Origin of the sequence: Phenylobacterium sp. (assembly GCF_030681155.1) — a bacterium.
In the GTDB taxonomy this organism is placed as follows: domain Bacteria; phylum Pseudomonadota; class Alphaproteobacteria; order Caulobacterales; family Caulobacteraceae; genus Phenylobacterium.
Genome location: NZ_JAUXXE010000053.1, coordinates 57,672 through 114,138 on the forward strand (window position 1 = coordinate 57,672; position 56,467 = coordinate 114,138).

Below are 56,467 nucleotides of genomic sequence, written 5' to 3' on the forward strand. Positions count from 1 at the left end.
GGACTATGAGCTGGAGTCCAAAGCCGCGTTCGGCGAAGCCTATTGGAGCCCGACCGACACGCTGCGGGCCACTTTGGGCCTGCGCTATACGAGCGACTCCAAGAAGCAGGTCGGCTCACAGAGCACCCTCTTCACCGCGGGTCGCGGTCCGGTCTTCACTCCCGTCCAAGAGGTCGAATTCAACGAGGTCACCGGCAAGTTCAACCTCGACTGGTCGCCCGTCCTGAGCTTCACCGACAAGACCCTGATCTATGGGTCGTATTCGCGGGGCTATAAGGGCGGCGGCTTCAACGGCGCCCGCGCCACCGATCTGGGCCTCTCGGCGAGCTATCAGCCCGAGTTCGTGAACGCCTTCGAAGTGGGCACCAAGAACGTCTTCATGGATGGGCAGTTGCTGCTCAACCTCACGGGCTTCTACTACAAGTATAAGGGCTACCAGATCGCGCGTCCGGTGAACCGGGTGGCTTACAACGAGAACATCGACGCGACGATCAAGGGCGTAGAACTGGAAAGCATCTGGCAGCCGTTCGGCGGTCTGCGCTTGAACGCCAACATCGGCTATCTCGACACCCGCATCGACAGCGGCGTCGTGGTCGACAGCTTCGACCGCACCCAAGGCAACACCGCCTATGTCTACGGCAACTCTACCCAAGGCGGCTGCATCTACAATGCTCAAGGCATCGCCAGCCTGCTGGCCCTGCCCGCAGGACCGGCGGCGCTCAACGCGTTGGGCTGCGGTGGTCCTGCGGCTCTGCGCACCCGCCTAACCACCGCCGGCGTACCCACGGCGACGGTCGACAGCGTCGTCTCGCAGGTCTTCACCTACGGAGCCGACGTCAACCGGTTCTCGAATGGGAATGGCGAGGGGGTGTTCCAGAACCTCAAGGGCAACCAACTTCCGAACGCGCCGCATTGGACCGTCGCGCTCGGCGCCCAGTACAAGTGGGACCTTCCGTCCGGTTGGAACGCCACGGTGCGCGGCGACTACTATCGCCAATCGAAGTCGCAAGCCCGCTTCAACAACGCGGACTTCGATGGTCTTCGCAGCTGGGAAAACCTCAACGCCTCGCTGATCTTCGCCAAGCCGGAACTGGACCTGACCGTGCAGGTCTACGTCAAGAACGCGCTCGGGAAGGACACCATCGTCGGCTATGAGATCGGCGACGAAAACCTTGGCTCCGCCCGCACCTTGAGCCTGCTTGATCCCCGCCTCTACGGGATCTCGGTCACCAAGAACTTCTAGTTCGCGTCAGCGCCCGACCGACCAGGTCGGGCGCTTTTTCTTTTGCGCCCCAGTTGGCGTGCACAGTCTCCCAAGGAGTTGGAATTTGGCCGTTCTGAATGAAGAACAGAGCATGCTCCGCGACGCGGCGAAAAGCTGGGTGCAGGACAAGAGCCCGGTCACCGCCTTCCGCAAGATGCGGGATTCGGGCGCCGAGCTCGGCTATGACACCGCCGCCTGGAACGAGATGGCGGAAATGGGCTGGGCCGGCGTGGTCGTGCCGGAAGACTTCGGTGGCTCGCAATTCGGCTACCTCTCCATCGGCCTGATCCTCGAGGAGCTGGGCCGCACGCTCACCGCCTCCCCGCTGACCGCCTCGGCCGTGGGCGCTGCTTCGGCGCTCGCGCTGGGCGGCAGCGACGCTCAGAAGAACGAGTGGCTGCCGAAGATTGCCGCCGGTGAAGTTGTCGGCGCTCTCGCCGTCGACGAAGGCGCGCACCACGCGCCGGAAAAGGTCGCCCTGAAGGCCGAAAAGTCCGGCTCGGGCTACAAGCTGACCGGCGCCAAGACCTACGTGATCGAAGGCTACGGCGCGGGCCTGCTGGTGGTCTCCGCCCGCACCTCGGGCGCTCCAGGCGACAAGGACGGCGTCAGCCTGTTCCTGGTGCCGGGCGACGCCCAGGGCCTCGTCAAGACCCGCCTGGCCCTGGCCGACAGCCGCGGCGCCGCGAACATCAAGTTCGACGGCGTGGAAGTGGGCGCCGAGGCCCTGCTGGGCGAAGAAGGCAAGGGCTGGGACGTCCTGGAGAAGACCCTCGACCGCGCCCGCGCGGCGATCAGCGCCGAAATGCTCGGCGCCGCCGTCCAGGCCTTCGAGACCACCCTCGACTACCTCAAGGTCCGCGTTCAGTTCGGCCAGGTGATCGGCTCCTTCCAGGCCCTGCAGCACCGCGCGGCCAAGATGTTCACCGACCTGGAACTGGCCCGCTCGGTGGTGGAAGCCGCCCTGCAGGCGATCGACGCCGACAGCCCGGACGTCCCGGAACTGGTCAGCCTCGCCAAGGCCAAGATGGGCGACACCTTCCACCTGGTGTCGAACGAAATGGTCCAGATGCACGGCGGCAGCGGCATGACCGACGCCCACGACGCGGGCTTCTACCTGAAGCGCGCCCGGGCCTGCGAAGCCACCTTCGGCTCGCAGTCCTATCATCGCGACCGCTACGCGAAGATCCAAGGCTACTGACTAAGTGCGGCCGGCGGCGCTGCTCAGCGCCGCCGGCCCGCTACCTGCAACTCCGCCGCGCCTATGCCGGGGATCTAGTTTCTCTCCGCCCTCGTCGTGCAGTCGCCGCCGAGGGTCTCGTGCTTTCGGAAGGCCAAAATGCCCTCGTCACAGTTCCCGACCCCGATGTCCGACGAGACGCCGCGATGACCATGCATGTTGATGAAGAGATCGAGGACGCCGAGTTGGTGGCCGCCGATGACGACTTGGTCGCCCGCGAGGCGGCCTATGAAAAGTTCATCTGGGACAATCTGAGGCGCAACTACGTGGGCAACTTCGCTCACGGCATGCTCGGCATGACGGGGTTCCGTCTGATCAACGCGCCGACCTTCCTGCCCGCCTATCTCCATCAGGTCTCCGGCTCGAACTCGATCGTCGGCCTGGCGCTCGCCCTGCAGCAGGTCGGCAACATCATCTCGCCGATCTTCGCCAGCACCCAGATCGAGCATCGCTCTCGGGTGATGCCTGCGGCGATGTGGTTTGGAGGGCTCGGCCGCCTGGCGATCCTCGGCATGGCTCTGGTCGGCTGGTTCATGAAGGGCGAACCCCTGGTGATCGCCCTGCTGGTCTTCATCTTCCTGTTCGGCGTGTTCATGGGCGCCCAGCGTGTGGCCTTCTCGATCTTGATTTCGAAAGTCATCCCGATCAGCCGGCGCGGCCGATTGCAGGCCTGGCGCAACGCGACCGGTGGATTGATCGCAGCGGTGATGGCTTATCTTGCGGGAAAGTACCTCATCGGCACCAACGCCTTCGGTAACGGCTATTCCACAACCTTCGTGCTGGCTTTCGTCCTGACCAGCGCGGGCCTTTGGGTCTTGCAGCTTCTGCTCCGCGAACCGGATCCGCCAACGATCCGGAGTCAGGCGAAATTTCTAGACCGCCTGAAAGACAGCCCTCGCCTCATCGCTGAGGATCCTGCGTTCGGCGTCTTCATGATCGTACAGATGCTGGCCACATCGGCGCGCGTCGCCGCGCCGTTCTACATTCTTTTTGCCGGTCAGCAGGTGAACCTCGATGGCGCAATGCTGGGCCTTCTGACGCTGGCCTTCCTGGGCGCCGACACGATCTCCAACCTGGTCTGGGGTTACCTGGGCGATCGCTCTGGATACAGATTGGTCCTGCTGTTCACGATCCTGCTCTGGATCGCCTCGACAGCGCTACTGATGACCGTGCCCACCCTGCCTGCGATCCTACTCGCCTTTGCGGGACTGGGCGCCGCACAGGCCGGCTACATGATGGCGGCGATGACGATGGTGCTGGAATTCGGCGACCGTGACGACTTGCCGATGCGGATCGGTCTCTCCACCACGGCGGAGGGCATAACAGCGACCCTTGGCCCGCTGGTCGGCGGCGCCCTGGCCGATGCGTTCGGCTACGACTTTGTCTTCGGCGCCTCGATCGGTCTTCTGGTGGCCGCCTTCCTGGCCCTGATGACCATCAAGGATCCGCGTCGCCGCAAGACCGCTGTCGTCGATTGATGACGCTTCGCCATCGACCGCCTCTAGGGCTTGGCTCTTCGAAGCTTAGCGAAGGCGCGGTCCGTGCTCATGAACCTGGCCAGCATCGCCCCAGCGAGCTTGGCCGGTTCGATGGGTCGATGTCCCGAGGACGTCATGGCTTCGCCATAGGCGACGAGATCGCGATGAACGCTGGCCGGTAGCTCGAGGTTGAGCTTCACAGGCGTATCGTCCTCAAGCGAGGACAGCTTCAGCTTTTCAGTCATGGCAAGGGGCTCTCATAGGGCTCGAGGATAAGATCGCGGGTGACGATAACGCGGACCGGCGCGCCTGGCCGCACAGTCAAGGTCGGCGCAAGATCGAGCCCCTTCCCGACGGTCTGGCGACCCACGTCGTTGAAGGTGTCGCTGGCGCCGCGCCGAAAGGCGCGGATCACCGCGTGGTCGTCGTCATCGGCGCCAAGCTCCGCGCCAACCCCGAGCACGGTGGAGAGGGCCGCCATAGCGAAGAGGTGGGACCAGTGCCTGTCCACCCTGTCCTCCAGGCCCGAGTAGCCCGCCGGATCGGCGCCTGGGAGATCGTCGAGCTGGAGGGAGCGGCCATTGGGGAGGATCAGGCGCGTCCAGGCGAGCAAGACCCGCCGCTGGCCATTGGCGATCCGGCTGTCATAGCGTCCTACGACCTTTGCGCCCTGCGGGATCAGCAGGTGGCGGCCGCTCGGCGTGTCATAGACGTTCTGAGTGATCTGACCGATCACTTGCCCGGGCAAGTCGGACCGGACGCCGGTGACCAGCGCCGCGGGGATCACTGCGCCCGTCTGCACGACGAACGGGGACGCCGGGGAGCGAAGGCGCTCGGGGCTGGTGCTGCGATCTTCGCTCCGCTGGGGCGTCCCCGGCGGAGGCGCCTCGGCCGCCCTCGAGCTTGGCGCCATCGCCGCCACAGTCGCGTGGCGAACCTGTGCGCCGGCCACAAAGAGGCCGCTGCCTCGCGCGGCGGCTTGATCGGACGTTGACCTTGGCCCGGCCGCCGGCGGGGGCGGCAGCGCCTCCGGGAGCGTCGAGACCGCCCCTTCGCCGATGGGCGGCGGCGAAACGCCGGCGGCGAGCAGCGGCCGTCCAAGATCGCCGGGCAGAGGCGGCCCCAACCGCGTGCGATAGTCGACCGGTAGGGCGCGAACCTTCTCAGGCGGTTGGCCACCGACATTGTAGACCGGCGCCACCTCGCGGGGGGCGCGTGAGGTCGTCAGGGCGTAGGCGAGCGCCCCGACGACGGCGATGGCCCCTGCCGCGATCATGACAATCACAGCACGGCGCGACAGTCGCATAACCGTCGGACGCCGGGCGCGAAGTCGCAGGGGTTCGGGCGCCTTGGTCTCCCGCGGGGTCATCGCCGCCCTCCCCCGTCTCGGACAATGCGGACGCGTTGGGGGCGACGGCTATCGCCTAGGCGGAGTTCGGCGGCCTCGAACAGCCGTTCGACGATGATCCGGCGTCCTTGCACGCGGTAGTTCACCAGTTCGTCCGACTTTCCGGGACCGATCACGAACAGCGGCGGCATCTCGCCCTGGGTCACGCTGGGCGGAAACTCGATGAAGGTCCGACGACCATCGTCGAAGACCCTCAAGGGCTTCCACGGCGCGCGCCCGGTCAGGCGATACCCGAAGAAATACTCTGGAGCCGGCGCGGGCGGCGTAATGGCAGGCTGGCGGACCTGGACAACGGCGGCGGCGGCCTTGGCCTCGTCGGCGGGATACCGCCAGGCGACGGCGGGCATGTAAACCTTGGTCGCGGACTGGAGCTCAAGGTGGTAGGTTCGCCGATTGGTATTGATGACCAGGTTGGTTCTCAGTCCTGCCCGCAGCGGCTTCACCAGGATATGCACCTTCCGGTCCGCACCCGAGCCGCTCTCGCTATCGCCGATGATCCAACGCACGGTGTCGCCCGCCGCCACCGGCCCGGTGGGCGCCAGATCTTCTCCCGGCTGAAGCACGATGTCGGTGATCTGCCCGGGCGCTGTGTAGACCTGATAGAGCGCGCCGTCCGAGTAGAGGTAGACCTGGGCGGCGTTCACATAGCTCGTGGGGCGCGGTTCGATCCGGGCCTTCGCATTGGCGCGCGAAACGGCGCCGAGCGGCCCGGATCCTGCCGGTATATTGTTAGCCGGCGGCCGCGCAGCCGGCTCTGCGGGCATCTCCCCGCCCGCCTTCAAGGGCTCCGGCGCGGCCGACGCGGCCGCAAGAACCAGGGAGACAACCGCCGCGATGAGAGGGCCCATCACGCGATCTCCTTCGACCAGTCGAGCGCATGTACAAACAGCCCGAGCGGGTTCTTGCGCAGTTGTTCGAGGCTGCGCGGAGGCTGCACGACCAAGGTCGCGATCGCCGACCAGCGCTCCGTGCGTGCGAGCGCGCCGTCCTCGTAGGTTCGCTCACTCCAGGTGATGCGGAAGCTCGTCGGCGAGGCGCGGATCACACTGGAGACGTCGACCGCGACCTGCACTCTGCCGACCTTCGCGAACGGATCATCGGCGCGCGCATAGTCGCTGAGCGCCAAGGCCCCGCGATCGGTCGTGTAGTCATAGGCCCGCAGCCAGTTCTGGCGGACGACGACAGGGTCGGCCGGGATGGAGCGGACCTCCTCGATGAACCGGGCCAAGTGCCAGGCGATCTGCGGGTCGGTGGGGCGATAGTCCGCCACGGCGGGCGACACGGCCTCGGCCGCGCCGTGCCGGTCGACCTCCACGACCCACGGGACGACGGCGCCGCGAGCACCTTGCCAGACGAGGGCCGCGGCCAAGCCGACTGAAAGCGCCCAGCTGGCGAAGGCCATGAGCCGCCAGTTGCGGGCCTGGACACGCGAAGAGCCAATACGATCGTCCCAGACCTGCTGAGCCCGTTGATAGGGGGTCTCCGCGACAGGGGTTTGGCCGTAGCGACCGCTCGCGCGACGGAAATGACTCACGATCGATCCTCCCCAAGGCTGACGGATGCGCCGCCACCGCCGTGGTCCCCGCCACGGACGGCATGGAGCGCGCTGGATGCCGCGTGGGCCGCCGCTTGACGGTGCTGGAGGCGCGTGGCCCACGCCGGCGCCTCCCCTTCGCCCTTGGGCGTCGAGCCGGACGTCCCCTGCGAACCTGACGGTCCGGCGTTCGGGGGGCCGCTGGACCGCCGTGCGCCGAGCGCGGCGACCGATCCCAGGATCGCCCGACCACCCATGGCGCCGGCGATCGCCAGACCACTCGCGGCAAGGCCGGCGCCGACTGCGGAGCCGGCCCCGAGCTGCGGTCCGCCCGAGACCAGGCCGCCGGCGATCGACGGGCCGAAGATGCCGAGGCCAAGCAGGCAGAGCGCGGCGAGCGCCAGCGAAAGAACCTCTTCCAAGGATGGCGCGACCCCGCCGAACTCCTGGATGAACTCATCGAAGAGAGTCGAGCCGATACCGACGATCACAGCCAGGACCAGCACCTTCACGCCGGACGCCATCACGTTGCCAAGCACGCGCTCCGCAAGGAAGGCCGTGCGCCCGAACAGGCCGAAGGGCACCAGAACGAAACCCGCCAGGGTGGTGAGTTTGAATTCGATGAGGGTCACGAAGAGTTGGACCGCCAAGACGAAGAAGGCGACGATGACCACCAGCCAGGCGAGCATCAGAACCACGATGTGCGGCAGGTTTTCGAACACCTCGGGAAAGCCGGACATCTGCTGCGCCGCCTCGAGTATGGGGTTGCCGGCGTCGATGCCGGCCTGTCCCAGGCGGCCCGGCCGCAGGAATTCGGCTGGCGACATGGCGCCCCCCGCCGCCTTCAGGCCCAGGCCGGAGAACGATTCAAAGACGATCCGCGCGAGGCCGTTGAAGTTCGAGAGCAAGAAGGCGAAGAACCCCACATAGAGGGTCTTCTTGATCAGCCGGGCGAGTACCTCTTCGCCGCTCGACCAGGTCCAGAAGAGCGCCGCGAGGGTGACGTCGATCACCACCAGGGTCGAGGCGAGATAAGCCACCTCCCCGGCCAGCAAGCCGAAGCCGGAATCGATGTAGCGGCTGAAGACATTGAGGAAGCGATCGGCGACCCCCGGGTTCATGGCCGCACGCTCGGCGCGCCGGTCAGGAGCCGCTGGTTGCGCTCGTCCTGGGCCAGGCGACACCGCCGATCCTCGTAGACCTTCGGGCCTAAATCCCTGCACCGGCGCAGCTCTTGGGCCAAGTCCAGCTGGGACATGTCGCGAACGCCATCGGCTGCGGGTTGGCAGCCGAGGAGACCGGCGATGGCGAGGGCCGTGAGGACAAACCTGACGGATCTCACCGGAACATCTCCACAGCCTGCGGCTGGTACCCCGCGCCTCGATCCATGAAGCGGCGGAACTGCTCCTGGGCTTGGGCGCGAGCGGCGGATCGTTCGGCCTGCTCAAGGGCGGCGGCGCGCCCCTGAGCGGCGATCAGCGCCGTGAGGTCGGTCAACTGCTGCGACTGCAGGGCAAGCAACTGGTTGCCGGCCTGCGCGGCCTGCACCACACCGCTCGCGCCCTGGCTGGCGCTGAGCAGCGCCTCGGTTTCCGCCTGGACCGCCGGCATGCCGGAGACGACCCCGGCCTGCACCTTGAGCGCGTCGCGGAACGCCGCCGCCGAATTCGCCCAGCGCTGCCGCGCGGCGCCGACGAGGGCTACGTCCGACGCCAGCCGATCCAGGGCGTAGTCTCGCGACAACGCCTGCTCGATGGCGCGCACATCGTAGGCGATCTGCTGAGCTTCTCGCATCAAACCGCTGATCCGAGATAGATTTTCCCGGATCGTCTGCAGTGAGGAATATGGCAGCTGAGCCAGATTGCGAGCCTGGTTCGCCAGGCTGAGCGCCTGGTTCTGCAGGCTACGAATCTGGTTGTTGATCTGCTCCAGCGCACGGGCCGCCTGCAGGACATTGGAGGCGTAGTTGGTCGGGTCGTACACGGCCAGTTGGGCGCGCGCTGGCGCGGCGATCCAGGCACCGAGCATCGCGCATGCAATGGCGCGCCGTGTCAGGGGGACTGTCATGGGATTTGCTCCGGATGTGACGCAGAGGACGGGGTTCTCACGAGGTCGGCGGCCCAGCCTAGATTGCGGTGGGACAGCCACGCCGCCGCGAAGCCGGCCGGACCGTGACGGTCGAGGAGGTCATTGATCGCCCCCTGGTCCGCCTTGGCTGATGTGGCGCAGAACGCCAGGGCGACCTCGCCGAGATCGAGGTCGAAGAGCCGGTTGCCCCTTCGCGACTGGCAGTAGTAGTCGCGCCGTGGCGTCGCCTCGCTGAGGATCTCGATCTGTCGATCGTTCAGTCCGAACCGGGCGTAGGCCGCGGCGATCTGCGGTTCCAGCGCCCGATCGTTGGGCAGGAAGATTCGGGTCGGGCAGCTCTCGACGATCGCCGGGGCGATGGGGCTGCGCTCGATGTCCGCCAGGGACTGGGTGGCGAAAACCACGGCGGCGTTCTTCTTGCGCAAGGTCTTGAGCCACTCGCGCAGCTGGGCGCCGAAGACCACATCGTCGAGGGCGAGCCAGCCTTCATCGACCATGACCAGGGTCGGCCGGCCATCGAGGCGCGAGGCGATCCGGTGGAAGAGGTAGCTCAAGGTGGCGGGCGCCGCGGCGCTGCCCACGAGTCCCTCGGTCTCGAACACCGCCACGGCGGCGTCGCTCAGCCCCTCCCCCTCGCCATCGAGCAGTCGCCCCCAGGGACCGGCGAGGGTGTAGGGGGCGAGCGCCTGCTTGAGCGCGGTGGACTGCAGCAAGGCCGAGAGGCCGCTGAGCGTGCGTTCACACACCGGTGCGGAAGCAAGATTGGCCAAGGCCGACCAGACGAGCGCCTTGGCCTCGGGCCCAAGCGCCACCCCTTCCCGGGCGAGCAACCCCGCCAGCCAATCGACCGCCCATGCCCGTTCGCCAGGATCGTCGACACGGGCCAGAGGCTGAAGGCTCAAGGCGCCCGTCGTGGCGCCGCCAATCGCGGCGCCCAGATCGTGGGCTTCGCCGCCCATGCCCAGGGCGGCGGCGCGGATCGAGGCCCCGAAGTCGAAGGCGACGATCTGAGCGTCAGGGTAGCGACGGAACTGCAGGGCGGTGAGCGCCAGGAAGACGCTTTTCCCCGCCCCCGTCGGGCCGATCAGCAGGGTGTGGCCGACGTCGTCGACATGGGGCGAGAAGCGAAAAGGGGTGGCCCCCTCGGTGCGCGCCAACAGGAGTGGCGGACCATCTAGGTGAGTGTTGCGCGACGGACCCGACCAGAGGGCCGAGATCGGGATCATGTGGGCGAGGTTGAGGGTGGAGATCGGGGGCTGGCGGACATTGGCGTAGGCATGTCCGGGCAGGCTCCCCAGCCATGCCTCCACCGCGTTGACGCTTTCGAGCGCGCAGGTGAAGTCGCGGGCCTGCAGCACCTTCTCCACCTGGCGCAGGCGCGCGTCGGCCACGGCGGGGTCATGATCCCAGACGCAGACGCTGGCGGTGACATAGGCATGGCCGACGTGGTCGGCGCCCAGGTCCTGGAGGGCGGCGTCGGCGTCCTGCGCCTTGTTCTCGGCGTCGCTGTCCACGAGGCTCGACGCTTCGTTGGTGAGCACCTCCTTGAGGATCGCCACTACCGATTTGCGCTTGGCGAACCACTGCCGGCGAATGCGGCCAAGGACGCGGGCCGCGTCGGTCTTGTCCAGGCAGATGGCACGGGTCGACCAGCGGTAGGAGAACGCCAGTCGGTTGAGATCGTCGAGAAGGCCGGGCCAGGTGGCGGTCGGAAAGCCGCTGATGGTGAGCATGCGCAGGTGAGCTTCACCCAGCCGGGGCGCCATGCCGCCGACCAGCGGCTGGTCGGCCAGCAGCACATCAAGGTGCATGGGCGTGTCCGGAGGCGCGACGGCGTGGCGGTTTGTGGAGATCGTGGCGTGAAGATAGGTCAGGGTCTCGCGATCGGAGAGCCAGACCGCCTCGGGCATGAAGCCTTCGAGCTGCGCCAGGATGCGATCGGTGACGTCGCAGAAGTCCCGCAAGGCGCCCGCCCAGTCCGCCCCACCTTGGCTACGGCCCTCATAGAGCCAGTTCGCCACGCGCGCGGACTGCTCGGCAGGGGGAATGAAGGCGAAGGTCAAGAAATAGGCGCTCTCGAAGTGGGCGCCGTGCGCCTCGAACTGGGCGCGACGTTCCTCGTCCACCAGAGCCGAAACCGCGTCCGGGAAGCTGCTGGGCGGATAGTCGTCAGCGGGGTTTCGCTGGGCCTCCACGAACAGCGCCCAACCCGACCCGAGGCGTCGCAGCGCTGCGTTCACCCGGCTAGCGGCGGCCATGAGTTCGGCCCCCGTCGCAGAGTCCAGATCAGGACCGCGGAACCGCGCTGTGCGCTGGAAGGCGCCGTCCTTATTGAGGACGATCCCCGGCGCAATGAGGCCCGCCCAGGGCAGGAAGTCCGCAAGCATGGCCCCGCGGCGGCGGTATTCTCGAAGGTCGATCATCACAGCCCCATGTGCGCGGGCAGGCGCAGGTGTCTGCGTCCCACCTCGACGAAGTGCGGATCACGCCGCCCTGCCCAGACCGCCAGACCATGCCCGACCACCCAGACCAGCAGACCAACCGCCCAAAGGCGCAGGCCCAGTCCAAGCGCCGCGGCCAGGGTGCCGTTGGCGATGGCGAGGGTTCGTGGCGCGCCCGCCAGCAGGATCGGCTCGATGAGCGCGCGCCGCACCGGTGCAGCGAAGCCTTGGGGGGTGTCGCTCATCATCAGATCAGCAGCCCGCCGCCGAAGGCGAAGAAGGACAGGAAGAAGCTGGAGGCCGCGAAGGCGATCGAGAGGCCGAACACGATCTGGATCAGCCGCCGAAAGCCTCCGGAGGTGTCGCCGAAGGCCAGGGTCAGGCCAGTGACGATGATGATGATCACCGCGATGATCTTGGCCACCGGCCCTTCGATCGATTGCAGGATCTTCTCCAGAGGCGCTTCCCAGGGCATGGAAGACCCTGCGGCCCAGGCCGGGGCGGCATACAGGAGGCCCGCGGCGGTCAGGCCAGCGTGGCCAAGGCGGTCAAGCATCGTGCCGCAGAGCAGGTTGGTGCGCGTTGCAGTCATGGAAGATCTCCTGAAGGGGTGAGGAGGTATTCGCCGTGGCCATCGAGGCCGCGGACTTCGGCGAGTTCGATCAATCGGCGCGCCGCACCGCGACCGCTCAGCACGGCGATAACCTCGATGGTCTCGGCGATCAGCGCTCGGGGGGCGACGGCCACGGCTTCCTGGCACAGCTGTTCCAGCCGCCTCAGGGCGCCAAGGGCCGAGCCCGCGTGAATGGTGCCGATGCCGCCGGGGTGGCCTGTGCCCCAGGCCTTGAGAAGGTCCAGGGCTTCGGCGCCGCGCACCTCCCCGACGGGAATCCGATCGGGGCGGAGACGCAAAGCGGACCGGACAAGGTCGGTCAGGGAGGCGACGCCGTCCTTGGTGCGCAAGGCGACCAAGTTCTCTGCGGCGCACTGCAGCTCGCGGGTGTCCTCGATCAGCACGACGCGGTCGCCGGTTCTGGCGACTTCGGCGAGCAAGGCGTTGGCGAGCGTGGTCTTTCCCGTCGATGTGCCGCCGGCGATCAGGATGTTGCGACGCTCGCGCACGGCCGCGGCGAGCTTGCCGGCGGAGGTCTGCGACATCACGCCGGCGGCGGCGTAGGCGTCTAGGGTGAACACAGCCACGGCCGGCTTGCGGATCGAGAAGGCCGGCCCGGCCACGACCGGCGGCAGGAGGCCTTCGAAGCGTTCACCGGTCTCAGGGAGCTCGGCCGAGAGCCGAGGCGTCGCAGCATGGACCTCGGCGCCCACATGGTGGGCGACGAGGCGAATGATCCGCTCGCCGTCGGCGGGGGCGAGCGCCTGTCCCGTATCGCTGAGCCCTCGGCCAAGATGGTCGAGCCAGAGCCGGCCGTCGGGATTGAGCATGATCTCGGCGACCGCGGGATCTTCGAGCCAGCCCGCGATCTGCGATCCAAGCGCGGTCCGCAGCATCTGAGTGCTGCGGAGGAAGGCCAGATTGGATTGGGGGTGCTGAACCACCGACGCCTCCGAGGCCCACCGGAGCGGCGAGCGACGGATGAGCCTTGAGAGCTGATCGGCAGGGCTTCAATGCGCGGTTGGGCATCGTAGCGCGTTGTCGCACAATCACTTGCGACCGACGTTTCAGCCCCTTCGGCGGCTAGTCTCCAGCCAAGCCGCAAGGCTCCCAACCAGCTGGCGCCGCGGCAGGCTGCGAGATCAGCACGCCCCCCAGAAACGCCTCCACGCCTTGAGCGAGCACGGCCTCGACATCGTGTTCCGGGGCGCCGGCCGGGACGAAGGTCTCGCGCCAGATCAGCAGGGTGATCAGCGGGGCGATGGCCTGCAGGGCGAAGGCGTGCGGATCGCCCTGGCGCACCTCCCCTTCGGCCTGCGCCCTGATAATCGCGGCCGTGATCACCTCAAGGATTGGGCCAAGCAGCTCCCGATACCAGATGCGGCTGAGTTCAGGAAAATTATGCGCCTCGGCGATGACCATCTTCAGCACGCCGCCCAAGGCGCTGTTGACGGCGATCTCCGCCATCGGACGGACCACGCCTCTCAGCAGCACGGCGAGCGAAGATGTCGGCGCGATGCTGCGGGCCCGCAGCGCCTCCACGTGCGGCGCCATTGTCTTGACGACCACCGCCTGGAACATCGCTTCCTTGCTGTCGAAATGCCGATAGACCGAACCGCGTGATCGGAGGCCAACCCTCTGTGCGACGTCGGCGATTCGGGTCGCGGCGAAGCCCTTAGCCGCGAATTCCGCCGCGGCCGCCGCGAAGAGCTCGTTGGGCCGGTGTGGCTTTGTGCGTCTCGGCCGTCGGACGGCGCGCACCTCGTTCAAGCTGGAACTCCAAAATCGCGGAAGGACTCGCCAGATGTCGAAGGCGCAGGAGGCGTTGGCTTCCCGCGCCCCGTCGCAAGGCGAAACGATCCGATGACCGCCGCGGCGAGGCAGATCCTCAGCCGCGGCTCGAGCGCGATCTAGCGTCGAGGAACGCTAGGGGCTCGCAGACTAGGCGCGGGCCGGAATGATGACCTGCATCGACTCATACCCCTTCACGAACGACGAGTAGGTTCGCACGGGCTCGGACACGACCTTGATCTCTGGGAAGCGCTTGAGAATCTCTTCCCAGATCACCCGCAGCTGCAGTTCAGCCAACCGATTGCCGACGCAACGGTGGATCCCGAAGCCGAAGGAGAGGTGGTTCCGAGGCCGCTCACGATCGATGATGTAGGCGTTCGGGTTCTCGATGACCTCTTCGTCACGGTTGCCCGAGACGTACCACATGACCACCTTATCGCCCTTCTTAATGGTTTTGCCGCCGAGCTCGAAGTCCTCGAGCGCCGTCCGGCGCATGTGGGCCAAGGGTGTCTGCCAGCGGATGGTCTCCGACACCATCGAGGGGATCAGGGACGGGTTGTCGCGCAGCTTCTGGTACTGGTCGGGGTTTTGGTTCAAGGCCAGGACCGACCCGCTGATGGTGTTGCGCGTGGTGTCGTTGCCGCCAACAGTAAGCAGGACGATGTTCCCGAAATACTCCCGCGGCTCCATGTCCCGCGTGTCGGGGCCATGGGCGAGCATGGAGATCAGGTCGCCGGCCGGCGGGGCGTTGACCCGCTGGTTCCACAGCTCGGTGAAGTACGCGTGGTACTCCATGAAGATCTGCGCCTTCTGCTCGATGGTGTCGATCAGGGGGCTCTTTCCCGGGATCGCGGTCGCGACGTCCGACCAATAGGTCAGCTTGCGACGGTCCTCCTGGGGCATGTCGAACAGGGTGGCGAGGGTCATCGCCGTCAGTTCCATCGAGACCTTGTCGACCCAGTCGAACTCCACGCCGATCGGCAGTTCGTCCAGGATCTTGGCGGCGCGTTTGCGGATCAGCGGCTCGAGAATCTGCAGGTTCATGGGCGAGACGGCCGGACTGACCGTCTTGCGCTGCACGTCGTGCTTGGGCGGGTCCATGGCGATGAACATCGGCAGCGGACCGAGCGCGTTGCTGTCTTGGCTGGCGATGCCGATGCCGCCCTCCGAGGAAAACACCTGATGGTTCGTGTCGACCGTCATGATGTCGTTATACTTGGTGATCGACCAGTACGGGCCGTACTCGCTGTCGGGCGTATAATGCACGGGGTCCTCCTTGCGGAGGCGCTCAAGAACCGGCCAGTGAGAGTCGGTCCGAAAGAGCGTCGGATCTCCCGGATGCAGCGCCTCGAGAGGCGTGGAATAGGCGTGATCACGCGCCTCCTTGGCCCGCGCCGCTTGGCTCAGATCAACATTACCGTCGCTCATCTTTGTCTCCCTTCCCGGTTGGCCCGGCCCCCAAGGATGCTCGCGCGCGCGAGCGCGTCTTTCAGCGCCCTCACGGGTCGCGTCAAGGAACACCATGCGCAGGATGAATATACGGGTCAATATTCGAATCGTGTTCGAACTTCGAACATTGTTCGAAGCGTCGCCACATTAAGACAAGCGCCGGACCTGAGCATGAATAATCGAGATCGACGCACTCCAGGGTGAGCACGGTTGCTTCTGCAGCATCGACGATGAGCGCGCAAGTACACGCGAGCGCAGCTTGATGAGCTGCGCGAGAACCATCTTTTCAAGACCGCCGCCGCAACTGCGACCAGGCGGACCGGTGGCCGATCAGCTGATCGGCTCTCCCCGGCGGAAGGCTTCCATCCGCGGTTGATGGAAGGCGTTCGTCACGTCACTGCGTGGCGTCAGATTCGCGAAGCGGTAGATCTCAGCGATCAGCTCCTGCCAGGCGCTCTCCAGATCCGACGTCCAGTCGGACCCGAGGCCGACCCGAACCGCGTCGCGCACCACGTCGAAGAAGGTGACGAACACTTCCCGGGGCACGTCGTACCCCTCATGGGTCACCATTTCCGTGCCGATCATATGGTCGGCGTAGCGTCGCTCGCCGACGAAATCCAAAATGGCGCCGAAGGTCCGCGAGAGCATCTCGCCCTTGATGGCGTCGTTGGTGTCGCGCCAGAAGTAGGGTTTCATCTCCGGTTGCAGCTCGAACAAGCGCTCATAGACCAGCGCCGTCGGGTCCTCGCAAAGTTCCGCGAGGCGTTCGAGACTGTGTTCGATCTCCGCTGCACGCGGAAAGGCCGGACCGGTGGACATCAGAAAATCCCCTCGCGAAGCTGCGTCGCTATAGATGTGTTCGATCGGCGGAAAGCGGCCATCGCCGAACTCGAGCGGGCGCGAACGATAAGGTTGAAGGTCACGGCGAGGGCGCCCTGACGATGGGCGGCGTCACCCCGCCTCGCCCCTCGGCGATCCCTGTCGCCTGCAACTGCAGCGTCATTCGGACCTCCCAATGTCCGGACATGGCTAGCCTCACCGGGCCTTGTCGAAAGCCTATGCAGGATTTGAACATCTCGAAATCCACGATATGGGAAATCACAATATAGCTGCAGGTTATGGTTCGAGATGACACGCGCCCCCCCCTCGGCCGCCAGCGGCGAGCCCACCCCAGACCTGCAACCGGCGATGGCGCAGCGCCTTCGGCGCATAAATCTCGACCTGCTGCCCGTCCTCCACACCCTGCTCCATACCCGAAGCGTCACCGCGAGCGCCCGGGCGCTGGGGGTCACCCAGCCTGCGGTGAGCAAAGCCTTGCGTCAGTTGCGCGAGGTTTTTGACGACGATCTGATCCTCTCGCGTGGAAGCGAGGCTCGGCTCTCGGAACGGGGGCGGTCCCTCGTGAGGCCGCTCGCCGCGCTGCTCGGCGACCTGGACCTGCTCCTGGAGCCGCCTCGGCCGTTCGATCCGCAAACCGAGCACCTGCGGATCGTCTTCAAGACCGCGGACTATGTCAGCGTGCTCCTGGCGCCGAAGCTGGCCAAGATCTGCGCAGCCGAGGCGCCGCACGTGGAGTTGTTGTTCCTCGAACCCGCGGGCGCAGGGTTCGACAACCCCGATCAGGTAGACTTTTCCATCGTGCCGCGCCCGGTCGGTCAAACCTTCGGCAAGCGCATCGAGCACATGGCGCTCTGGAGCGACGACATGGCGTGCATCGCGTCAAGCCGTGACACCCGGTGGGGCGACGTCATCACCCCTGCGGAATTCCGTCTGGCGCGGCAGGTGGTCTACCAGGTCGGCGAACGGAGCGCCTTGGCGCGAGCCGGGCTCATCCAGCCCACCTCGGTGCTCGAAGTGGCCCCCGTCTGCGAGGTGCCGAACTTCCTGGTGATCGGCGCGATCGTCGAGGAGGCCGAATGCCTGGCCCTGGTGCCGCGGAAGCTCGCACAAGAACTCAAGCGCTCACGCGATATCCGCATTCTTGAGATCGACTTCCCGAACCGGCGACTGGACATCGACGCCTTCTGGACGACGCAGGCCGGCGCCAAACGCGGGCATGCCTGGTTCCGCACCCTGCTCGCGCGGGTTGCCCAGCAGATGGCCGGGGTCGCCGACTAGCGGCCAGCGAGCATTTCGAATGTGAACAGCAAGAAGGCTATGGCCGAACAGGATTCGAAGCGCCCAAACTCTCGCTTCGCAGCGTCGGCGGCGATCGCGATGCGCTGGTGGAGAAGAGCCATGAGTGAGCCGCGTGGGGGGTGGGTTTCGACCCTGGACTGGGGTGTGAAACAGACCTTCCGCAGCTATGTGCACGGCGTTGGCGGCGCCATTCTGGCGCGCGGCGGCGCGACCCGAAGCGGCGACGGCGGCTTCACCTTCCTGGCGGAGGAAGACTCGAGCCTGCGGCGCGACGCGGATGGGACGCTGGTGGGGCTCGGCCGCTTCCGAGGCGAAGTCACTTTCGAAGGACATGGCGGCATACTCGCCGTTCGGCTCGCCGATCCGATCATCGAGATCACCCCGGACGCCGCGGTGATGTCCGTCGCCGAAGACCTGGAACGTCGCCGCCGGATCGTGATCGCGCACCTCGACATTGGCGCGGCGGGCTGGGACGACGAGGGCCTGGTCAGCGTCCCCGCGATCCTGACTCTCGAAGGCAGCCAGCTGCTCGGCGACCATTATCCGATCCGCACCCCGCTCGATCCCCTGCGCCTGAGGGTCGAGGCCTAGGCTCCTTCGTCGCGATCGCGGGGAGCCGCTGAAGACGGCGCGTCCGGCGACAGACCGTCGACGAACCGCCCCCCCTTGGCCAAGCGGCGACCCAGGGCGACGACAAAGCCATCGTATCGCGATTGTCCCTTGGCGCGGGCCGCGGCCTGGGCCGATTCCGGCAGGGTCGGCGTGGTGGTCAGCCAGAAGCGGATGAAGAGGGCGAGCATCTCGATCACGATGGCGAGGTTCCGGTCGGCGCGCTCGGCCGTGCGGTTCTGGTGATCGAGACGGCGGATCAGGGCCGCGTCCGGTCGCTCGACGGCATCGGGCGCCAGGAAGGCCGAGATCGCCGCCTCGGCCACCAGCGACTTCGATTTCCGGTGCTCAAGGGCGAACCGTTCAAGGGCGCGCAGCAGGGTCGGCTCGAGATAGACCGAAAGGCGGGACTTGGCGCTCACAGGTCCACCCCGTCGTCGGGGTCCAGCGCGGCCTGCCGGGCGATTTGCCCGAACCCGGCCTGGAACGTACCGGCTCCGCCAAGGTCGTCCTCCTGATCGAGGTCGATGAACTCGAACTCGCCTTCGACCTGGGTCTCGGGAGCCTCCTGCGGAAGGTCAGGTTCGCGCCGCAAGCCGCCGTCATCGGCGAGCGGGCGCCGGGGTGGGCCGACGGGCGGGACCGCGCCGATTGGGGCGCGGCCCGACCAGTCGTCGGACCGTGGCGGCCCGGGCGTCGAGCCCGCTGCGGCGGCGATACGCGCCTGGAGCTCGCGGTCCCGGTAGTAGAGGATCTTGCGCGCCCGGATCGGCGGCGTCCCGGCCACCAGCACCAGTTCCTCCTCTGGCGGGAGTTGCATCACCTCGCCAGGCGTCAGCAGCGCTCGCGCGGTTTCCTGGCGCGAGACCATCAGGTGCCCCAGCCAAGGCGAGAGCCGGTGGCCGGCATAGTTCTTCATGGCGCGCAATTCGGTGGCGGTGCCGAGCGCGTCTGAGACGCGGCGCGCGGTCCGCTCGTCATTGGTGGCGAAGCATATGCGCACATGACAGTTGTCGAGGATGGCGTTGTTGGCGCCGTAGGCCTTCTCGATCTGATTGAGGGACTGGGCGATGAGCACGGCCTTGAGGCCATAGCCGGCCATGAAGGCCAAGGCGCTTTCGAAGAAGTCCAGACGCCCGAGGGCCGGAAACTCGTCGAGCATCAATAACAGCCGCTGACGATGGGCGCCGGCCTTGAGGTCTTCGGTCAGCCGCCGCCCGATCTGGTTGAGGATCAAGCGCATGAGCGGCTTGGTCCGACTGATGTCGGAGGGCGGCACAACCAGATAGAGGCTGACGGGCCTTTCCCCGTCGACCAGATCGGCGATCCGCCAGTCGCATCGCGCCGTGACCTTGGCCACCACCGGGTCGCGATAGAGCCCCAGGAAGGACATTGCAGTCGACAGCACGCCTGAGCGCTCGTTCTCGCTCTTGTTCAGCAACTCCCGCGCCGCCGAGGCCACGACCGGATGGGGTCGATCACCGAGGTGCGGTGTGGCGAGCATCGCGTGCAGGGTCGTCTCGATCGGTCGCTTGGGATCTGACAGGAACGCCGCGACGCCGGAGAGGGTCTTGTTCTCCTCGGCGTAGAGCACGTGCAGGATGGCGCCCACCAGCAGACTGTGGCTGGTCTTCTCCCAATGCGATCTCCGCTCCAGGGCGCCTTCTGGGTCCACCAGCACGTCGGCGACGTTCTGGACGTCACGCACCTCGCTGTCGCCGCGCCGCACTTCCAGCAACGGATTGTAGGCGGCGCTCTCGGCGTTGGTCGGATCAAACTTCAGCACCCGCCCGACCGAGGCGCGGCATCCCGATGTCAAGGTCCAGTTCTCGCCCTTGATATCGTGGACGATCACCGAGCCTGGCCAGGTGAGCAGCGTCGGGATCACCAGACCGACGCCCTTGCCGCTTCGGGTCGGTGCGAAACATAGGACATGTTCGGGTCCATCGTGGCGCAGGTATCGTCCGGCCAGTTCGCCCAGCATCACGCCGCGGCCGGTCAGCAAACCCGCCTTCCTGACGTCTCGCTGCAGCGCCCACCTGGCCGAGCCGTAGGTGGTGACGTCGTGCGCCTCCCGGGCGCGCCACACGGACAGCAGCAATGAGACGATGACAGACGCCACCCCGCCGCTGACGGCGATGCCGGCGCCTTCGACAAAGACCTGGGGGGCGTAGGCCTCGAACGCGAACCACCACCAGAAGAAGGCCGGGGGCGGATAGACCGGCCAACCCTCGACCCTAAACCAGGGCGCCCCCAGTCCAGGGTCGAACCCCAGGCGCCAAGCCGTCCATTCCGTCGCCGCCCAAGTGGTCGCCAACACGATCAGTCCCACCAGCGCGAGCTGGCCCCACATCACCTTGGTTCCCGACATCTCAACCTCCTCATCTGGCGGGTCCGCGGAGGCGCCCGATCCGCCATTCGACCTCGCCCCCGTGGCCTGCGACGCCGTCGACCGTCTGATTGCGTCGCGTCTCGAACGCCTCGCGCCAGGGCGTCAGCGAGAAGCCCATTGCGCCTTCGATCACCGCAAAGCGGCCGGAGGCGAGATCGAGCCGGCGCCGATAGACGCCCGACACGGATTCACCCGGTTCAAGGGTCGGTGCGGGCGCGCCGAACTGGGCGGCCAGGCGCGCCTGCGCCGCCGCCAACTCCCGGGCCCGCAGAGTAGCCAACAGGTTCGGTGCGAAGGCGGTCGACCCGCCGCCTGGACTAAGGCCCTGCTGCGCGAGCCGTGCCGCCCGCGCCTCCAGGGCCTCGCGCACCTCCGCGCCAAAGCCATGCTCGGCGATGTCGGATCGGCCTCCGGCCAGCAGTCGTCTATCGAGCCAGGTCGCCCCGTCGGCCTGGATCTGTTCGGAGATCGAAAGGTCGGACCGCACCGCCAGCACGGATCTTCCCCGCGACCCAACGGCGCGCAGTTCGACGACGCCGCCGATCGGGGCGTCGGAGGTGTCGGCCAGCTCTCGAAACACCACATGGTGCGAGCGCCCGTCGATCCCATCGATGACCGCAAAGCCTGAACCGGACAGCTCATCGTCCAGGCCCCGTGCGGCGAGGCGACCCACAAGGCCGACTGGCGGCGCGTCCTCGACGAGGTAGGTCGCCGGGTCGCGCTCACCTCCCGGTCCGCCCAAGGCGTTGTGCAGCCGCGCGATGATGTCGCCCCGACGGCCCAAGGCTCGCAGGGTTGCTTCCGCATCCGGTGCGATACGCCACCGGCCAGGCCGCTCGGCCTCGGCCAAGCCCAAGGCCTGCAGCTTGCGCAGTCGCGTCACGCGGATCTGATGGTCCGCATCGGGCTTGCCCAGCCGAGGCGGCCGCAGGTCCAGTTCCCCCGCGGCGCCGGCGTCGCGGACCAGTCGCCGATCCAGCGCGGTCCACCGCTCGGCGCTCGCCTCGCGCTCGAGCTGACGGCGCACTTCGAGGTCGCTGCGCGGCCCGAGTTCGAGTGTGACCAACTCCGCGGCCCGGGCGCGCAGGCCGTGGGAGATGTAGTCGCGGCTGATTACCAGGTCGCTTCCGTCATCGGCCTTGCCGCGGACCAGGACGTGGATGTGCGGATGACCTGTGTTCCAGTGAGCGACAGCCACCCAGTCGAGCTCGCTCGCGAGGTCGCGCGCCGCCTGCCCCATGAGGTCTCGGGTGAAGGCCTGGAGATCCTCCAGGCGCTCGGCGTCGTCCGGGGACACGATGAAGCGGAAATGGTGCCGGTCGTCAGCGCAGCGCGCGACAAAGGCCTTGGCGTCGGCATCCTGCCCCTGGGCGCCGAACAGGTCGCCCCGTGCCCCGTCCTGTGTGACGCCGTCGCGCTGGAGATAGGCCAGGTGGAGCGCCATCGGCGCCCCGCCGCGGGTGTGACGCACCACACGGGCCTTGATGACGGCGCTGCGGGTGCGCGCGCCCAACCGACTTGCCGCCAAGCTGGAGGCCCGCCCTCGGCCGAAGGCGCCCTTGAGGCTTGAGCGGCCGGGATGCAGACCGCCGGCGCGCGCTGCGGCGGCCAGGGCCTCGCCGACGAAGGTGCGATGACCGCCGGCGCCACGGGACCGCGAGCGACCGGGGCGAAGGATGAAGTCATCGTCGTTCATGGCGCCGCCCTGCGGAGCGAGGTGTCTGAAAGCCTTGGGGGCCAAGGGACGGGCGCAGATGGCAGCCTGCCAACGCCCCACGCACATCGCCGTAGCCAACTGTTTTTACGGTCCTTTTTCTTGCCTCAAACCCAACCCGCCTCGCGCCTTTTATCCTGTCCTCCCCCCTCACCTTCCCTGCACCCCGCTTAAAGACCGCCAAACCTGCGAGGCCGTACGACGCGCCGGGAATCACGAGACCGGTCATGGCGCGTTCGCCCCGTTGGACACGGCGACAAACAAGGATGAGCCCGCTGGCGCCCCGTCCGCCGCGGGGCCGTCCAGGTTTGCAAAAAGCGACCGAGGGGCGAGGTCGAGACGAAGCTCGTGGGGTGGAACTGCGGCCTGAACTTGCGGCGCAAGGATCGCCACATAGTCCCGCGTTTCCTGGGGCAACGGGCGGGTCCCGGCCAGGTACTGAAGATATCGCCCCGGCCCGGCGTTGTAGGCGGCGAGGAAGCCTGGCGCGCCAAACTGCGCGTGGAGCTCCCGCAGATAGGCGGCGCCGGCCATGATGTTGTCGCGGGGATGATAGGGATCTGCGCCCAGGCCGTAGCGCGTGCGCAGTTCGGCATAGGTATCGGGCATGATCTGCATCAGGCCGAGCGCGCCAGCTAATGACCGTGCCCGCGGGTCGTTGGCGCTTTCGGCGCGCATCACAGCGACGATCCAGGGCGCTGGAATTGCAAAACGCTCGGCGGCTTCGGCGACCAGCGCGGCGCGAATCTCGGGCGCCAGATGCTCACCGGCCGCGTAGGCCGGTGGAGGTCCCAGCGTCCCCATCGCGAGTGCGCCGCTCAACAGCCATCGCATGGGGCGCCTGCGCCGACCTTCGCGCCGAACGCCGAGGACTGTAGCGATCCTAGCCGCCACGGCCACGCTCCCGAACCGTCCACAACGGCCTCACCCGGCCCACAATCTGGGACGAGGCCAGGGGGCCGAAGTAGCGACCGTCCAGGGAGCCGACCGCCTCGTTCAGCAGAAGCACCTGCCCAGGCTGCAGACGTTGACACCCCCCTAACACCGGCAGGGAGCGGCCCATCCTGTCGTGCGACGCCGCCACCGCGACCTGGCGGCCGTCGACGCTCACCTGGCCGTGCGTCCAGCACAGGCGCGAGGGCGGCAGGGCCGCCACCCGCTTCACAAGCAGGACACCATGGGGCGCTGCGCCGCGGGTTGAGAGCCAGTCGGCGAGCGGCTTGGGCGGCGTCACCGCCACCAGATCGCCGACAGCGATGCTCCCCGGGTGCGAGCAGAGATAGAGCCCCACAGGCGCGCTGGCCGTCGCATTCCAGACGAGAGCCGGCGGCCAGGCGGCGAGCGCGGGCGCGAGCCCCAGGGCGAGGCCAGCCAGTCCCATCAACAGAATGATCGGACGAGGCCGGCGCCTGGCTTGCGCCGTAACGACAGGTGGCACGGCCTATCCTCCGACGCTCCAGGCCGCCGGCGGCCGCGGCCGGCGCGCGGGGTGGACGACACTCGCGGCGGGGTCGGTGGTGGAGGTGCGCGCACCCCGGTCAGCCCAGGCTTGCAGGTCGCCGACGGCGTAGATCACGCGGCCGCCGATCTTCTTGTAGGTCGGGCCGGTGCCAAAGGTGCGGTGCTTCTCCAAGGTCCGCCCCGAGAGGCCCAGGAACCGAGCCGCCTCGGCGGTGCGCAGCATTCGCGGCGGGATGGGTGTGGATGTGTCTGTCATCTTCTGTCTCCGCGTATTTCCGAGCCGCGACCGGGAGCGGCAGCGCGGCCTCGAAAACCTGGCGGAGAGCGAGTCGGGGGGTTGATGGCGAAATCGCAGGGTCGCGACTCCGCCATCGCTCGGGATCAGCGGATCGGCTGCAATCCCTGGAGATAGTCGCAGGCGCGGGCCGCATGGGCGGCGGCGGTGAAGATGAAGCGGCGATCGCCCTTCAGGACCCGCAGCCAGCTGGCCAGGTAGGCGGCATGGTCCTCGCGTGGCGTGAGGTCCAGCCCGAGGTCGGCGCAGAGGAACGCAGCGCCCAGTTCGGCGACAAGCTCTTCCCGCGCATAGTCCTCATCGCCCCAGCGCCCGCGACCGAAGTCCCGGTCGAGGCGGCTGGGATGCGCGGTCCAATGGACGCATTCGTGAGCCAGGGTCGCGTAGTAGCTCTCCGGGTCCCGGAAGGCCTCGAAGGGTGGCGATTGCACGTGGTCGGCGTGAATCGCGTAGTAGGCGCGCGCACCGCCATGGCGGATGTCTGCGCCCGTGGCGGCGAAGAAGGTTTCGGCGCGGGCGATCCTCGCGTGGGGATCTAACGTCGGCCGGGCGCACGCCTGGCCGCGGTCCGGCAGCCCATCGATCTGTTCGACATTGAACACCGTGTAGGCCTTCAGAAAGGAGATGTGGCGCTCGACGTCCACGCCTTCGGCGTCCGGCTCGGTCCGCGCCAAGCGGTTGGCGTAGACCACGATCGAACCAGTCTCTCCCTTGCGGACATGTCCTCCGAGCGCCAGCGCCTGGCGGAAGGTCATGTGTGGACGGCCCCTGCGTTGCAAGGGGCGTCAGCTGAGATTTCGCTCCGGTCAGGCAGCAGTCATGTGTCCGGCCTGTTTGCGCGGCGCACGTGGCCGCTGGCCCTGATGAAGTCCGCGGACCGGGTCCCAATCATCCAGACGCGCTCGAGGCGCCTAACCTACCGTGGGCTCTCCCGATCCCCGGGTTGACCGGGTCGTCATCACACCATCAGCACTCCTGCAACTTGAGCCGTAATCGCTGACGCGCTCAAAGCGCCCCGGCGACACCCGGCCGATAGACCTCGCCACGCGTGAGGATGGCCCAGGCGATTCGCGCTGCCTTGTTGGCCAGCGCGACGGACACCAGCCGGGCGGGACGTCGCTCGAGCAGCGCCATCGCCCAAGCCTGGCGCGGCCCGCCGCGGGTGCGGGCGTAGCGGATGATCGAAGTGGCGCCGACGACCAGCAGTCGGCGAAGATATCGGTCGCCCATCTTCGAAATCGACCCGAGCCGATCTTTCCCGCCGCTGGAGTTTTGTCTCGGCACGAGTCCGATCCAGGCGGCGAACTGGCGACCCGATTTGAAGTGGCTGGGGTCGGTCACCGTGGCGGCGATCGCTGCGGCTGTGACGGGGCCGACGCCAGGAATCGTGGCCAGGCGCCGTGCCGCGTCATTGGTCTTGGCCCATCCAAAGATGTGCTGCTCCACCTCGCGGATCCGGTCTTTGACCTCCTGAAGCTGCCGCAGCAAAACCTCCAAGGCGCAGAGCATCAGAGCGGGCAGCCGGTCTCGCTCGGCCTCGACGACTTGCAGCAGCTCCGGCACACGCTTCACGCCGGGTGGCGCGATAATGCCAACCTCGGAGAGGTGAGCACGCAGCGCGTTGTAGAGGCTGGTGCGTTGGCGGACGAGTTGATCGCGGATGCGATGGAGCATCAGAACCGACTGCTGTTCAGCACTCTTGAGCGGCACGTAGCGCATCGTCGGTCGACTGACCGCCTCGCAGATCGCTTCGGCGTCGACCGCGTCGTTCTTCCCCCGCTTGACGTAAGGCTTCACATAGCTGGGCGGCATCAGCTTGACCTGGTGGCCCAGGGCCGCGAGTTCGCGCCCCCAGTGGTGCGCTGAGAAGCAAGCCTCCATCCCAACGAGGCATGGATCCAGGCTGCGGAAGAACGGCAGCACTTCGGCGCGGCCCAACTTCTTGCGCACGATCACCTGGCCGTCGGCAGTGACGCCGTGGACCTGGAAGACGTTCTTGCCGAGATCGAAGCCGATGGTCGTGAGCTGCATGGTGGGTCCTCCTGCTCTGTGGCTAGCCCCCTCCGAATTCACATCTGCAGTCGCAGGGGCCGTCCACCCCATCATCCAGGTCGGTTCGATGAAGCCGCGCGCCGCAGCTTCCGACCAGAGCAGGACGACATTGATCCCGTTGTAGGGCTGGCCGTTGTGCCGCAGTGGCCGGCTGACGCTCGAGGTCGCTGTCTTGTTCGACCAGGGTTGGGTCCAGGGGCGAACGCCGCGGTCGAGGTCGGCGACGATGGCGTTGGTGACGCGGGTGTAGAGGTCGGGCCGGGCGTCTGGGCGCACGGCGGAGGTTGGACGGGCCATGACGGCCTCCGATCTTGTGCTGGTTGGGGGAGATGGGCGCCGCCCGCGCGCAGGCGCGGGCGGCGCCAGGGCTCAGTCGGCGGCGCGGCTGCGCGACCAGATCAGGGCGTAGCCGTCCTCGGCGTCGACCAGAGAGGCGTAGATCGGGGCGGCGAAGCTGGGGTCGTCCAGCTTGACGGAGAGGTAGTCCCGGTTCTCACGGCTGGTCTTCTTCCAGGCCGCCCCAAACTCGGTGGCGCCGGCGAAGATGCGGTAGTCCGGGGCCTTGTCGTTCTCCTTCTCGGCGGTCCGGAATTGCGCGGACTTGACGTTGAGGGTGAGGGTCTTGATGGCGCCGCTGATGGAGCCGTCTTCGTGCTTGGTGAAGGTGCCGATGGTGGCCATGGTGGATCTCCTGTTGCTCGGACCGCGCCTGTCGCGGCCTCGATGGCGATCCCCAGGCCGGGGGGCGACCGGCGCCGCAGCCATCTGGCCCGAAGCGTCAGCGCAGGACGCCGACGGGCGGCTTCTTTGCCTCGCGAGGAATGACGTGGCCCAAGGCGCGGCAGGGGAAAGAAGGCGCGCGGCGGCGTTGCGGCGACGGCCGGGGCGCAACGCGCCCGCACCCGCCGGACCGATCACGCCCAGAGAGGCCGCCCTGGCCGGTCCCTCAGCGGACATGGAGGCCTTACGGCGCCCCTCGGCTCTCCCAAGCCTTGTCGGCGCGGACCTGGGCGCCCGGGCCTTGTTCACCTCGCCTCAGTCGCTGCTCGGGGCCGCGCGGGCGGTGGGTGAAGGCGCTCGGATCACGGGATTGGAGGTGATCGATCGGTGGCGAGGCAAGCAGCTCTCGGACAAGCTCGCGGACCGGAGGCGATTCTCATGACGGACACGATCTTCATCGACGGCGCCGCCGACTTCGCCGTCTCGCACCACGACGGTCGCTTCCTGCGTAGCCCTGGCTTGGCCGCCCTCGCCCGCCGCGACGCCGATGGCGGCTATACGGTCCTGCATCGCGAGCGCTGCGAGGCCATCAACCGTCAGATCGGGCCGGGTCATCCGCGCTGGAGTTGGGCCTTGGCCCAGGGCCTGGACACCCTCCGGGTCCATCCGCTGGATCGGCCGCGTCCTAAGCTTGGGACGACCTCGCGCGCCCCGGTTCGCTGGCACGTGGACGCCCTAGGATACGACGATGAAAGTCCGCTTTTGCAATGACGGCTCGTCCCGAATGGTGAGCGCGGACGACTTTCGCCAGATGGCGCTGAGCCTGCCGCGCGCGGTCGAAAAGCAGGTGCTCGGATCCCAGGAGTTTCGCATCCGGGACAAGGCCTCCGCGACGGTCGGCTGGCCCGAGCCTGGCTGGGCGGTGGTGCGCCTGACGCCAAAGGACCAGGCCGCATTCATGGGGAAATCGCCGGCGCTGTCGCCAGAGCCGGGCGGCCGGGGGCGACGCGGCGTGACGCGCGTGCGCCTTGCGGGGTTGGACGCGGGCCTGATGGCGCCTCTCGTCCAGGCGGCGTGGCGGCTGGTCCACGACGCGAGCCAGGCGCGCGCATGACGAGGCCGCCGCCCAACCGGGGTTGGGCGGCGGCTCGCCCTTGGCGCGCCCGTCTATTCCGCCGCCATCACCTCGGCCGCGCTCCCCTCGCCTTCGAGCACGTCCACCGAACCGGCGTCGGCGTCCCGCGATGGCGTGCGCAGAACGCGGGGCAACCACCCCGTCTCCGCCGCCAGAGTCTCGGCCGCAGCCGCCATCTCCGGTTTCTTGAGGCCGACGATGCGTTCGGCCGCCTCGGCGCCCGAGGCTTCACCGACCGCTTCAAGAATGCGGGCCTTGGTCACGCGGGTGAAGTAGGTCGCGCCGGTCGCGCGCCAATCGAGCGACATGTCGAGCCCCAGGCGGACGGCTAGGGCGTCGGCCTGCGCCAGGGCATGGGGCCGGCGTTGCCAGCCCTGCACTGCGTCGAGCGAGAGCCCGACGCAGTGGGCGAAGATCGCCAGCCGGCTGTCGGTGTCCAGGTCGACCACGAACGCCCAGAGGTCTTCGGCCGCTTCGGGCATCTGACGCGCCCAAGTCTCGTGCCGGGAGTTGATCCGCTGGCACGCCGGGCCGTTCTCGATGCCCGCCGCCTCTGCCGAAAGGCCGCGCGAGGCCATCCGGATATCGGCGCAGCTTGCATTGCCGGCGGGGAAGAACACCCGCAGCGCCAGGGCGTGGACCACGGTGAGGAACGCCACCTCCGGCTGCTCGGCCATGGCATCGCGAAGCGATGCGGTGCGGAAGGCGGTGAGTTCGGCCACGAGGCGGTCGGAGAGCGGCGAAAGGCCGTCGTCGTCCTCCTCGGCCTCGGTCTCGCGCTCCGGCGCTGCGACGCCGTCGCCCGCGTCGTCCTCGCCACCTTCGGCCTCGGGTTCCGGCTCGGGCGCGAGGTCTTCGGGCCGGATGAAGCCCCGCTCGATCCGAGCTTGGCCGTCATAGGCGAGGCAGACGAAGAGGCCGCCACGGGCCACCTCGTCGGGGCGATATGCATAGTCCTCGCCCAACGCCTCCAACTCCGCTTCGATCTCCTTCAACCGCGCCTCGACCTCAGGAGGCAGGTCCTCGATGTCGGCGAAGGCTTCGACCTGGGCGTCGTACTCCGCCGAGATCGCCTCGATCCGCGCGATCTCGTCCTCGGTGCGCTCCACCCTGCGCGGATAGGTGCGGGTTAAACCGTGGGCCGACGGGAAGTCCACAGCGGCCTGCGCCCACTTCCAGCCTTCGCGGGCGCGCACGTCGTCGGCCAGCGCGGCCAGCTTCTCGGTGGTCAGCCGTTCCACCAGAACCACGTCGTCCAGCCAGCCGCCGCGATCCTCGGTGAAAAGGTCGCGGGTCAGCGCGCCGCCCGCCTCAAGATAGGCCTCGACGCCGATGAACACCGCCCGGCGGTCGTCTGCGGCAATCTTGCTCTCGGTCAGGGCTTGGCGGATGAAACCCGCCGAGCGGTTGTAGGCGAGGCTCGCATAGACCTGCTCCTGGCGCGCGTGATCCTCCGTGATCGCAAAGGCCATCAGTTGGTCGAGCGTCAGGCCGTCCTCGCGATAGACCCCGATCAACTGCGGCGACACCGCGCCCAGCCGAAGGCGCTGGCGCACCACCTGGGCCGAGACGCCGAACCGGGCGCCGATCTCTTCGGCGCCCCAACCCAGACGGTCGTTGAGGTCGCGGAAGGCCTCGAACTGGTCGGCGGGATGCATGGCCGACCGCGTGACGTTTTCATCGAGGCTGATCTCCTGCGGATCGAATTCGGTGTCGATGACGCAGGCGACGGGGTGAGACGTCTTGATCGACTTGCGCTTTGCCAGCAGGTTGAGGGCGAGGCGGCGCCCTTCTCCGATGGTCACCAGCCAGGAGCCCGTCAGACCGCCGTCCCCGTCGCGTTCGGGCTCGACCACGGGCTTCTGCAGCATCTTCTTGGCGCTGATGCTGGCGGCCAGCGCCTCGATGGCGGCGGCCGTATGCGGAACCTTGCGCACGTTGCGCGGCGATTTCTTCAGCTTGTTGAGGGGGATGTCGATCTCTGTTCCCGAGACGATCTCGATGGGGCTGTCGTTGGTCATGGCGACCTCCTTTGGGTCAGGCTGCATGCGCAAGGCGCGCATGCAGCCCTGCCCGTCGGCGAGACCGGGGGTAGCAGAGGCCAGGGCGGGCGGCCGGAGGGGGATCACCCGACCTGCACAAGCCTGACGGACCTGATCGGCGCCGGCCGTGCCCGGCGCGGAAGGTCGGGGACACCGGCCGCACGGCGGCGCGCCCGCGCCGCCTCACCCTGGCCGCCGCGAGGGGCGGCGCCCCTTCCATGTCCTTTTTCAGTGCTGGGGCGTGAGAACACCCGCTCCGCGCCGAAGGCGCGGAGATTCCGACTGTCGTGGTCCTGCTGTTGGGTCGAGGGCGGGACGGCGAAGGCGACGGTCGATCAGACTTCCATGCGCGGGTTGGGTACCGCATGAACGCTTGTCGTCGCGGGCTGCCTCTCACTAAGCACGGGCGTCAGCCAAGGGCTGGCCCAAGGGGCTCTCGAGGATCACCCTGACCTCCATCCCGCCCCCGGCCCAACAGGCCGGCGGGCGCAGCGCCTCAGGGCGCCGCCGGCTTGACCTGCTGCCCGATCGCCCAGACGAAGCCCGCCAACTCCCGGGCGATCGCCGTCACCACCACAGTCGGCTTCTTCCCCGAATGGGTCAGCTTGCGAAACCGATCGCAAAGACGCACCTGAGCCTTCCAGGCGATGTCGCGCACGGGCTTCGGCAGGCGCACCAGCACTTCCACCTTCTCCTGAGCGACCCGCGGCGGGTAGCGATAACTCCACGCCGCCTCCACCAGCATCCGTCGCGCCTCGCCATTGCCGGTCTTGGTGATGCCGCCGCGGCGGACGTGGTCGCCGCTCGAGTGCTCGGAGGGCACCAGGCCGAGGTAGGCCATCAGCTGGCTGGGGGTCTCGAAGCGGCTGAGGTCGCCAATGCCGGCGATGAAGGTGACGGCCGATATCGTCTCCAGGCCACGAAGCCCCCGCAACGCCTCCACCACCGGCCCCATCGACCAGGACGGGATAAGGCCCGTAATCCGAGCGACCAACTGATCGCGCCGATCCTGGGCGGTGAAGATCGCTTCGACATAGTCCTGGAAGACGATCTGGTGCACTGGCTGCTCGAAGACCTGGGCCGCCAGCCAGACGCGGTGGCGCTGGGTCCAAGGCTTGCCCTTCTCGTAGATCCGGCCGTGCCGCAGCAGGAACGACAGCAACTGCTGGCGCGCCCGCATCAGCGCGCCGACAGCGGCGAGCCGGGCGCGCACCAGGTCGCGCATCGCTTCGTGGACGGGATCTGGCACCCAGACCTGCGTCAGGTCGCCTGAGCGGTGCAGGACCGCCAGCTTCTGGGAGTCCCGTCGATCGGTCTTCACCCGGTCGCCCGGCTTCCTGGGGATCAGCGACGGCGCCACGACCATGCAGCCGTGGCCGAGCTCGGTGAGCTGACGATAGACGCCGTAGCCGCAGCAGCCGGCCTCATAGCAGAACTCCAGCTGGCTGCCGTCCCTCGCCAGCCGCTTCGCTAGCTTGGCGACGTCCGTCGGAGTGTTGCGGATCTCGCCGAGAAACCGGACCGCTCCGTCGCGTCCGTCCTCGGCGGTGCTGACCGCAATGCTGAGCTTGTGAACGTCCAATCCGATGTAGAGCGTGCCCATGTCTCTCCTCCGATGGCGGCATCGGAGGAGGATGCGGCGCTTCGGCTCCGCTATCTCGATAGCAAAAGGACATGCGGACTAAGCTCTGGGTCGGGACGACACCTGCCGGCGGATATGTCAGGTCTGGCGTTTGGCGCGGGTCTCGCAGCGTCGTCAGATCAGGATCAAGGCCGTGGACGTCGCCTACTTCTTGCGGGTCCGGACCGCGTTCATCCGCAGCTACTATGACACCGCCCAGGCCCCTTTCGCAGAGCGCAAGCGTCTGATCGAGAACGACCTGCCGCCGTTCGACGACCCGCCCTACAGCGAAGACGGCGAGCCGCCCTACCTCGTCGAATGGATGGACGCCGACCTGGCGATCCAGATCCTCGGCCGGTCCTGCGTCTCCATCCTGTCGGAGACCCTGAAACTTTACTTCGAGACCTTGATGGCCCGGGTCATCGGCGCACGCCTGACCCGGGAGAGTCAAACCACCCTGAAGTCCCGAGGCTTCGTTCCGGTCTACAAGGACGTGCTCGGCGAAATCCTCAAGACCGATTGGTCGGACACGCCCGTCGACTTCGAGATCATCGAACAGGTCGTTCTGGCCCGCAACCGCAGCCAGCATGGCGAGCACCTGCCGTCCTTGAACGTCACTCACGACGCCCGGACGCTGGCGAAATATCCTCGCCCCTTCTTCGCCACCTCCGAGGAATCCGAGGACGGGCGCCGCGGATTCCTCTCGCCGGAGGTGACCGTCACCCGCGAGACCCTGTTCGCCGCGCTCGACCAGGTGGAGGCCCTGGCCGATTGGGTGGATGGGCGCGGCGAACAGATCTTTCGCTGGCGACGCCAAAATCGGGAGTGAAGGCTGCAAGGAGCGGCCGCCTCGGCCGCGGGACGCGCCGCCGGAGGCGCGGCGGCGGCCTTGGGCCGCCCGCAAGGGTCGGTCCCGTAGGAGCCGCCAGAGGCGGCGGGACCGAGCCCGACCGCCGCGCCTCCCCCAAAAGCCGGAGCCAGGCGCGAGGCGACGCCGTCCATCGCCCGCGTCGCGGCGCTGATCCTGGTCAGGCCCACCTTGCGCCGGTCGCCATGCGGAGGTCCGCGAGGCCGAGTGCGCCTTGCCGGGCATGTCGGACAATCCTAGAACCTGCGGCTCGGGCGCCGGCCATAGGCGCCGACCTGGAGCCGGGGGGCGATGGCACGCCATCGCACGGCAGCGGTCGGTGCTGAAATCACGGGCTCCGCGCTGCGGAGATTCCAACGCCCGACCCCATCTGGACCCGCCGCTTGCATGGTCCATGCATTTGATTCAGTCTTCCCCTGCTGGTGCGAGAGCGCCGGTAGGGGCTTGGAATCCCCTGTGCAGCGTTCACGTCGATAGCCGGCCCTGGCGCCGGAGAGCCTCTACGTCCGCCATCGTCCGGCGGCGCCGATGGGCGCGTGGGTGCGGGCCTTGGCCTGCAGGACATTCCAAGAGCGCGAGGATCAGCGCCTGCCCCGTCTGAGCAAGAGGGAGCGGTCGATGACCCAGGGAAGCGACGTGGACGCGCAGGACAGGGACAGCGAGGGTCCAAGCCTGGACCTGCTCTATCGTCGCCACGCGGCCTGGCTCAAGGCGGTGTTGCGCCGACGCTTCGATCCGCAGCAGGCCGAAGATCTGGTGCAGGAAGCCTATATCCGGCTCTCGCCCTATCAGGCCGAAGGCCGCGTCGAGCGCCCGCAAAGTCTCTTGCTTCGGATCGCCGAAAATCTAGCCTACAATCAGTCAAGAAGCGCCCGGCGAGATCGACGGAAGACGGGACGCCTGGCCGAGGTGACGCGCTGTCATGAGCCTTACACGGACGCAGAGCAGCATGAGGCGCTCCTGTTCAAGCAGGTGGTGGACGGTCTGCCCCAGACGCTGCGAGACACCTTCGTGCTGAGCCGCCACGCCGGAATGACCTATGCGGAAATCAGCGCCCACACGGGAACGCCGATCAAGACGGTCGAGTCCCGGATGGCCAAGGCTCTGGAACTGATCGCCCAGCGGATGCGAGCCTGACGGCGATGAGGACCGTGCCGCTAGATGACCAGCGCGCCGACCGGGAAGCGGCCGAATGGTTCGCGAAGCTGAACACCTTGTCGATCTCGACCCGCGCGCTGGAAGACTTCCAGTCCTGGCGCCGGGTGCCGGGCAACGACGCCGCCTACGAACGCATGGAGGCGCTCTGGCAGGTTGGCGCACGCCTGACAAACACCCCCCAGACCCAGGCGGCGGTCCGCGCCGCACTGGCGCGCGGCGCGCGGCGCAGGCGCCTGTCCCTGCTCTGGAGCCCGAAGACGCGGACCGGCTACGGCATCGCCGCCCTGGCGGCGGGCGCCCTGCTGGCCCTGACGTTCGTGATCGGCCAGGGCGAGGCCTACAGCACCGGCGTCGGCGAGCAGCGACTGGTCACTCTCGACGACGGGACGCGTCTGCGCCTGGATACGGACACGCGCCTGCGGGTGCGCTTCACCGGCGAGGGCCGCGAGATCGAGTTGCGGCGGGGTCAGGCGTTCTTCGACGTGGCGCACGACCCCGCGCGGCCGTTCATCGTCGAGGCTGCGGACACGTCTGTCCGGGCCATCGGGACCCGGTTCGACGTGCGCAAGTCCGGCGAGGCGGTGAAGGTGACCCTGGTTGAGGGTGTTGTTGAGGTCGCCGATCGCCGCGGTGACCGGGCTTGGCGCCTTTCGCCAGGGGAAGGCATCGAGGCCACGTCGCACCCCGCGGCCAAGCCCGCGCCGGTCGATGTGGCGGCGGCCACCAGTTGGACCAGCGGGCGGCTCACCTTCCGCGCGACGCCGCTCGACGAGGCCGTGGCGGAGGTCAACCGCTACAGCCGCGACAAGGTGGTGGTCGACGCCGCCCGTTTCGAGCGCGTGCCGGTGAGCGGGGTCTTCGACGTCGGCGACACCGAGGCCTTCGTCGCCGCGGTCAGCGACCTGTTCGAACTACAGGCGGACCGAGAGCGCAACCAGATCATGCTAAGGCCGCGCCCCTAGACTTCACACGCTTTGCGTGCACGCCGATTCCTGCGACATCGGACGAATGTTTTTTTCGGCGCCCTTCAGGGTAAGCCCTCACGAGTGGTGCTTCTTCCTCAACAGCGGTTTCTCGCGCGCCTCCAACGCGCGGCCGCACGATTGAGGGGGAAGTCTCAAAGTGCCGTCTACGTCTTCATGTCCGTCAGGTCTGTTCGCCGGCGCCAGCCTGCTGGCCCTGCTCGCCGCGCCGCCGGCTTTCGCCGCCCCGGCGGAACCGGTGCTCAGTTTCGCGATCCCGGCCGGCAGCCTCGAGAGTGCGCTGACCGCCTACGCCACAAGGGCTGACCTGCAGTTGCTCTACACGCCCGATGTCGTGCGCGACCACAGGACGCCGGGTCTGGTTGGCGACTTCACCGCCAAGGAAGCCCTGGCTCGTCTCCTGGCCGGCACGGGCGTCATCGCCCAGGAGAGCCGACCAGGGGTCATCGTGCTTCGGATCGGCATGGTCACAGCCCCACTGGAGACCGTCCAATCCGAGGTCGCCACCACCTCGTCCATGTTGGACGAGGTGGTGGTGACCGGAACTCACATTCGCGGCGCGGCCCCTGGGGCTTCGCCGGTGCTGATGGTGGACCGCGACGAGATCGACCGACAGGGCTACGCCACGGTGGCCGACAGCCTGTCGGCGCTGCCGCAGAACTTCTCCGGCTCGGCGACCTCTGACGTGGCCTCCGCTGGCCTGGACGCCACCAGCCTCAACTTCGGCCGGGCGACGGCGATCAACCTCCGCGGCCTGGGCCCTGACGCCACCCTGGTGCTGGTCAATGGACGGCGGATGGCCGGCACGGGCGGCAAGGGCGACTTCGCCGACGTTTCGGCCATCCCCACGGCGGCGGTGGAGCGGATCGACATCCTGCTCGACGGGGCTTCGGCCCTCTATGGGGCGGACGCCGTCGGCGGGGTGGTCAACATCATCCTGAAGCGCAATTTCGAGGGGGCCGAGACGCGGGCGCGGTATGGCTGGGCGAAGGGCGGAGCTCAGGAGATGCTGGCCGCCCAGACCCTCGGTCACGTCTGGAGCACCGGCCGGGCGCTGATTTCCTATGAATATTATGAGCGCGAGGCCCTGCCCTTCTCGGCCCGCGCCTATACCCGCAGCGCCGACTTCAGGCCGTTCGGCGGCGCCGACCGACGCACCAACATCGCCAGCCCCGGGAACATCGTCCTCGTCGATCCGGCGACCAACGCCGCTGTGCCGACCTGGGGTGTTCCGGCGGGCCGCTCGCCCCTGCGCCCCAGCGACTTCGTGCGCGGCGTCATCAATTTGCAGGAGCCCCGCGCCGACCAGGACCTGTTGCCCGATCAGGACCGCCACAGCGTCTACGCCGCCTTCGGCCAGGAGCTCACCGCCCATCTCGAGGTCACCGCGGACCTGCGCTACAGCCATCGCACCTTCGACAGCCGCTCGGTGATCCCCACCGCCGCGATCACCGTCAGCGACAACAATCCCTATTTCGTCTCGCCCAACGGCTCGCGGAGCCACCAGATCTACTATTCGTTCGCCCGGGACCTTGGCCCGACCCGCCTGTTTGGCAGCTCCGAGAGCCTCGGCGTCTCGGCTGGGGTCGAGGCCCGTCTGGGGGACGACTGGCGAGGTGAGGCCTATGGCGCCTATGGACGCGAGCTGGTGCGGTCGGGCACCGACGGCAATCTCAACAGCCTCTTCCTGCGCGAGGCCGTCGGCACGGTCGCCGACAATCCGGCGACAGCCTTTCGCACCTCGGTGGACGGCTTCTTCAACCCGTTTGGCGATGGCGACGACAACGCCCAGGCGATCCTCGACTTCGTCGGCAGCGGCTATGGACGCCAGCGCTATCAAAGCAAGGTCGCCTCGCTCAACGCCCAGGCCGATGGCCGTGTCTGGCGGCTCCCGGGGGGTGACCTGAGGTTGGCGCTAGGCGTGCACGGCCGACGCGAGCATTTCTCGCAGCGGGTCGAGAGCTTCACCGGTACGGCGGCGCCCACGGTGACCACCAGCCCGACCTACGCGCGCGAAATCCTCGCTGGCTTCGCCGAACTGCGGGCGCCGCTGGTGGGACCAGACAATGCGCGGCCCGGCGTTCGGGCCCTGGAACTCTCCCTGGCCCTGCGCACCGAGCGCTACAGCGACTTCGGAACCACCACCAATCCGAAGGTCGGCCTTGTCTGGGCGCCCGTCGAGACCCTTCGCCTAAGGGGCACCTATGGCCGCTCGTTCCGCGCCCCGACCCTGACCGAGATCTACGCCACCCAGGTGATCAGCGCGACCAACTACCAGAAGGGGGCGGCGCGCATCCTCTCGCTCAACCTGACCGGCGGCAATCGGGATCTCGAGCCGGAGCGGGCCAGGTCGTGGACCCTGGGCGCCGACTGGTCGCCAAGCCTCGTCGCCGGCCTCAAGCTGTCGGCGACGGTGTTCGACACGCGGTTCTCCAACCAGATCGACCGTCCCGTGGCGCAGAATACCGCCGCCGCCCTCACCGATCCTGCCCTCGCGCCGTTCGTGCGGATGATCGACCCATCCCAAGCGGGCGATCTGGCGGCCGTCCAACGCCTGCTAGACGATCCCACCTATGCGACGCCGGGCCTCTACCCCGCCAACGCCATCGGCGCGATCGTCGACACCCGCTACGTCAACACCAGCGTCCTGCGGGTTCGGGGCCTCGATCTCACGGCCGCCTACGCCTTCGCCTGGAACGAGGACCGGTTCGTCGCCGGCCTGAATGCGACCTACCTGATGGACTACCAGCAGCAGCTGACCCCGACAGCGCCGACCTATCAGCGGGTCGATCTCGCCGGCCTGCCGGTGGATTGGCGCGCACGGGCCTGGCTCAGTTGGACCCGGGGCGAGTTCGGCGCCACTGGCGCGGTGAACTATGTCGACAACTCCCGGAGCCACCAAGGCAAACGGATCGACGCCTGGGCCACGGCCGACCTGCAGGTGACCTGGTCGCCGTCCCGGTGGGACGGCTTGACCCTGGCGGTTTCGGCCCAGAACCTCCTCGACACCGACCCGCCCTTCTACGAGACCGAGAATGGGACGGTGGGCTACGACCCTGCCAACGCCGAGCCGCTCGGGCGCTATCTGGCGGTCCAGCTGACCAAGCGCTGGTAGGGCGCTGTCATGCGACGTCTGGCCTTTGCAGCGGCGGCCCTGGCCGCCGCCCTCCTCTGCGCGCCTGCGACCGCCGCGCGGCCGTACGGGGTGGCGGACTTGCTGGCCACGGAGGGGGTTGGTCGGATCGTGTTCGATCCGACCGGCCGCTGGATGGTGATCGAGCGGCGTCGGCCTTATCGGACGGCGGCGCGGTTCGACTACAACCAGCAGACCGGGATGTTGCTCACCGAGTTGCTCAAGGTGGACCTCAGCGACGCCGCAGGCCGAGGGACGCCGCTCATGCCGCAGGACCTGGCGGCCGGCGTCCTGGCCGGTCCGATCTCCCCGGACGGCCGGCGCATGTTGGTGCAGCGCCTGCACGACCACAGCTTCGATCTCGGGATCGTCGAGATCGCCACTGGCGCGGTGCGCTGGCTGCCGCTGACGCCGGAGCTCGCCAACCATGGCGCGACAGCGGTGTGGCGCGGTCCGCACGAGGTGTTGGCCATCGTCCGCGCCCCTGGCGACCTGCCTCGACAACTGGCCCTCGGATGGGAAGCTCAGGCGCGACTGCAGTTGCTTTGGGCGAAGACCCGGGAGGGCCAAGACCCCTCGGTCACCGCCATCGGCAGCGGCCGGTTTCTGGATGTCCGGCCACGGGAGGCGCCGGCACGGTTGGTGCGGATCGACGTCCGGTCGGGGGCTGTCGCCGAGCTGGCGCGCGGTGAATTCCAGGACATAGCCCTGTCCGCCTCCGGGCGCTGGGCCGCCCTCATCGAGAACGGCGCAGATCTACAGCCGCAGGCGCAGGAGGCGATCTACACCGCTTTCCCAGCGCGGCGACGCCACTTGCGGCTCGTCGACGTCACCTCCGGCGAGACGTGGGAGCCCTGCCCCGACTGCGATGTCACGTTTGGGCTGCTCGATTGGGCCAAGGCCTCGGCCCGCTTGGTCATCACCGCCCGCGCCGCGGGTCCCGATGGCGATGGCAAGGCCCTGGTGGTGATCGACGCCCCGCGGCGCAGCGTCACCCGGCCGCCGCTTGGCGACCTGGTGCTTGACCTGCAAACGACGCGCAATGAACAGGCGCGACGAGCCCGCGCGACCTGGTTGGGCGAGGATCTGCTGGTCTTCGCGCACGATCGGACGGGGCGCAGCGATTGGTATCGCCTGCGGGCCGGAGGCGCCCAGGCGCTGACGCGGTCCATGCCGCAGACGCCGCGGCAGGTGGCCGCCGCGCGCGCAGGTCGGATCGACCTGGTGGCGGGCGGCGCGCTCTGGGAGATCTCGACCAGCGGCGCCGTCCGGCGGCGCGTCCGGCGCGATGGCGACCGCCCCCTCCCCCTGTCGCAGGACCCCCATGCCCGCGCGGCGGCGAACCCCGTCGCGCCGACCGATCTCGTCCTGAGCGGCCCGCGGGGTCTGGTGCGTGAGCGTCCTGGCCATGACGCCGCCCTGCCGCTCCCGCCCGGTTGTGCGAACCCGATCCGGGGTCCGGAACATGTGGCGGCGGTCTGCGCCGGCCCCGGCGGGCGCCGGGAGGTCCTGGTCGGCGATTGGACGCGCGGGTGGCGCAGCGTGCTGACGCTCAACGCCGGCCTCGCCGAGATCGAGCCCGCGGTGCTGCGCCGGGTCGCGCCGAAGGGCGCCCGCGCCCCCAGCTGGCTCTACCTGCCGCGGACGCCGCCGCCGGCCCGAGGCTATCCGCTGGTGGTCATCCCCTATCGTGGCGCGGTCTATCCCGAGCCTGATCCTCGGTTCGAGGTCGGCGCCTTCACCGCCTATCTCAATCCGCAGATTCTGGCGGCCCAGGGCTATGCGGTGCTGACCCCCAGCCTGACCTATGACGAGACGCAAGGCGAGCCGGCCGCGGGCCTGGCCGCCGACATCCTGCAGGTCGTGGACGCCGCCTTGGCGGCGCAGCCGCTCGACGGCCAGCGCATCGCGCTCTGGGGCCAAAGCCTGGGGGGCATGAACGCGGTGGCCGCCGCTGCTCAAAGCCCGCGGTTCCGCAGCGTGATCGCGGTCGCGGGCATGCACGACATCGTCTCGCGCTGGGGCATGATCCCGGTCCATCGCTGGGTGGTTCCAGACGACACCGCCTCGATCGGCCCCTCGGGGGCTGTGGAGGGCGCGCAGGCGCGGATGGGCGCGCCGCCCTGGGCCGACCCCGAGCGCTATCTGCGAAACAGCAATCTCTTCTCCGCCGGCGCGATCACAGCGCCCGTGCTGCTCGTGCATGGGGAGACCGACGAACTGCGTCCCGAGCAGTCCCAAGAGATGTTCACCGCCCTCTATCGCCAAGGGAAGGACGCTCAGTTCGTGACCTATTGGGGCGAAGGGCACGCCCTGGCGAGCCCAGCCAACATCGCCGACTACCTGGCCCGGGTGCTCGCCTGGCTGGACGCCACCCTGCCGGAGGCGCCGGCGGCCGCCAGCCGGTCCGCCCAATGACGCACCCAGGCCTCGACCACGGCGAAGCTCATCAGGGCTGAATAGTCGCCGCGCCAGATCAGGTGGTCGCGCACCAGCATCGGTTCCAGCCGCGCCCGATCCAGGAGCCCTGCGCGCACCAACTCCCCGTCCAGCAGATAGTCGCGCAGCATCGGCAGGCTGGCGGCCGCGACCTGGCCGTAATAGGCGCCGAGTTCGCCCTTGGACTGCCGCAGCCGCACGCTGTCTGGCAGCCGCCCGGCGAAGGCCTGCCGCGCCAGGCCGCGGTCACGGCCGCCGGCGGTCAGACGCGATGTAGGTAGGCTGAGGCAGAGTTCCATCACCGGCTGGGCGAGCAAGGGGTGGACGACCTCGGCGGCCCGTCCGCGCAGGCCCTCGATCTGGATGGTCAGCTTGTGGGCCAAGGTGGCGATCTGGACCTGCTTGGCCGGTGGCAGGTCTTCGATGCCCTCCGCCCAGGGATGCCCGGCGACCGGGCGCAGCTGCCGGGCCAGGTCGAGCTTCCAATCCAGCCCGGGTGTCGTCCAGATACTGCGACGGCACCAGCGCGCGACGTTCAAGGCGTAGTCGGATGTCCAGACAGCTGGCCCTCGATCGCGCAAGGCGTCGATCAGCAGCAATGGGGTCGGCGTCGCGAAGAACGCCATGTCGCCGCCCTGGCCGGTGACGATGCGGCCAGCCCCGAGGGTGCGCGCACGGTCGGCGGCGTCGGCGTCCCGCGCCGCGTCCTTCGCCGAAAACCCCGGCCGCAAACCGTCGGCGCACAGGGCCAACATCATTTCGGTGACGGCAAAGTCGGGCTTGAGCACTTCGGTGAGCGGGATGTCGAGATGGCGCGCGACATCGCGGGCATAGGCGCGCTCGTCGCCGCGCCGGCCGGGCACATAATAGTTTGTCCACTCAAGGACCTGGTCACGGACCTGGCCTGCTAGGCTGGCGGCCAGGATCGCAGAGTCCAGGCCTCCGGAGATCTCGGCGAGCACAGGGGCGTCACCCACCAGCCGCCGGACGCAGGCGTCCACGGTGTCGCGCAAGGCGGTGTGCGCATCGCGTGGCGTCGCCGCTCGGGCCGCCCCTGCCGGCGACCAGACTTGCCGAACGCCGCCGTCGCTCCGCAGCAGGGCGCCAGGGGTCACGGCCTCAAGGCCGCTCAAGGCGGCCTGGGCGCCAATGGCGGCCGAGGAGCGCACCCAGGCAGCGACCGCGCGCCAATCGATCGCCAGGTCCAAAGGCCAGAGTTCAGGCGCCAACCAGGTCGGCAGGTGGCTGGCGACGATCTGCGTCTCCTCCCGCGACCAGGTCATGGCCTCGAGGCCGCCGCCGGGATCACGCAGGATCGACCAAGCGCCGCCGGGCTCGGTGATCAAGGCCACGTACCGCCCCCAGAAGCGGGTGAGGAGGTCGGCCGCGATGGCTTCCACGGGCGCCGCGCGAGAGATCACCAGGCTCTCCACCTCCTCGCCGACCGCGCCTTGAAAGCTAGCGCGGTAGAGATCGCCGAGCACCAGGCCGCGGTCGCCCGGTAATCTGCGCACCGGAGCACCGGATGGATCGCGCACCAGCACGAGGCTGTCGGGCGCCTCCCAGGCGATGCGCCAATCGGACGGCGCGGCCGCCCGCAGGGCCATGACCGCGTCTGGAGTCGCCCCCGTCCAGCGCAGCGCGACATAGGCGGCCACGGTTAGACCACCATGATCGGTTCGAAGCTGGAGACATAGTCGACGGTGTCGTTGAGAACGACGTCGCCGGCCTGGACCCAACAGTGGGCGGCGAAGGGCCAGGTCCGCACCGCGAAGACCCAGTCGGCCCGCAGGTCATGGCAGGCGAGGATGTCTAGCAGCAGGAAGGATTGGTAGAGGCACGCGCCCTGGACCGGCAGCCACGGGAGGCTGGTCTGGAAGCCTGCGCCGAGTCTGGCGGCCGCGGCGATATCCAGCCGGCCGCCGCGCTGAGCGCGCCGCCGGCCGACCAGATCGGCGAACGGGCGCCGATGATACCGCGAGAGCATGGCCAGGCTGCCGACCACTAGGTCTGGCCAGGACGGCGCACGTCCCCGCGGCGCCGGCACGACGTCGAAAGCCTCCTGGGTCGGCGGCGGTCCCCAGCGACGGGGCTGGAGAACCTCGCGGTCGGTGAGGAAGTTCGCCTCTTGCAGTTCCGCGGCAAGATCGTCGGCGAGGCCGCGCAGCACGCCCAGCGCCGGATCGAGCAACAGGTTTGCCCCGGCCTGAGGCAGGCAGAAATACTGGTCCCTCGACACATCGAGCAGCACCAGATCCTCGCCGCAGAGGGCGGCGTGAACGTCCTGAGCCAATCGCCAGATCCGTTGAGCCATGGGTGCGCATCCGAAAGAGGCGGCCGACGCCGGACGACCGGCGCCGGCCAGCCCCCTTACGGATAGACCTCGTCGAACTCTTCCGGGTTCAGGCCCTGGATGCCGCCGAGGGTGAGGCGGCGGGCGTCGCCCAGGCAGATCAGACGGGTGTTGCGCGTCTTAAGCATGGTAGCCTCCATTCACATGAGGTCGCTTCAGTGCGACCTGGCCAGGAGGCGCCCAGCCCATAGTGTATTCAATCTATAGGTGTTCTATATTTCGCCCTCGCCGGACCTGGCGCTGACGGCGCGCGCCAGCCGATCGGCCTCCGTCACCCGGCGGCGGTGATAGGCGCGAAGGGCATGGCTGAGGCGCGTTCCGTCCGCCTGCGCGGCGGCCAGAGCCTGCAGCTCCATCGCGGCCTCCGTGAGCACCCCGCTCTCGGCGAGCCGCACCGGATGCAGCCGATCGGCCAGCACCCCGTGAAACCTCGCGAGGGTGCGATTGCCGCCGGCGCGCACCAGGGCGGCGAACAGCTGCGCGCTCGCCGCCGCCAAGGCCGCCCCGGAGTTCGGCATCTCGATGGCGAGCGGAGCAAGGTCCGCGGAGACCCCGCGGCGGCCCGCGTCTGCAGCGGCGTGCAGGGTGAGCGCGCCGTGCAGGCTGTAGAGGTCGGCGATCTCGGCCGACCCCAGGCGCCCGGCCAGATAGCCCCTCGCCGCGCCCCGTCGGCCTTCGATCAGGCCCTCGCCGGCCAGGAACGCCAAGGCCTCGCGAACCGGTGTCGCACTCAGCCCCAGGGACTGGGCGAGATCCATCACCACCAGGGGCGCGCCTGGGCGCAGCTCGCCCTGGCGCAGTCGCATGCGCAGTTCGCTCAGCGCCTCGCCGAAGGGGTCGCGGGTTCGCATGGTCGCTCCCTCGCCATCAAGTACAGGCGAGCACTTTGCGACCGTAGATTCATGGGAGTCCAGAAAAACTCACGCCACACGGCAGATATGAGACCGAAACACAGTCATTCGCCTACGATTCGCCATCTTATTGCGAACATATCGCAAGATCATGGCACTATCATGCAAGGGATTTGCGCAGCCTCGTCTGATATCTTGATTTCTAAACAGAAGCGGCGACGAATGCTCCTGCGAGCAAACGACCTTTTCTTTGCCAATTGCACGACGGAGCATTGAACGCCCCCTCGGTCGCGCTCTATCTGAGGCTGTTCAGCCAGCCGGACCCGAGCCCGCATCGATGACCGCCGCTTCCCACCTGCCGGCTGAAGAGGCCGCGACGCTGTCGCTCGTCCTGCGCACCATCCGTCGGCGCCGGGGGCTGAAGGCGGGTGAGATCGCGCGCGAGATGGGGCTCGGCGTGCGCACCTATCAGTATCTGGAGGCCGGCCAGAGTCCCTGGGACCCGGAGCGGATTCGGAGGTTCGCGCAGGCGACCGACAGCGACCCCCACGCCATCGTCGCGGCCGTGATGCTGGGCTCGCCCAACCTCGCCATCTCGGCGATGGACAACAAGCTGGTCAGCGTCCTGATGGCTGGACTGAAGCGCTTCGACGAACGGATGGGCGAGGACATGGCGCGGATCGAGGTCGGCCGCTCGATCGCCGCCATCCGGCGGGTGTTCGGCTTCCTGGAGAGCGATCTGGCCGAGCGCGACGCCCAAGCCAAGGCCTGGCTAGACGTCGCCGCGGAGTCCGCCGCCGGCCCCGATGACCGGGAAGCTGACGATTGAGCGCCCAGGCGCTTTGCAACCTGAGGCCAATCCCCCAATGTGGGGGTTCATGCGAAACGATCTGAAGCATCTGCCACGGGGCAAGCAACGGGAACTGGCCGTGGTGGTCGAGATCCTGCTGGAGGAATTCAGCAAGATCATCGCCACGCGCAAGGCGCCGCGCCTGCGCGACGGCCAGGTGCTGAAGATCATCCTGTTCGGGTCCTACGCCCGCACCGACTGGGTCGAGGACCCGATCGGCCGGTACTTCTCCGACTACGACATCCTGCTGGTGGTCGATCACGACGACCTGGCCGACACCGTGGAGTTCTGGGACACTGCCGAGGCCCGCATCCTCAAGGAGCTCTCGGCCGGCGAGAAGCTCCGCACCCCGGTCAACTTCATCGTCCACAGCCTGCAGGACGTGAACCACCAGCTCGAACGCGGCCGCTACTTCTTCGTCGACATCGTCCGCGACGGGATCCTGTTGCACGACACCCCAGCCTCCGATCTCGTCACGCCCGCCGAACTGTCGCCCAAGACGGCGCTCGAAGAAGCTGAAGGCTATTTCGAGCAATGGTTCGAAAGCGCAGACCTGTTTCTCGAAACAGGCGTGGATCACATGGGAAAGGGCTCCCGCTGGTCCAAGAAGGCCGCCTTCGAACTCCATCAGGCGGCCGAACACCTCTACAACTGCGTCCTGCTCGTCCTCACGCTCTACACGCCGAAGTCCCACTGGTCTGCGCCCCAGGAAGTGATCCATCCCTTATGTTGGTCCGAGGACCATTTGGATGGAACGAGAGATGGCAAGGAAGCGTCACAAGCCGGAAGAGATCGTCGCGAAGCTGCGGCAAGTTGATGTGCTGACGGCGCAGGGTCAGTCGATCGCCGAGGCGGTGAGAACGATCGCGGTGACGGAGACGACGTACTTCCGCTGGCGCGCGGAGTACGGCGGGCTGAAGACCGACCAGGTGAAGCGGCTGAAGGATCTGGAGCTGGAGAACGCCCGGTTGCGGCGTGCGGTGTCGGACCTAACGTTAGACAAGCTGATCCTGACCGAGGCCGCCCGGGGAAACTTCTAAGCCCCGCCCGTCGCCGGGCCTGCATCGACAAGGTGCAGGCGCAGTTGAAGGTGTCTGAGCGCCGCGCCTGCGCGGTGCTCAGACAACACCGATCCACCCAACGCAAACCGCCCAGGGGCCGCGACGACGAGGCGGCTCTAACCGCCGACATCATCGCGTTGGCCAAGACCTACGGCCGCTACGGCTACCGGCGGATCACGGCCTTGTTGCACCACGCGGGTTGGTCGGTGAACGCCAAGCGCGTGCAGCGGATCTGGCGACGGGAGGGGCTGAAGGTCCCACAGAAACACCCAAAGCGCGGCCGGCTCTGGCTGAACGACGGCTCGTGCGTTCGCCTGCGCGCTGAACGGCCCAACCACGTCTGGTCCTACGACTTCGTCGAGGACCGCACCCACGATGGACGCAAATTCCGTATGCTCTGCGTGATCGACGAGTTCACCCGTGAGGCCCTGGCCATCCGGGTCAAGCGACGGCTCAACTCCACCGATGTACTGGAGACCCTGGCGGATCTGATGATCCTGCGCGGACCACCGGCCTATGTTCGGTCAGACAATGGCCCGGAGTTCATCGCCAGGACCCTGCGTGAATGGATCGCCGCCGTCGGCGCCCAGACCGCCTACATCGAGCCAGGAAGCCCCTGGGAAAACGGCTACTGCGAGAGCTTTAACAGCAAGCTTCGCGACGAACTGCTCAACGGCGAGATCTTCTACAGCCTGACGGAGGCCCAGGTGTTGATCGAGGCCTGGCGGCGGCACTTCAACGCCGTCCGGCCCCACAGCGCGCTCAACTACCGACCACCAGCGCCCGAAGCGATCATCCTTCGCGGTGGAACCATCGTGCCATGGGCGAGCGCGCCAGCTGTTGAGGGCGCGCGCTCGCCCACCCCAACCATGGCCTCAGAGCCAGCCATGCACTAACATTGAACCCGGATCACCCAATCGGGTCAGGCCAACCCTCCGACTCGATACCGCCCGCGACATGGAGGTGTCCCGTAAGGACAAACGGCAAACCATCCATCTGCCCCCGTAACGTGTCGAGCAATTCCGCGTAGAGACTGCGCACCCCTGCGACGACGGGCGAACCCGATTCGCCATCCAACCGCGTCAAATTCGGAAGGCATGCGGCCGTCGGGTAAGAGACCGCCAAGACGTTAGCGGCCACAGCTCCGCTGGCGCCGGCGATCGGCACGAGGTGGCGTGCCGCCTCAACCCGCCCGTCATGCCGCCGCACATTTCCGACGACGCGGATATTGAATGCCTCCAAGAGGGGCCGCGGCGCTTCCAACCGACCTGCGGCATCATGATTGCCGGCGACGATCACGATTGTCATTCTTGGCTGCGCGCGGCTCAGCCGCACAAGCGCATTGTAGAAAAGCTGTTGCGCTTCTCCGGACGGGTTCTGACTGTCGAATACATCGCCGGCGATTATGAGCGCATCGACATTCCGCTCAACGACGATCTCTTCGAGGCGATCAAAGACTTTACGGTGCTCGTGCTCGCGCGAGAACCCGCGCAGCGTTTGACCGACGTGCCAATCAGCCGTGTGCAGAATGCGAATCATTGCCCTTGGTCCTCCGGCTCTTGCACCGGAGGAGTGCCCGACCATGCTTTCGAGATTACGCCCCAATCGACGCCTCGCTCTTCGGCCAGCGTCCACACCTTCCAGAAATCCGGGTCCGCCGACTGCGGCCGCTGCGCATCGGGCAATTCATCCACCTCTACCAGAACCGGGATCGGTGCTGCCCAGCCGAGGAGGACAGCCTGTCGGGACGGTAAACTTGGCAACTCGCGGAGCAGCCCGCCTACATTATCGGGAACCAGGCGCGCGACGAGATTCTGGTCTGCGTCATTGACTATGCGGTGCAATAGAAACGTGTTGCATTGAGCGAGCACCGTCGGAGAAAGCTCCGACGGACGCTGTGACGAAAGCACTAGCCCAAGCCCGAACTTGCGTCCCTCACGGGCTATACGCTCGAACACCTCGCGGCAGAGTTGGGTTGGAGATGAGGCAGGGCCGTCATCGTCCTTACCACGCCGAACGAATGTGTGCGCTTCCTCAAGGACGAGGACGGTCGGCAAGGTCTGGCCCTTCGGATGGCCGCGGCGATACCGCTGAAGAGATTCGAAAATCAGCCGTGCTAGAACAGAAACAACGATGTGAACGATCTCGGACGGGACGAGAGATAGGTCGACAACTGCGATCTGTCCGTTGCTTGCACCATCGTCGCCCACGTAATCCTTCAGCCAGGTTTCGAATGAGGTCGGCGGATCGCGCCCAATTACCGCGCCAAGTCGCTGGTCAGCGAGCATTCCGCGAATGCGCAGTCCAAGCGTTGAGATAAACCCCGCAAGGTTCCCCCCTTGCTCGGTTGCCACCCGGTCGAGGTGTTCGGCAAGAATGTTAACGTCAAAGAACTGCGGGGCGTCCTCGCTGATGGGCGCCGCGTGGCCGACATCCGGCAGTGTCTGCGCCAAGGTGTCCAATGCGCCACGGACCGTCTCCAGGTCAGCGATCGCGAAGTCATTGAAGAAATTGCCTGAGCGCCGCTGATCGACGACTCCCGTGGTCGTGGTTGCAATTGCAGCCAGGGCCCCACTCACCGGCTCCTGAACCTCACCGGCAAACTGGGAACAATCTGAAGCGATCGTTTCAAGGAGCCGCGCGCATTCGAATCTCGGTCTCGGGGCACCCGCGAAGGCCTGGGTGCCGGTGTTCAGCATCGCCAAAATACGGATTGAATAGGAACCGAGGTAGCGGCGGATCATCGCCTCTCTCGGCACACCCTCCGTCTGGCCGGCCTTCAATTCTCGGAGCCCCTGCATCAGCAGCGGCCGTTGCGCACCGGGCTGGGCGTGCGCGACCGCGGTCCATTCGTGCCCGCTCCAGAGCCACGCGGGGACGTCGAGCGGTCGCTCTCCTTCTGCCACGGGTGGAACGCGAAACAATCGCAGTTCGTCTCCCCGATCAGCAAAGGCCCTGGCGTATTCGCCATTTGGATCAAGGACGATAAACCGCGCATTGGGCGCTCCGGTCTTGCCGGCGTCCTGGATGGCCTTCTCGGCCGCCGCCATAGACCATCGAATTAGCCCCGCCACGGTGCATGATTTGCCGCTGCCGGTGTTTCCCAACACGGCCAAGTGCCGGCCGAAGAGCTTGTCAGGATCGACCATGATGGCGGCATTTGACGCCATCGGAGAGGATCCAATTCTGACTCTCTTGTCGTCGTCCCTCGCTCCTACGATGGCTTCGACCTGTGAGGGCGTCGGAATGAGAACCTGGTCTCCCACTGACGGAAATGCGACAACGCCACGGGAGAGTTCGTATACGGTTGTTCCCGAAGCGCGATCGCGTCGGGATGTCAGCGTTCCGACCGGGGACAGCGACATTTTCCGCAGCGGAAATGGCAGATCGATCAGGCCGAAATCTTTAAGGCCGGCACGCTTTGGATAGGGAGAGCGCTCGATCCCAATCCAGGTGATGTAGGCAACCGTCGCACCGGCTTCATTGGGGATGAGCAGATATCCATTGAGCCGCGGAAAGCCAGCCGGCACACCGGTATTTAGCGCCGTGGAGTGCGGAGCATCGAGCTCGAGAAGGACCCGAACTTCGTCAGGCGCGACCGACTCGACCACACCGACCACAAGACCGGACAAACGTTCGACTGGAGTTGTCATGGTCGCCTCATACCGCACCGATTGAGGGTGCTGGAGACGATGCCGCCGGCGGATCGTTTGCTTTTGGATCGCCCGGTCGATGCTTCAACAGCTCGGTCATTCGGCCGGATATATAGTCGAGCGCCGGCTTTGGCAGATAGTTTGCGACTAGCGTTTGAAGGTCTGAGAAATGCGGGCCGATCAACAGCGAGACCTGCGCATCCCGCGTCTTTTCAATGAAGGCTTTGAGGCGGTCATCAGCCTCATAGGCCATGATCACCAAATGGGTCGACGGGATCGTCAGCATATCGAGCAGCACTCGATTCACATGGTCGTCACCGAAGCCATAGCCGTAGGTCACGACAACAGCGTTGGGTCGGCAGGCTGCGGCTGCGAAGTCGCGAAAGAGTTCCGCATAAGGGTATTGGGTTGTTTCGACATCCTTCGCGGGATTGGGATAGATCATCACCGTATCGACGGGCTTTTTGGGAATGTCGGTATGATCCGCAGGCGCTCCGAATGGGATGCCCTTGCGATAAATTCGCCGCTCGTTCTTATCGAAAAACCAGTCCAGTGAGCCGTGGAGCTTGGTCAGGCGAATGACGCCCTCCATGAACCGAGGTTCTCCCCGAATGCCGGGTGGATTGTAGTGGACGTCAACTTCAACACGCGACGCTCGGAAGACCGGATTCAGAGCGCCGACGAATCTATCGATGATCCGAAGACCCGCAAAATCGCAACCATGTTCGATCAGGCGGTCGTAGTTGGTTGTGAAGACGTGCAAACGTTCACGTGACGCAGCGCGGCTCGCAAAACTCAACAGGAATGATTGCAGAGTTCCTTGGGCAGCATCCTTCGATGCCGGATCCTTTCCAACGACAATCCCGCTTTCCGTCTTCAACAATGAAGTGAGGAAGCCGGACATCTGGGTGTCAATGCCGTCCTTGAGGCTCTTCTCTGCCGCCTTGTCGATGACTCCAAGGCCCTCAAGCAGCGCAAGCGCACTTCGAAACTGATCTTCGATGTTTGCTGCGCCTCTTTTCATGGCCGTCGCTCCGGCCTGGGCGTGGGCATCGATGGCGACGTCATACGTCGTGCCAAATGTAACCTTGGCCATTCCGGTCGCCCCTACACCCGCGAGGTAACCGACCGCAGTGGTGAACCCGCTGCCGAGCAGCAGATTGAGGTGCTCTGCCTGGAAAACAGCGGAAAGCCATGGCTCGATGTGCTTTCGAGCACTGTTGGTCAGGGAGTCCAGTTCATCGAGGTCGGTGGGTAGATCGTCCCAGGAGCCTGAATGGCTGCCCACGCGATAAAAGTGCTTCTTATCCATACTTCCCCCCGAGACCGCGATCACGGCCCTTTTCTTCATCAATTGCGCCACTCGGGACGAAATAATTTGTCATCCCGCTATGCCTCATCGATTGCTGCTCCTGGCGACCACGGCCCGCTCGGCGGCCAGACTCGTTGTTCATTCAGTCCGACGACCAGCGGCATCAAGAAGACGCGAAGATCGGCGATGGTAACGGCGAAAGCGTCAGGTGCGGCTGCCATCCGATCGCGGCCGAGGAAGGCGCGCCATTGAGCAGCCCATGCCTCCGCGAATTCATCGGTCAGGCCAACCGGAATATCGGACGGAAGAACCGTTCCGCGTCGTTCGAAGGTTCGCTGGACGGCCTCGACAAGGGCGGCCTGGCGAAGCTCGAATGTTCGGGAAATCACCCAGAGATCATAGAAGTCCTTGAGCCTGCTATTGGCCACACCGAGGGTCACAAGAGCCTCGAATTTCTCGGCCACCACCGTTTCGACGGGATAGGCTCGAAGATGCGGCGCCGGTGCGTCAAGCAAGGCGGGGTAGTCGATCTCTATAGCCGCGGGCGTAATGGCATCGCCAAAACCAATGTCGACCTGGATCGATATGCGCGCGCCGGCGATCGTTGCCGTCGTGCGAACACGCACGCCACCATATTCCACCTCCTCGCGGATCGGCGCCGCCATCAACGCGGCGACGTCAAACGTCACACCGTCGTCGGCAACAGGCTGCGCACAAATGGCCCGGAAGGTCTCGGCGATGGCCTCGGCGTCGTTGTCGCCGTGGCCAAGCAGATCCAGATCGCGAGTGGGCCGGAACGGGTCGGCGACCCAGGTCACGAAGAGCATCGCACCTTTGAGGATGAAGCGATCGCGATGTGGTGAGACGCTCAGCCGGTAGAGCAGACGCTCGAGCGCATAGCGCGTCAGGAGAATCTGGAAATCCGACCGTTCGGCACGTGCCCGGTCGAGGAGCCGCGCCCGCACTGATGCGCCGATGTTGCGGGGCTCACGCGGCATCGGACACCATTGCTTCGACGTAAGGGCGCATGATTGACCAGACCCGCGCCTTGCGCGCGTAACGCCAGAGCTGATCCGGCTTGCATCGGCGGCGGCGGAGGCCCTCGCGCAGTCCCTCCATCGCTACATCGAGACCGACCTTGGTCCGATAGCGAAAGCAGTCGACGATTGTTCTCGCCGGATCCGTGATGGGAACATCGACACTCTCGATGCGGTGACGCTCCACCCCTTCGGTCAGCGCAGACCCCGTAAAGCGCACGAACCGGATAGGTGGATAATCGATCTTGGGACGCCAGGCGGCGCGGTCGATCGCCATCCACACAGCCGAGGGCATCTGCAGCGTCAGTTCGTGGTATTGGAGCGCTGAGGTCAGGCAGACCACGCCCTTTGGGACCAGAACAGCGGCTTCGGCAAGCGCATGGGCAGCCTCAACCTGGGTATCCGGGAGCTGATAGAGGCCGCGCGCCGGTCGGACGACCGCTTTCTCCCGAACGAGACGGGCGAGCGTCTCCGGTCCAATGCCTTCGGCAACGAATTCCTTCAGCCGGAGCATTCCCCGGGCCTTCAGGAGGTCGAGCGCACGAAGTCGCTGGGCGGTGGCGGATGTCATGGTCGGTGACGTTTCCTCTGTTCTGGCAAAATATAGCAGAGGTTTTATCACAACTCTGCGTGCTCGGAAATCCTGATTTTTGTGCCTTTTCGTCTAGCCAACCCTTTGGTGGGGAAAGCCTTCCCCCTGGCCGGCGCCGTGGTCGCCGGCGCACCCCCTTCTGCGGGGGGACCCCCAGGCTGTGCAAAAACCGATGGCGAGCGGCGCCGGCCGCGTCGCCGTCGCTTACGCGGCGTACAGCGCGTGGATCAGCGGGCAGCCTGGGTCCTGACCGGCCTCGCAGGCCCGTACCGAGCCGGCGAGGACCCGCTCCATTCGCTTGAGGTCGGCGATGCGCGCACGCACGTCCTGCAGGTGCGAGGCCGCGAGATCCCTGACCTCCGCGCAGGACGCCTGGCCGCCGGCGGCGAGCGCCAGCAACGCGCGAACCTCGTCCAGCGTGAAGCCCAGCTCCCGCGCCCGACGCACGAAGCCCAGGCGGCCCACGTCGTCGCCACCGTAGCTGCGATAGCGGCCGCGCCGGGGCGGGGCCGGCATCAGGCCGATCCGCTCGTAGTAGCGGATCGTCTCGATGTTGCAGCCCGTGCGGCGTGAGAGCTCGCCGATCTGGATCGCCTGGTCGGCCATGGGGAGCGCGGCTTTCGATTAGGGCTTGAGTCTGTAGTCGCTACAGATGGCATCCTAGTCGTCATTGCACCAGGAGACGACGGCGTGACGGCAAGCAGCGGGCTTCGAGTCCGACGGGAAGGACAGGGCGGCAAGCCCGCCGAGACCGCCTTGAACTGGGCGGCGGTCGCCGCTGCGGCCGGAGCGGTCTTCGCCTGGGCCGCATGCTGCGTCCTACCGATGTCGTTGGCGCTGGCTGGCCTTGGGCTGGGCGGTCTGGGCTGGGTCGCCGGTCAGCGCACCTGGTTTACGCTCGGGGCGCTGGCCTTGATCAGCGTGGGCTGGGTCGTCACCTGGCGCCGGGCGCGGACGTGCCGGGTCGATAGCAGCTGCGCTGCGCCATCACGGCTGGGGATCGCCATGCTCGGTGCGGCCACCGTCCTCGTTCTGCTTGCTCTGATCTGGCAGCCTATCGTCGAGCCCTGGGCCCTGGCGCTGATCCGGAGCGCCCGCGGATGAGCGACGTGCAGATTGAGCTCCGCTCTACGCTCACCTGTCCGCACTGCGGCCACCAGGCGACCGAGACCATGCCGACCGACGCCTGCCAGTACTTCTACGACTGCCAGGGCTGCGGCGTCGTCCTCAAGCCCAAGCCGGGCGACTGCTGCGTCTTCTGCTCTTACGCGGACGTGCCCTGTCCGCCCATCCAAGAAGCAGGGGCCAGCGGTGGGGCCGCCGCCTGCTGCAGCGGCGGCCGCGATGGGTAAGTGCGACGCGGTTGGCGGTGCCAAAGATTGGGCCAGCGACACGCGCGCCTTCATCGCGCTCTGGGCGCTCCCCGGCGCAGCGATGCTCGCAGCCCTCCTGCTGGAGCCCACGCTTCGCGCAGCCGTCTGGGCGGGCATGCTGGTCTGGATGGGCTTCGCCTGTCTGCTGAACGCCCGGCGGTGCGGCCGCATCCACTGCCGCGTGACGGGCCCCTACCTCCTGGCGATGGCAGGCTTGGTGGTCGCCTACGCCGCAGGCGCGGCACCGTTTGGCCCACACGGTTGGAGCTTCCTCGGGGGCGCAACCCTCATAGGCTTCGTGGTCCTCTGGTGGGGCAGCGAGCGTCTATGGGGCAAGTTCGGGCGGCCATAGCGACCAATCGGCTGAATACCCGCTACGCTCCCGCCGTCGGCGCCCCGCGTCGAAACCTGCCGCCGAGTGGACCTCGGCCTTGCCAAGTGGAATTGGCGACCAAATCACAGTAGAATCAATGAGCTACGAAACTGCCGTGAGGGTTCTCGTGAGCTTCTTGGAAGGAACAGATCGGACACAGGTAAGCCTGCTGCCTCCCTGCATCGATGACTATGTCGCTCCCGAATCCCTGGTGCGAGTTGTCGACGCGTTCGTTGGTAGTCTCGACCTCGCAGAACTCGGCTTTGCTCGCACCGTCGCGGCGGCGACCGGCCGGCCCGGCTACCATCCCGGGGACATGCTTCGGCTGTATGTCTGGGGCTATCTCAACCAGGTTCGCTCTTCCAGGCACCTCGAGCGGGCCTGCATCCGCGACCTTGAAGCGCTGTGGCTCATGAAGCAGCTCGCGCCGGACTATCGCACCATCGCCGCCTTCCGGCACGACAACCCCGAGGCCATCGTTGCGGCGAGCGCGGCATTCATCCAGTTCTGCCTCGACGGCGGGCTCATCACCGGCCGGATGGTGGCGCTGGACGGGACGAAGATGCGGGCCGTCGCCAGCCCGAAGAACATCGCCGGCGCCGAGCGGCTGGCTCGCGACGTCGCACATACCGAGAAGGAGATCGCCTACTACTTGGACCGGCTCGACGCCATGGACGAAGCCGTGACCCAGGGCTTCGACGACCAACCGGTTCACCGGCAGGCCTTCACTGACGCGATCGCCGCGTTGAGCCGGCGGAAGGATCGGCTGGCGCGCCGGCAAGAAATCTTGGTGGAACGCGCCGAAAAGGTGCTGGTCTTCGGCGAGCCCGACGCGAGGCCGATGGGCTACGCCCACTCACCCAAGATGCCCTGCTACAACATGCAAAGCGTCGTGGACGTAGATAGCGGTCTGATCGTCCACCACGACGTCGCCAACGAAGCGAACGACAGCCAACTCCTGCACCCAATGTCGCTGGCGACGATGGAAGTGCTGCAGGTCGACCGCCTGACTGTTCTGGCGGACGGCGGCTACTCGAACGCCCAGGCGATAGCGGCGTGCGAGCACGATCGAATCGAGGTCGCGGCGCCGATCAAGCGCGGCGCGATGAACACCGACTTCTTTCGGCCGACCCAGTTCGCATTTGATGAGGCGTCAGACACCATCCGCTGCCCGGCGGGTCAGACGATGAAGCCCTCCGGCAAACACACCCGCAATCGCGCCATCCGATATCGAACGACCGCCTGCAGGGACTGCCGCCTGAAGCCGAGATGCACAGCGGGCGCCCAACGGACGATCCATCGCCTGTTCGACCAGGCGGCGCTCGATCGCATGGAGGCGAGGATCTACGCCAATCCAAGCCTGATGGTGACGCGCCGATGCACGGTTGAGCACCCGTTCGGCACGATCAAGCGAATGTCGGGAGGTGGTCGGTTCCTTACCCGCGGCCTCAGAGCAGTAAAGGCAGAGGCAGCGCTCTCCATCCTGGCCTTCAACATCATCCACGCGGTGAATGTCTTCGGTCCGGCGCGCCTGACACCGTCGGCCTAAACGGCCGGCTCGATGCGGCGTCCACGCCAGGGCGGCCGGCGAGTTTTGGCACAGCCTGCCCCGCAACGCCCCCTTAGAGGGAGAGTGCGGACCGGATTGCCGTGACGGGTTGATGGTCGAGAGAGAGGCTCCCGGCGCCCGTCGCGGAGATCCGCGATGTCCAGACATGACCGCAGCGCTCGTTCCGGCTCCGACCGGGCGAACCTCTATGACGAAATCACTGGCAAGATCATCGCCGAGCTGGAGGCCGGCCGTGTGCCCTGGGTCCAGCCTTGGGGCACTGCGGCGGCGAAGGCGCCGCTCGCGATGCCGAGGAACGCGGCTACTGGCCGAGGCTATTCCGGCATCAATGTGCTGATCCTCTGGGGCGCCGTGATCGAGCACGGCTTCCCCGGCCAGAGCTGGCTCACCTTCAGGCAGGCCCTCAGCCTTGGCGGTGACGTCCGCAAAGGCGAGCGCGGCACCACGGTCGTCTATGCCGACCGCTTCATTCCCGACGAGGAGAAGAAGCGCGCCCGCGAAACTGGTGAGGAAGCCCAGACCATCCCCTTCCTGAAGCGCTTCACGGTGTTCAACGCCGCGCAGTGTGACAGGCTGCCCGAAGAGGTCGCCGTCATCGCGCCGCCCCCGCCGCCTGGTCTGATCGAACCAAGGGTCGAAGCGCTGATCGAGGCCACCGGCATCGACTTCCGGATCGGCGGCAACCGGGCCTTCTACATGCCGGCTCTTGACTATGTGCAGGTGCCGCCGCCGCAGGCCTATTTCGAGCCGATCAACTGGCACCGAACCGCCCTGCACGAGCTGGGGCACGCCAGCGGGGCGCCGCACCGGCTGAACCGCGATCTCTCGGGCTCCTTCGGCACGAAGAAATATGCCTTCGAGGAATTGGTTGCCGAGATGAACGCCGCCTTCTGCTGCGCCTCGCTCGGCATCGTGCCGACGGTGCGCCACGCGGATTACATCGCCGCCTGGCTGGAGGTGCTCCGCGACGACAATCGCGCCGTCGTGCGCGCTGCCTCTCAAGCAAGCAAAGCAGCCGACTACATTCTCGGCTTTCTGCCCGAGGACGAACGGCTCGTGCCGGCAGCCGCCGACATCGACGAGCGGGAGGCGGCCTGATGACAACGCGCGCCCATGGCGAGCATCTGCTCAAGAACGCCGCCGGGTTTCTGGCCGGCGCCCAGCACCTATCCCGGGATGACCGCCACGCCCGTGAAATCCTGTTTCACCACATCGCCTGTGCGATCGAACTGTCGCTCAAATCCTTCCTGCAATTCCGAGGTTGGAGCGACGAACGGTGCCGGCTCGAAATCCGGCACGATCTGACCAAGGCGTTGGATGCCGCTGAAGGGCTCGGCTTTCATCCGAGCTACCCAGCCCTGCATCCGCTCCTCAC

At 67.2% G+C, this 56,467-nt stretch carries 55 protein-coding genes and 1 pseudogene (2 of these 56 only partly in view); 21 read left to right on the forward strand and 35 right to left on the reverse strand.

From position 1 onward, the window contains the following. From Q8M13_RS13665 to Q8M13_RS13675, 3 genes are all read left to right on the forward strand, one after another. On the forward strand, positions 1-1,243 hold the final stretch of the coding sequence (locus Q8M13_RS13665) for a TonB-dependent receptor (protein WP_293492741.1). It extends 1,475 nt beyond the left edge of the window; 1,243 of the gene's 2,718 nt are visible here — the last part of the coding sequence; the start codon falls outside the window, past its left edge; it ends in the stop codon at positions 1,241-1,243. An 85-nt stretch (positions 1,244-1,328) separates the two neighbouring features. Further along, positions 1,329-2,465, forward strand: coding sequence for an acyl-CoA dehydrogenase family protein (locus tag Q8M13_RS13670; protein WP_305300509.1), 1,137 nt, complete (start codon positions 1,329-1,331; stop codon positions 2,463-2,465). Between the two features lie 185 nt (positions 2,466-2,650). After that, positions 2,651-3,982 (forward strand): MFS transporter, encoded by a 1,332-nt coding sequence (locus Q8M13_RS13675; RefSeq protein WP_293492743.1) that lies wholly within the window; start codon positions 2,651-2,653, stop codon positions 3,980-3,982. Between the two features lie 23 nt (positions 3,983-4,005). Here Q8M13_RS13675 and Q8M13_RS13680 read toward each other — a convergent pair whose 3' ends face one another. The 14 genes from Q8M13_RS13680 to Q8M13_RS13745 form a co-directional block, all read right to left on the reverse strand. Next, positions 4,006-4,227, reverse strand: coding sequence for a DUF2274 domain-containing protein (locus Q8M13_RS13680; protein ID WP_293492745.1), 222 nt, complete (start codon positions 4,225-4,227; stop codon positions 4,006-4,008). Next, on the reverse strand, positions 4,224-5,351 hold the full coding sequence (locus Q8M13_RS13685; protein WP_305300511.1) for a TrbI/VirB10 family protein: 1,128 nt from the start codon (positions 5,349-5,351) through the stop codon (positions 4,224-4,226). Before Q8M13_RS13685 ends, Q8M13_RS13680 begins: the two co-directional genes overlap by 4 nt. Then, positions 5,348-6,238, reverse strand: a complete 891-nt coding sequence (gene trbG, locus Q8M13_RS13690) for a P-type conjugative transfer protein TrbG (protein ID WP_293492749.1) — start codon at positions 6,236-6,238, stop codon at positions 5,348-5,350. The genes Q8M13_RS13685 and trbG overlap by 4 nt, the downstream gene beginning before the upstream one ends. After that, complete coding sequence (gene trbF, locus Q8M13_RS13695) at positions 6,238-6,924, reverse strand: conjugal transfer protein TrbF (protein ID WP_293492751.1); 687 nt, start codon at positions 6,922-6,924, stop codon at positions 6,238-6,240. Before trbF ends, trbG begins: the two co-directional genes overlap by 1 nt. Further along, positions 6,921-8,045 carry a P-type conjugative transfer protein TrbL gene (gene trbL, locus Q8M13_RS13700; protein ID WP_293492753.1) on the reverse strand — a complete coding sequence of 375 codons (1,125 nt, stop codon included), beginning with the start codon at positions 8,043-8,045 and terminating at the stop codon, positions 6,921-6,923. The genes trbF and trbL overlap by 4 nt, the downstream gene beginning before the upstream one ends. Beyond that, positions 8,042-8,266, reverse strand: a complete 225-nt coding sequence (locus Q8M13_RS13705; protein ID WP_305300512.1) for a hypothetical protein — start codon at positions 8,264-8,266, stop codon at positions 8,042-8,044. The genes trbL and Q8M13_RS13705 overlap by 4 nt, the downstream gene beginning before the upstream one ends. Beyond that, a complete protein-coding gene (gene trbJ / locus Q8M13_RS13710) occupies positions 8,263-8,991 on the reverse strand; it encodes a P-type conjugative transfer protein TrbJ (RefSeq protein ID WP_293492755.1) in 729 nt (242 codons plus the stop codon). Before trbJ ends, Q8M13_RS13705 begins: the two co-directional genes overlap by 4 nt. After that, positions 8,988-11,435 carry a conjugal transfer protein TrbE gene (gene trbE, locus Q8M13_RS13715; protein WP_293492757.1) on the reverse strand — a complete coding sequence of 816 codons (2,448 nt, stop codon included), beginning with the start codon at positions 11,433-11,435 and terminating at the stop codon, positions 8,988-8,990. Before trbE ends, trbJ begins: the two co-directional genes overlap by 4 nt. Next, entirely contained in the window at positions 11,435-11,698 is a 264-nt protein-coding gene (locus tag Q8M13_RS13720) for a VirB3 family type IV secretion system protein (RefSeq protein ID WP_370870058.1), read from the reverse strand. Before Q8M13_RS13720 ends, trbE begins: the two co-directional genes overlap by 1 nt. Positions 11,699-11,700: 2 nt before the next feature. Beyond that, positions 11,701-12,009 carry a TrbC/VirB2 family protein gene (locus tag Q8M13_RS13725; RefSeq protein ID WP_293492878.1) on the reverse strand — a complete coding sequence of 103 codons (309 nt, stop codon included), beginning with the start codon at positions 12,007-12,009 and terminating at the stop codon, positions 11,701-11,703. 32 nt (positions 12,010-12,041) lie between these two features. Then, positions 12,042-12,962, reverse strand: coding sequence for a P-type conjugative transfer ATPase TrbB (gene trbB, locus Q8M13_RS13730; protein WP_293492761.1), 921 nt, complete (start codon positions 12,960-12,962; stop codon positions 12,042-12,044). 187 nt (positions 12,963-13,149) lie between these two features. Then, positions 13,150-13,827: a TetR/AcrR family transcriptional regulator gene (locus Q8M13_RS13735; RefSeq protein ID WP_293492880.1), complete on the reverse strand. Its 678-nt coding sequence runs from the start codon at positions 13,825-13,827 to the stop codon at positions 13,150-13,152. A 180-nt stretch (positions 13,828-14,007) separates the two neighbouring features. Further along, a complete protein-coding gene (locus Q8M13_RS13740; protein ID WP_293492763.1) occupies positions 14,008-15,285 on the reverse strand; it encodes a cytochrome P450 in 1,278 nt (425 codons plus the stop codon). A 351-nt stretch (positions 15,286-15,636) separates the two neighbouring features. Further along, positions 15,637-16,125: a globin gene (locus tag Q8M13_RS13745; RefSeq protein ID WP_293492765.1), complete on the reverse strand. Its 489-nt coding sequence runs from the start codon at positions 16,123-16,125 to the stop codon at positions 15,637-15,639. 309 nt (positions 16,126-16,434) lie between these two features. On the opposite strand from Q8M13_RS13745, the gene Q8M13_RS13750 reads away from it, so the two are divergent. Together Q8M13_RS13750 and Q8M13_RS13755 are read left to right on the forward strand one after the other, a co-directional pair. Beyond that, positions 16,435-17,424, forward strand: a complete 990-nt coding sequence (locus Q8M13_RS13750; protein ID WP_293492767.1) for a LysR family transcriptional regulator — start codon at positions 16,435-16,437, stop codon at positions 17,422-17,424. A gap of 120 nt (positions 17,425-17,544) precedes the next feature. Next, complete coding sequence (locus Q8M13_RS13755; protein ID WP_293492769.1) at positions 17,545-18,036, forward strand: HtaA domain-containing protein; 492 nt, start codon at positions 17,545-17,547, stop codon at positions 18,034-18,036. Here the strand turns inward: Q8M13_RS13755 and Q8M13_RS13760 are convergent. The 10 genes and pseudogenes from Q8M13_RS13760 to Q8M13_RS13805 form a co-directional block, all read right to left on the reverse strand. Beyond that, on the reverse strand, positions 18,033-18,476 hold the full coding sequence (locus Q8M13_RS13760; RefSeq protein WP_293492771.1) for a CopG family transcriptional regulator: 444 nt from the start codon (positions 18,474-18,476) through the stop codon (positions 18,033-18,035). The two genes, Q8M13_RS13755 and Q8M13_RS13760, sit on opposite strands and share 4 nt — an antisense overlap. Then, the gene (locus tag Q8M13_RS13765) at positions 18,473-20,425 is read right to left on the reverse strand and encodes a conjugal transfer protein TraG (protein WP_293492772.1); all 1,953 of its coding nucleotides are present in this window, start codon (positions 20,423-20,425) and stop codon (positions 18,473-18,475) included. The genes Q8M13_RS13760 and Q8M13_RS13765 overlap by 4 nt, the downstream gene beginning before the upstream one ends. 10 nt (positions 20,426-20,435) lie before the next feature. Further along, positions 20,436-22,142 carry a VirD2 family relaxase/mobilization nuclease gene (locus Q8M13_RS13770; protein WP_293492773.1) on the reverse strand — a complete coding sequence of 569 codons (1,707 nt, stop codon included), beginning with the start codon at positions 22,140-22,142 and terminating at the stop codon, positions 20,436-20,438. A gap of 243 nt (positions 22,143-22,385) precedes the next feature. After that, positions 22,386-22,982: a lytic transglycosylase domain-containing protein gene (locus Q8M13_RS13775; protein ID WP_293492774.1), complete on the reverse strand. Its 597-nt coding sequence runs from the start codon at positions 22,980-22,982 to the stop codon at positions 22,386-22,388. 61 nt (positions 22,983-23,043) lie between these two features. After that, complete coding sequence (locus Q8M13_RS13780) at positions 23,044-23,598, reverse strand: S26 family signal peptidase (RefSeq protein ID WP_305300516.1); 555 nt, start codon at positions 23,596-23,598, stop codon at positions 23,044-23,046. Positions 23,599-23,601: 3 nt separating this feature from the next. Beyond that, positions 23,602-23,877: an AlpA family transcriptional regulator gene (locus tag Q8M13_RS13785; protein ID WP_293492777.1), complete on the reverse strand. Its 276-nt coding sequence runs from the start codon at positions 23,875-23,877 to the stop codon at positions 23,602-23,604. A gap of 125 nt (positions 23,878-24,002) precedes the next feature. Further along, the gene (locus Q8M13_RS13790; RefSeq protein WP_293492779.1) at positions 24,003-24,671 is read right to left on the reverse strand and encodes an ArdC family protein; all 669 of its coding nucleotides are present in this window, start codon (positions 24,669-24,671) and stop codon (positions 24,003-24,005) included. 250 nt (positions 24,672-24,921) lie between these two features. After that, on the reverse strand, positions 24,922-25,947 hold the full coding sequence (locus Q8M13_RS13795; RefSeq protein WP_293492882.1) for an IS110 family transposase: 1,026 nt from the start codon (positions 25,945-25,947) through the stop codon (positions 24,922-24,924). A gap of 84 nt (positions 25,948-26,031) precedes the next feature. After that, a pseudogene (locus tag Q8M13_RS13800) lies at positions 26,032-26,265 on the reverse strand (ArdC-like ssDNA-binding domain-containing protein); the annotation flags it as partial. A 72-nt stretch (positions 26,266-26,337) separates the two neighbouring features. Further along, positions 26,338-26,649, reverse strand: a complete 312-nt coding sequence (locus Q8M13_RS13805) for a DUF736 domain-containing protein (RefSeq protein WP_293492781.1) — start codon at positions 26,647-26,649, stop codon at positions 26,338-26,340. A gap of 477 nt (positions 26,650-27,126) precedes the next feature. Between Q8M13_RS13805 and Q8M13_RS13810 the strand changes: the two genes are divergently transcribed. Together Q8M13_RS13810 and Q8M13_RS13815 are read left to right on the forward strand one after the other, a co-directional pair. Further along, on the forward strand, positions 27,127-27,459 hold the full coding sequence (locus Q8M13_RS13810; protein ID WP_305300519.1) for a hypothetical protein: 333 nt from the start codon (positions 27,127-27,129) through the stop codon (positions 27,457-27,459). Then, positions 27,437-27,802, forward strand: a complete 366-nt coding sequence (locus tag Q8M13_RS13815) for an MmcQ/YjbR family DNA-binding protein (protein WP_305300520.1) — start codon at positions 27,437-27,439, stop codon at positions 27,800-27,802. Before Q8M13_RS13810 ends, Q8M13_RS13815 begins: the two co-directional genes overlap by 23 nt. Before the next feature lie 53 nt (positions 27,803-27,855). Here the strand turns inward: Q8M13_RS13815 and Q8M13_RS13820 are convergent, their stop codons facing one another. Further along, a complete protein-coding gene (locus Q8M13_RS13820; RefSeq protein ID WP_305300522.1) occupies positions 27,856-29,844 on the reverse strand; it encodes a ParB N-terminal domain-containing protein in 1,989 nt (662 codons plus the stop codon). A gap of 517 nt (positions 29,845-30,361) precedes the next feature. Continuing rightward, positions 30,362-31,468: an IS110 family transposase gene (locus Q8M13_RS13825; RefSeq protein WP_305300523.1), complete on the reverse strand. Its 1,107-nt coding sequence runs from the start codon at positions 31,466-31,468 to the stop codon at positions 30,362-30,364. A gap of 172 nt (positions 31,469-31,640) precedes the next feature. Here Q8M13_RS13825 and Q8M13_RS13830 point away from each other — a divergent pair, with 172 nt between their 5' ends. From Q8M13_RS13830 to Q8M13_RS13850, 5 genes are all read left to right on the forward strand, one after another. Further along, positions 31,641-32,315: a hypothetical protein gene (locus Q8M13_RS13830; protein WP_305300524.1), complete on the forward strand. Its 675-nt coding sequence runs from the start codon at positions 31,641-31,643 to the stop codon at positions 32,313-32,315. A 657-nt stretch (positions 32,316-32,972) separates the two neighbouring features. Then, on the forward strand, positions 32,973-33,491 hold the full coding sequence (locus Q8M13_RS13835; protein ID WP_305300525.1) for an RNA polymerase sigma factor: 519 nt from the start codon (positions 32,973-32,975) through the stop codon (positions 33,489-33,491). A 14-nt stretch (positions 33,492-33,505) separates the two neighbouring features. Beyond that, positions 33,506-34,474 (forward strand): FecR domain-containing protein, encoded by a 969-nt coding sequence (locus Q8M13_RS13840; RefSeq protein ID WP_305300527.1) that lies wholly within the window; start codon positions 33,506-33,508, stop codon positions 34,472-34,474. 160 nt (positions 34,475-34,634) lie between these two features. After that, positions 34,635-37,610: a TonB-dependent receptor gene (locus Q8M13_RS13845; protein WP_305300528.1), complete on the forward strand. Its 2,976-nt coding sequence runs from the start codon at positions 34,635-34,637 to the stop codon at positions 37,608-37,610. Between the two features lie 9 nt (positions 37,611-37,619). Then, positions 37,620-40,046: a prolyl oligopeptidase family serine peptidase gene (locus tag Q8M13_RS13850; protein ID WP_305300529.1), complete on the forward strand. Its 2,427-nt coding sequence runs from the start codon at positions 37,620-37,622 to the stop codon at positions 40,044-40,046. Here the strand turns inward: Q8M13_RS13850 and Q8M13_RS13855 are convergent. The 3 genes from Q8M13_RS13855 to Q8M13_RS13865 all read right to left on the reverse strand — a co-directional run bounded on the left by Q8M13_RS13855 (position 39,968) and on the right by Q8M13_RS13865 (position 43,271). Further along, a complete protein-coding gene (locus Q8M13_RS13855) occupies positions 39,968-41,725 on the reverse strand; it encodes an asparagine synthase C-terminal domain-containing protein (protein ID WP_305300530.1) in 1,758 nt (585 codons plus the stop codon). The two genes, Q8M13_RS13850 and Q8M13_RS13855, sit on opposite strands and share 79 nt — an antisense overlap. Before the next feature lie 2 nt (positions 41,726-41,727). Then, the gene (locus tag Q8M13_RS13860; RefSeq protein WP_305300531.1) at positions 41,728-42,381 is read right to left on the reverse strand and encodes a lasso peptide biosynthesis B2 protein; all 654 of its coding nucleotides are present in this window, start codon (positions 42,379-42,381) and stop codon (positions 41,728-41,730) included. A gap of 251 nt (positions 42,382-42,632) precedes the next feature. Next, positions 42,633-43,271 carry a GntR family transcriptional regulator gene (locus Q8M13_RS13865; RefSeq protein WP_305300532.1) on the reverse strand — a complete coding sequence of 213 codons (639 nt, stop codon included), beginning with the start codon at positions 43,269-43,271 and terminating at the stop codon, positions 42,633-42,635. Positions 43,272-43,608: 337 nt separating this feature from the next. Here Q8M13_RS13865 and Q8M13_RS13870 point away from each other — a divergent pair, with 337 nt between their 5' ends. From Q8M13_RS13870 to Q8M13_RS13880, 3 genes are all read left to right on the forward strand, one after another. Further along, the gene (locus tag Q8M13_RS13870; RefSeq protein WP_305300533.1) at positions 43,609-44,100 is read left to right on the forward strand and encodes a helix-turn-helix transcriptional regulator; all 492 of its coding nucleotides are present in this window, start codon (positions 43,609-43,611) and stop codon (positions 44,098-44,100) included. 49 nt (positions 44,101-44,149) lie between these two features. Continuing rightward, positions 44,150-44,938: a nucleotidyltransferase gene (locus tag Q8M13_RS13875; RefSeq protein WP_305300535.1), complete on the forward strand. Its 789-nt coding sequence runs from the start codon at positions 44,150-44,152 to the stop codon at positions 44,936-44,938. Next, positions 44,883-46,078 (forward strand): IS3 family transposase gene (locus Q8M13_RS13880; protein ID WP_305300536.1). Its coding sequence is split into 2 segments (ribosomal slippage): positions 44,883-45,153 and positions 45,153-46,078, totalling 1,197 coding nucleotides; the frame shifts between segments, so codons are not numbered across the junction. Before Q8M13_RS13875 ends, Q8M13_RS13880 begins: the two co-directional genes overlap by 56 nt. Before the next feature lie 13 nt (positions 46,079-46,091). Here Q8M13_RS13880 and sbcD read toward each other — a convergent pair. The 6 genes from sbcD to Q8M13_RS13910 form a co-directional block, all read right to left on the reverse strand. Next, complete coding sequence (gene sbcD / locus Q8M13_RS13885) at positions 46,092-46,721, reverse strand: exonuclease subunit SbcD (protein WP_305300537.1); 630 nt, start codon at positions 46,719-46,721, stop codon at positions 46,092-46,094. Beyond that, positions 46,718-48,835: an ATP-binding protein gene (locus tag Q8M13_RS13890; protein WP_305300539.1), complete on the reverse strand. Its 2,118-nt coding sequence runs from the start codon at positions 48,833-48,835 to the stop codon at positions 46,718-46,720. The genes sbcD and Q8M13_RS13890 overlap by 4 nt, the downstream gene beginning before the upstream one ends. A 7-nt stretch (positions 48,836-48,842) precedes the next feature. Continuing rightward, positions 48,843-50,147, reverse strand: coding sequence for an SIR2 family protein (locus Q8M13_RS13895; protein WP_305300540.1), 1,305 nt, complete (start codon positions 50,145-50,147; stop codon positions 48,843-48,845). 77 nt (positions 50,148-50,224) lie between these two features. Further along, positions 50,225-51,145, reverse strand: a complete 921-nt coding sequence (locus Q8M13_RS13900; protein WP_305300541.1) for a nucleotidyl transferase AbiEii/AbiGii toxin family protein — start codon at positions 51,143-51,145, stop codon at positions 50,225-50,227. After that, entirely contained in the window at positions 51,135-51,755 is a 621-nt protein-coding gene (locus tag Q8M13_RS13905; protein WP_305300542.1) for a type IV toxin-antitoxin system AbiEi family antitoxin domain-containing protein, read from the reverse strand. The genes Q8M13_RS13900 and Q8M13_RS13905 overlap by 11 nt, the downstream gene beginning before the upstream one ends. A gap of 225 nt (positions 51,756-51,980) precedes the next feature. After that, positions 51,981-52,382 carry a helix-turn-helix domain-containing protein gene (locus Q8M13_RS13910; protein ID WP_257817738.1) on the reverse strand — a complete coding sequence of 134 codons (402 nt, stop codon included), beginning with the start codon at positions 52,380-52,382 and terminating at the stop codon, positions 51,981-51,983. An 84-nt stretch (positions 52,383-52,466) separates the two neighbouring features. On the opposite strand from Q8M13_RS13910, the gene Q8M13_RS13915 reads away from it, so the two are divergent. The 6 genes from Q8M13_RS13915 to Q8M13_RS13940 form a co-directional block, all read left to right on the forward strand. Then, complete coding sequence (locus Q8M13_RS13915; RefSeq protein WP_068878769.1) at positions 52,467-52,880, forward strand: MFS transporter permease; 414 nt, start codon at positions 52,467-52,469, stop codon at positions 52,878-52,880. Further along, positions 52,877-53,128, forward strand: a complete 252-nt coding sequence (locus Q8M13_RS13920) for a GDCCVxC domain-containing (seleno)protein (RefSeq protein WP_068878768.1) — start codon at positions 52,877-52,879, stop codon at positions 53,126-53,128. The genes Q8M13_RS13915 and Q8M13_RS13920 overlap by 4 nt, the downstream gene beginning before the upstream one ends. A gap of 82 nt (positions 53,129-53,210) precedes the next feature. Beyond that, complete coding sequence (locus Q8M13_RS13925; protein ID WP_197422718.1) at positions 53,211-53,501, forward strand: hypothetical protein; 291 nt, start codon at positions 53,211-53,213, stop codon at positions 53,499-53,501. 148 nt (positions 53,502-53,649) lie between these two features. Beyond that, positions 53,650-55,071 (forward strand): IS1182 family transposase, encoded by a 1,422-nt coding sequence (locus Q8M13_RS13930; RefSeq protein ID WP_082765788.1) that lies wholly within the window; start codon positions 53,650-53,652, stop codon positions 55,069-55,071. 156 nt (positions 55,072-55,227) lie between these two features. Then, on the forward strand, positions 55,228-56,190 hold the full coding sequence (locus Q8M13_RS13935; protein ID WP_305300547.1) for an ArdC family protein: 963 nt from the start codon (positions 55,228-55,230) through the stop codon (positions 56,188-56,190). Continuing rightward, positions 56,190-56,467 carry the 5' portion of a hypothetical protein gene (locus Q8M13_RS13940; protein WP_305300548.1) on the forward strand. Its footprint extends 172 nt past the window's final position, so 278 of the gene's 450 nt are visible here — the first part of the coding sequence; the start codon lies at positions 56,190-56,192; its stop codon lies beyond the right edge, outside the window. The genes Q8M13_RS13935 and Q8M13_RS13940 overlap by 1 nt, the downstream gene beginning before the upstream one ends.

Coding starts and splice junctions, on each gene's coding strand:
- Q8M13_RS13680 (WP_293492745.1), bottom strand. CDS start 4,227: ATGACTGAAAAGCTGAAGCTGTCCTCGCTTGAGGACGATACGCCTGTG.
- Q8M13_RS13875 (WP_305300535.1), top strand. CDS start 44,150: ATGCGAAACGATCTGAAGCATCTGCCACGGGGCAAGCAACGGGAACTG.
- Q8M13_RS13920 (WP_068878768.1), top strand. CDS start 52,877: ATGAGCGACGTGCAGATTGAGCTCCGCTCTACGCTCACCTGTCCGCAC.
- Q8M13_RS13795 (WP_293492882.1), bottom strand. CDS start 25,947: ATGCAGCTCACGACCATCGGCTTCGATCTCGGCAAGAACGTCTTCCAG.
- Q8M13_RS13745 (WP_293492765.1), bottom strand. CDS start 16,125: ATGTCCACCGGTCCGGCCTTTCCGCGTGCAGCGGAGATCGAACACAGT.
- Q8M13_RS13740 (WP_293492763.1), bottom strand. CDS start 15,285: ATGAGCGACGGTAATGTTGATCTGAGCCAAGCGGCGCGGGCCAAGGAG.
- Q8M13_RS13835 (WP_305300525.1), top strand. CDS start 32,973: ATGACCCAGGGAAGCGACGTGGACGCGCAGGACAGGGACAGCGAGGGT.
- trbL (WP_293492753.1), bottom strand. CDS start 8,045: ATGAACCCGGGGGTCGCCGATCGCTTCCTCAATGTCTTCAGCCGCTAC.
- Q8M13_RS13890 (WP_305300539.1), bottom strand. CDS start 48,835: ATGACAACTCCAGTCGAACGTTTGTCCGGTCTTGTGGTCGGTGTGGTC.
- Q8M13_RS13850 (WP_305300529.1), top strand. CDS start 37,620: ATGCGACGTCTGGCCTTTGCAGCGGCGGCCCTGGCCGCCGCCCTCCTC.
- trbG (WP_293492749.1), bottom strand. CDS start 6,238: ATGGGCCCTCTCATCGCGGCGGTTGTCTCCCTGGTTCTTGCGGCCGCG.
- Q8M13_RS13860 (WP_305300531.1), bottom strand. CDS start 42,381: ATGGCTCAACGGATCTGGCGATTGGCTCAGGACGTTCACGCCGCCCTC.
- Q8M13_RS13755 (WP_293492769.1), top strand. CDS start 17,545: ATGAGTGAGCCGCGTGGGGGGTGGGTTTCGACCCTGGACTGGGGTGTG.
- Q8M13_RS13810 (WP_305300519.1), top strand. CDS start 27,127: ATGACGGACACGATCTTCATCGACGGCGCCGCCGACTTCGCCGTCTCG.
- Q8M13_RS13820 (WP_305300522.1), bottom strand. CDS start 29,844: ATGACCAACGACAGCCCCATCGAGATCGTCTCGGGAACAGAGATCGAC.
- Q8M13_RS13825 (WP_305300523.1), bottom strand. CDS start 31,468: ATGGGCACGCTCTACATCGGATTGGACGTTCACAAGCTCAGCATTGCG.
- Q8M13_RS13805 (WP_293492781.1), bottom strand. CDS start 26,649: ATGGCCACCATCGGCACCTTCACCAAGCACGAAGACGGCTCCATCAGC.
- Q8M13_RS13935 (WP_305300547.1), top strand. CDS start 55,228: ATGTCCAGACATGACCGCAGCGCTCGTTCCGGCTCCGACCGGGCGAAC.
- Q8M13_RS13900 (WP_305300541.1), bottom strand. CDS start 51,145: ATGCCGCGTGAGCCCCGCAACATCGGCGCATCAGTGCGGGCGCGGCTC.
- Q8M13_RS13870 (WP_305300533.1), top strand. CDS start 43,609: ATGACCGCCGCTTCCCACCTGCCGGCTGAAGAGGCCGCGACGCTGTCG.
- trbE (WP_293492757.1), bottom strand. CDS start 11,435: ATGATCGACCTTCGAGAATACCGCCGCCGCGGGGCCATGCTTGCGGAC.
- Q8M13_RS13785 (WP_293492777.1), bottom strand. CDS start 23,877: ATGACAGACACATCCACACCCATCCCGCCGCGAATGCTGCGCACCGCC.
- Q8M13_RS13790 (WP_293492779.1), bottom strand. CDS start 24,671: ATGACCTTCCGCCAGGCGCTGGCGCTCGGAGGACATGTCCGCAAGGGA.
- Q8M13_RS13815 (WP_305300520.1), top strand. CDS start 27,437: ATGAAAGTCCGCTTTTGCAATGACGGCTCGTCCCGAATGGTGAGCGCG.
- Q8M13_RS13750 (WP_293492767.1), top strand. CDS start 16,435: ATGACACGCGCCCCCCCCTCGGCCGCCAGCGGCGAGCCCACCCCAGAC.
- Q8M13_RS13865 (WP_305300532.1), bottom strand. CDS start 43,271: ATGCGAACCCGCGACCCCTTCGGCGAGGCGCTGAGCGAACTGCGCATG.
- Q8M13_RS13770 (WP_293492773.1), bottom strand. CDS start 22,142: ATGAACGACGATGACTTCATCCTTCGCCCCGGTCGCTCGCGGTCCCGT.
- Q8M13_RS13895 (WP_305300540.1), bottom strand. CDS start 50,147: ATGGATAAGAAGCACTTTTATCGCGTGGGCAGCCATTCAGGCTCCTGG.
- Q8M13_RS13905 (WP_305300542.1), bottom strand. CDS start 51,755: ATGACATCCGCCACCGCCCAGCGACTTCGTGCGCTCGACCTCCTGAAG.
- Q8M13_RS13765 (WP_293492772.1), bottom strand. CDS start 20,425: ATGTCGGGAACCAAGGTGATGTGGGGCCAGCTCGCGCTGGTGGGACTG.
- Q8M13_RS13925 (WP_197422718.1), top strand. CDS start 53,211: ATGCTCGCAGCCCTCCTGCTGGAGCCCACGCTTCGCGCAGCCGTCTGG.
- Q8M13_RS13725 (WP_293492878.1), bottom strand. CDS start 12,009: ATGCTTGACCGCCTTGGCCACGCTGGCCTGACCGCCGCGGGCCTCCTG.
- sbcD (WP_305300537.1), bottom strand. CDS start 46,721: ATGATTCGCATTCTGCACACGGCTGATTGGCACGTCGGTCAAACGCTG.
- Q8M13_RS13675 (WP_293492743.1), top strand. CDS start 2,651: ATGACCATGCATGTTGATGAAGAGATCGAGGACGCCGAGTTGGTGGCC.
- trbB (WP_293492761.1), bottom strand. CDS start 12,962: ATGCTGCGGACCGCGCTTGGATCGCAGATCGCGGGCTGGCTCGAAGAT.
- trbJ (WP_293492755.1), bottom strand. CDS start 8,991: ATGACAGTCCCCCTGACACGGCGCGCCATTGCATGCGCGATGCTCGGT.
- Q8M13_RS13685 (WP_305300511.1), bottom strand. CDS start 5,351: ATGACCCCGCGGGAGACCAAGGCGCCCGAACCCCTGCGACTTCGCGCC.
- Q8M13_RS13910 (WP_257817738.1), bottom strand. CDS start 52,382: ATGGCCGACCAGGCGATCCAGATCGGCGAGCTCTCACGCCGCACGGGC.
- Q8M13_RS13720 (WP_370870058.1), bottom strand. CDS start 11,698: ATGAGCGACACCCCCCAAGGCTTCGCTGCACCGGTGCGGCGCGCGCTC.